Origin of the sequence: Paraburkholderia sp. GAS348, from assembly GCF_050434205.1 — a bacterium.
Lineage (GTDB): Bacteria > Pseudomonadota > Gammaproteobacteria > Burkholderiales > Burkholderiaceae > Paraburkholderia.
The window spans coordinates 346,030-403,700 of record NZ_JBNPVT010000006.1 but is presented as its reverse complement, the minus strand read 5'-3'; the positions used below and the strand labels follow the sequence as shown (position 1 = coordinate 403,700).

Genomic DNA, 57,671 nt, shown 5'->3' with positions numbered 1-57,671 from the left:
CACCGAAGGAAAACTGGGCGGCCAGGCCGACGTGCAGGGCGTGGCCGGTACCTGGAAGGACCTGACCGACAACGTCAACTTCATGGCAGGCAACCTCACGAGCCAGGTGCGCAATATTGCTGAAGTCACCAAGGCCGTGGCTGCGGGCGATCTGTCCAAGAAAATCACCGTCGATGTGAAGGGCGAAATCCTCGAACTCAAGAACACGATCAATACGATGGTGGATCAGCTGCGCTCGTTCGCGTCCGAAGTGACACGGGTGGCGCGGGAAGTGGGTACAGAGGGCAAGCTTGGCGGGCAGGCCGATGTGCAGGGCGTGGCCGGCACATGGAAGGACCTGACCGACTCGGTCAATTCAATGGGCAGTAACCTGACGGCGCAGGTGCGCAACATCGCTGATGTCACGACCGCGGTCGCGGCAGGCGACCTGTCCAAAAAAATCACGGTGGACGTGAAGGGCGAAATTCTCGAGTTGAAGAACACCATCAACACGATGGTGGACCAGTTGCGCTCGTTTGCGTCGGAGGTGACGCGGGTCGCACGAGAGGTAGGCACGGAGGGCAAGCTCGGCGGCCAGGCGGATGTGCAGGGCGTCGCCGGCACGTGGAAGGACCTCACGGATTCAGTCAATTCGATGGGCAGCAATCTCACGGCCCAGGTACGTAACATTGCCGCTGTGACGACCGCGGTGGCCGCCGGCGACCTGTCGAAGAAGATCACCGTCGATGTGAAGGGCGAAATCCTTGAACTGAAGAACACCATCAATACGATGGTTGACCAGCTGAGTTCGTTCGCATCGGAAGTGACCCGTGTCGCGCGGGAAGTCGGTACAGAGGGCAAGCTCGGCGGCCAGGCGGATGTGCAGGGTGTGGCCGGCACCTGGAAGGACTTGACCGACTCGGTCAATTCGATGGGCAGTAACCTGACGGCGCAGGTGCGCAACATCGCCGACGTGACGACGGCGGTGGCCGCCGGTGACCTGTCGAAGAAGATCACCGTTGACGTGAAGGGCGAAATCCTCGAGCTCAAGAACACCATCAACACGATGGTGGACCAGTTGCGTTCGTTTGCGTCGGAGGTGACGCGGGTCGCGCGCGAGGTGGGCACCGAAGGCAAACTCGGCGGCCAGGCGGATGTGCAAGGGGTCGCGGGTACCTGGAAAGATTTGACCGACAACGTCAATTTCATGGCGGGTAATCTGACAAGCCAGGTCCGCAATATCGCCGACGTGACGAAAGCCGTGGCGGCCGGCGACCTTTCAAAAAAAATTACGGTGGACGTGAAGGGCGAAATTCTCGAGTTGAAGAACACCATCAACACGATGGTCGACCAGCTCAGTTCGTTCGCGTCGGAAGTGACCCGCGTTGCGCGCGAGGTCGGCACGCTGGGTAAGCTGGGCGGCCAGGCGGACGTGCAGGGCGTGGCGGGAACCTGGAAGGACCTGACCGACAACGTCAACTTCATGGCCGGCAACCTGACCAGCCAGGTACGCAACATCGCGGACGTCACGAAGGCGGTCGCCGCGGGGGACCTGTCCAAGAAGATCACGGTGGACGTGAAGGGCGAGATCCTCGAACTGAAAAACACCATCAACACGATGGTGGATCAGTTGCGCTCGTTTGCGTCCGAGGTCACCCGTGTGGCCCGGGAAGTAGGTACGGAAGGCAAGCTCGGCGGCCAGGCGGACGTTCAGGGGGTGGCAGGCACCTGGAAGGATCTGACCGACAACGTCAATTTCATGGCGGGCAACCTGACGAGCCAGGTGCGTGGCATCGCGAAGGTGGTGACGGCCGTCGCAAACGGCGATCTGGCGCGTAAACTGACGGTCGAGGCGAAAGGGGAAATCGCAGCGCTCGCGGACACGATCAACAGCATGACCGACACACTGGCGACGTTTGCCGACCAGGTGACGACCGTGGCGCGCGAAGTCGGCGTCGAAGGCAAGCTCGGCGGACAGGCCAAGGTGCCGGGCGCTTCCGGTACGTGGAAAGGGCTGACCGAAAACGTGAACCAGCTCGCGGCCAATCTGACCACCCAGGTGCGAGCCATTGCGGAGGTGGCCACCGCCGTGACGCAAGGCGACCTCACGCGATCGATTACGGTCGAGGCGCTAGGCGAAGTCGCGGCACTGAAGGATACGATCAACGAGATGATCCGTAACCTGAAGGACACGACGCAGGTCAACACCGAGCAGGACTGGCTCAAGACCAATCTCGCCAAGTTCAGCCGCATGCTGCAAGGGCAGAAAGATCTCGTCGCCGTCGGCCAGCTCATCCTGTCCGAGCTTGCGCCGGTGGTCGGCGTGCAGCAGGCGGAGTTCTTCGTGCTCGACGCAGCATCCGAGTCGACTTCGCTTCGTCTGATGGCGAGCTATGCGTCGACCGGACGGCCGTCGCACGGCAAGCGTGTGCAACTGGGCGAAGGGCTGCTCGGGCAATGTGCGGTCGAGCGCCGCAAGATCCTGCTGGAACCCTCGGGGTCCGACAGTTTCCGTATCAAGTCCGGGTTGATCAGCGTCGTTCCGCACAACGTGCTGGTGCTGCCGATCGTCTTCGAAGGACAGGTCAAGGGCGTCATCGAGCTCGCGTCGGTCGAGCGCTTTAATCCCACCCACCAGGCCTTCCTCGATCAGCTGACCGAAAGCATCGGCATCGTCATCAATACGATTGAGGCCAATACGCGAACGGAGGACTTGCTCAAGCAGTCGCAGTCACTGGCGCACGAACTGCAAAGCCGTCAGGAAGAGTTGCAGCAGACCAATCAGGAACTGCAGGAAAAGGCACGGCTGCTCGCGCACCAGAACCAGGAAGTGGAGCGCAAGAACACCGAGGTCGAGCAGGCAAGACAGGCCCTTGAGGAAAAGGCGAAACAGCTTGCGTTGACCTCGAAGTACAAGTCTGAATTCCTCGCAAACATGTCCCATGAGTTGCGTACGCCGCTCAACAGCCTGCTGATTCTTTCCGACCAGCTCTGCAAGAATCCCGAGGGGAATCTGTCGAGCAAGCAGATCGAGTTTTCCAGGACGATTCACTCGTCCGGCAACGACCTCCTGATGTTGATCAACGATATCCTCGACCTGTCGAAGATCGAGTCCGGCACTGTTGTGATGGATTTTGCCGAACACCAGCTTGTGGACCTCACCTCTTATGTGGAGCGCACCTTCAGACACGTTGCGGACGCGCGCAGTGTCGATTTCGTCGTCCATGCCGGCGTGCGCTTGCCGGCGTCGATCCGCACCGATCTCAAGCGGCTCCAGCAGATCCTGAAGAACCTGCTGTCGAATGCGTTCAAGTTTACGCACCAGGGGCGCGTGACGCTTTCCATTGAGGAGGTGTTCGGCGGCTGGAGTGCCGATAACGAAGGGCTCAACCGCGCCCAGCCTGTCATAGCGTTCTCGGTGTCGGATACGGGCATAGGGATTTCGCCCGACAAGCAGCAGATTATCTTCGAGGCGTTCCAGCAGGCCGACGGCAGTACGAGCCGCAAATACGGCGGGACGGGCCTTGGTCTTGCCATCAGCCGCGAGTTGTCCAAGCTGTTGGGCGGGGAAATTCGCCTCGTCAGTTCGCCAAATAAGGGGAGCACCTTCACGCTGTACCTGCCCTTCTCGGGGGAAACAGGTTGGGTAGCTCGCAGGAAGATTGCCGTTCCTGGCGAAGATAACGACGCGATCGCGATCGCTGCCGAACCGGCGGCCGCTAGAACTGCCGCGCATGAAGCTGATTCGCTGGCGGCCGAGGAGTTCGTCAGTTCCGTGATCGGCGAGACGAGCGAACTCGCTGAAACTCCGGAAGACGATCGCCTACGCATCAAGCCCGGCGACAAGGTACTGCTGATCGTTGAAAACGATCTGGCGTTTGCACATTTTCTGCTCGACGCAGCGCGCGAACATGACTTCAAAGGGCTAATCACGCCGCTCGGCGCACCAGCGTTGACTTTAGCCGATCAGTTTAAGCCGGACATCATCACGCTCGATCTGTTTCTGCCGGATATGGACGGTTGGCGGGTACTCGCCCGCCTCAAGCACGATCTGGCGACGAGACATATGCCGGTCTGCGTCATCTCGACGGACGAATCGCGTGACCGGGCGCTACAGGCCGGTGCGTTCGCCTTTCTTTCCAAACCGATCCAGTCGCGCGAGGTGCTGGATGTCGCATTGCACTCGATGGCAGCGTACGTCGATGCGGCGCCGCGCAAGGTTCTGGTCGCGCTGCCCGAAGGGCTCGAGCGCGAGCAGTTATCCCGATTGATATCTAGCGATCGCATCGCATTGGGTTTCGTCTCAACGCGTGAACAGCTGCTCAGCGCGCTCGCTGAGCAGGAGCCGTGTGCGGTGATCGTCGGGTCCGCCCTGCTGGAGGCGAGCACGCGCGAGATCGAAGCGGAGCTCGCGCACCGCAACGAGTTTTCACCGCTGCCTCTGATCGTGTATGCAGCGCAGACAGATTCGCCGTCCGTCCGCACCAGCGACCGATTCGTGAGTCACACGGCCTCGAATCTTAGCCATCTTCTGGACTCGACGGTGGCGTTGCTGCACCTCAATCCCAAGTGGCTGCCGAACGAAGCGCGCGAGCTCATCGACAGTCTGCACCGGTCGGATGCGGATCTCGCTGGTCGCAAGGTGTTGATTGTCGATGACGACATGCGCAATATCTTCGCACTGGCTACCATTCTCGAGGATCATGGCATGCGCCATGTGTGGGCGGACAACGGCCACGACGCGATAATACTTGTCGAGAGCGACCCCGAAATCGACATCGTGCTGATGGACATCATGATGCCGGAGATGGACGGGCTGACAACTACGAGGGAAATCCGCAAGAGGCCCGTTGGGCGAACCCTTCCCATCATCGCAGTGACGGCGAAAGCGATGAAAGGCGACCGCGAACGCTGCATTGAAGCGGGGGCGTGGGACTATCTTTCGAAGCCCGTCAATCGGGAAGACCTGCTTGCCGTGCTTCACGCGTGGCTGCATAGATAGGAGGACGGATCATGGATATCGTTGCTCCTGTCCCGCGGGAGCCCGTCAATATTCTGGTCGTTGACGATATGCGGGAGCAGCACGTGGTGATGCGAACGATTCTCGAGGAACTTCAGGAGAACGTGATCACTGTCGCATCAGGGCGCGAAGCACTGAAGGCGGTGCTCGAGCAAACGTTCGCCGTGATTCTGCTCGACGTGAACATGCCGGGCATGGACGGGTTCGAAACCGCGTCGCTGTTGCGCTCATACCGTCGAACCGCCAGTACGCCGATTATTTTCGTAACCGCCTATGTCGATGACGCGGAGATGAAGCGCGGATATTCGCTCGGCGCCGTGGACTACATTTCCTCGCCGGTCATACCCGAGATTCTGCGCTCGAAGGTCCGGGTCTTCGTGGAAATGCACCGCATGAACCTTGAGCTTCTCACCCGGGCCGCGGAACGGGAGGCGTTCCTGCTGGCTGAGGCCGGCAGGACGGTGGCTGAGCACGCGCGGCAACGTGCCGACTTTCTCGCGAATGCAAGCCACGTGCTGACCCGTTCGCTTGAAATCGGCACCACGTTGCAGCGCATCGTCGAGCTTGCTTCGACTGAGCTGGCGGAGATCGCCTTTGTTGCCGTCATGGGCACTGGCGAATCACCGACGGAAATCACCTCCCGATCGGCCACACGGGATAGATCGGATGTCCCGGATCTTGCAGCGTTCGAGTCGAATACCCTTGCGGTGGCGTTTCCGTTAGTGAGTCGCTTTGTCCGCCACTTACTGCATGAAAGAGCAGAGGATGACAGCCCCCCTGTGGACGGCTTTCTCACGGAGAAAGCAGCAAGCCATGCATCGAGCTTACGCATCCAGCGCGTTAGCGCGTTCCCATTGCTCACGGACAACCAGAAGGGCGTGATCCTGCTTTGCTCCTGCGCGACGGACATTTCGGACGAGCAGATTACGCTCAGCAGGGAATTCGTCAGCCGTGCGGCTATCGCGCTGGAAAATGCGTTGCTGTTCTCGGAAATCCGCGAGGGCGATCGGCGCAAAAACGAATTCCTGGCAATGCTCGCCCACGAGTTGCGCAATCCGCTTGCGCCGATTGCCAATGCGGCCGCGGTAATGCGTAGTGCCAAGCCAGGAGATGCCGAGGTGTTGCGCTGGGCGGGTGAGATCGTCACAACTCAGGTCGAGCATATGGTGCGGATCGTCGAAGACCTGCTGGACATCTCGCGTATTGCCCGGGGAGCGGTCACCTTGCGAAAGGAGCCTGTGCCGTTGTCCGTGGTAATCGGTCGCGCGGTGGAAACCAGCCGGCCCCATCTGATCCGGCGTGCGCAAAATCTCACCTGCGACGAGGGAGCGGTCGACACGGTGGTCAACGGCGACGTTGTGCGACTCGCGCAGATCGTATCCAACCTTCTGAACAATGCATCCAAGTTTACTCCGCAAGGTGGGCATATTTCGCTTTCCACCCGGTTTTCAGACAGCACCGCGTCGATCACCGTCGCGGACGATGGGGAGGGCATCGATCCCGGCTTCATGCCGCATATTTTTGAGCTTTTCGCGCAGGCCGACACATCGTTGCACCGGCCTCAAGGAGGGCTGGGCATCGGCTTGACGCTGGTGCGCCACCTCACCGAACTGCACGGCGGATCCGTCGAGTGCCGCAGTGATGGGCTTGGCAAAGGAACCGAATTTGCGATCCGTCTGCCGGGCGCCATGGCCGAGCGCCGCGGCGCTGCGCGCGCCCCAGTCGTGCATCTGAACAGAAAGCAGGCAATGAGAGTATTGATCGTCGAAGATATCGCGGCTTCCGCGGAAAGCCTCGAAGCGCTGTTGACCATACATGGATACATCGTTAGATGCGCCGGCGATGGTGAATCCGCCTTGCGCGCAGCAAACGAGATGCGCCCGGACGTGGTCGTGCTCGATATTGGTCTGCCGGGCATGAGTGGCTACGAGGTCGCCTGCCGCTTGCGGCAGGACCAGGCCAAGTCATGTCTGATCATCGCGCTCAGCGGCTATGGGCAGGAAGAGCACATCCGACGGGCGCAAGAGGCAGGTATTGATCATTATCTCGTGAAGCCCGCGGACCCTTCGGTGCTGCTCGACGCCATTGCGGCCTCAGACAAAGGGCACGGCTCCGATGGGATGGCAATCAGGTAGCGGCAAGGCAGGGGATCGGAAAAATTGCTGCATGGTTTGTTGCCGTGCTGGCGGTACTGATTGCGGCACTCGTCGTCTTTTTCCTGACGTTCGACTGGAACCGCGCGCGGCCGTGGATCGACGACAAGGTCACGCAGGCGATCGGCCGACAGTTCCACATCACCGGCGACCTGAAGATCGGCTGGCAGCGTCCGCCGAGCGAAACCGGCTGGCGGCGCTGGGTGCCGTGGCCACGCGGCGAGATGTTAGCGAGCCGGCGCTGGCAGCGGGTTTCGCAATGGTTGCCTGGCGCACCGCGCGCGACTTCTTCAGCAACGTTGGCAGCGAGCCTTCGACGCCGCCAGTCACCGCCGAGTCGCGCGGCTTGCGGCCCCGGGTGCCCGCTTGACGCGCGAGCTTCGCGGCATGCTTCTCGAGTTGCACGAGCAGTGCAGCAAACGCCGCTTCATCCACTTTCAGACCGCGAAGCGCCTGGGCGGGCGGCAAGTCGTGCAATTCGTCAGCTTCGAACGCGCTGATCACGGCCGGGTGAATGTAGCAGCGTCGGCATACAGCGGGCGTATTGCGCAACAGTGTTGCTACGGCCTTGACGGTTGCGACAATATGCCGGCGTGCTTCCGCCGCGCTGCTGTATTTCAGCCACCGCAGCGCGGCTAGTGCATAGACGCTGCCCGCCCATGTGCGGTAATCCTTCGCGGTGAAATCCGCATCGCTTGCGCGGCGCAGGTAGTCGTTGATGTCCGCTGAGCCGACGGTGCGGCGCGTGCCGTCTTCGTCGAGATACTGGAACAGAGCGTGCCCCGGCAAGTCGGCGCAGCGCCGCACGATGCGCCTGACTCGTGGATGGTCCACCGTGACATCGTGCTCGATGCCGCTCTTGCCGCGGAACTTCAGGCGCAATTGGCCTGCTTCGATCTTCACATGCTTCTTGCGCAGCGTCGTCAGCCCGTACGACTGGTTATCGCGCGCGTATTCGACACTGCCGACGCGGATCAGCGTCGTGTCGAGCAGCTGCACGATTGCGGCGATGACCTTGTCGCACGGCATGCCCGGTAACTTCAGGTCGCATGCGACGCGCCTGCGGATCTTCGGCAGCGCGCGGCCGAACGCGGCCATGCGCTCGTATTTGTTGGCGTCACGTGTCTCGCGCCAGCGCGCGTGATAGCGGTATTGCTTGCGGCCGCGCGCGTCACGGCCGGTTGCCTGCAAATGACCGCGGGCGTCGGGGCAGATCCATACGTCCTCGTACGCCGGTGGAATTGCCAATGCGTTGATGCGATCAATTTCGCTTGCGTCGTCGATGCGTTTGCCGCTCACGTCGAAGTATACAAAGCCATCTTTTTCACGCCTGCGCGTGTAGCCGGGCGTGGTGTCGTCCGAATGCCGCAGACCGGGCGGCATCGCGGCAGGGGCAGCTTGCTGGGCGATGTCGTCAGTGCGGCGCTGGGTCGGGTCGGTCGTGGCAGCCATCGTTGCAGGTAGAAGTTTCAAGCGGGAGGCGCGGGTTGCGCCGATGTCTCGCTGGAAGCAATCGCGGTGCCCGGCGCGTGTACAGTGCGCTGCGGGATGCGCGGGCGGACCAGTCCTTGCGATTGCTCGCCGTGGGCACCGGGCAAACGAAGGAGAGCGTCATGAGCAGCACGCGGAACAGTGACACGGACCATTCAGGCACAGGCGAGCGGGCTGCGGCCGACGGCGATCCGAGGCCGGTCGACGACGCCGACATTGAACCGGATCGAATCGTCGACTAATTAGCAACTGACGATGACGACCTCGACGAGGACCCGACGGGTCTCCAAGACTGTGCGCGCCAGGCATACGGCGCGTCGCGTTCCGCGCTTGTTTCGCGAACCGACGTCCTCGAGACAGTCCGGGAAGAACTGGGAACTGATGCACTGGACAGGGTGCAAAGCGCGACTCTTGAACGCAACGGTGAGATAAGCATCATCCGGAAGCTGGAAAGGAGCCGCAGCCCGGACTGCCGCTGTCACAATAGCCGCGCAACTTCATTCCGCCGATTGCCATGAAGCATTCCGACTTCCACATCGATCTCGAATCTATCGCGCTAGTGATTGCCTGTAGCCGATGCGTTGATACCTCCTTCGCGAGTTGGTATTAGTTCCTGACAGCGACGGCCATTTCAGAAACGGCCGCGTCGGCGGAGGAAACGGCTCGGTGGGCTTTGTAAAGACTGCTTTCGGCGATGCAGTTCGTACCGGGGCGCGGATGCTCTGCGGGGATAGGTGCGTCGATCTCTCGCGTGCAATTTCTCTGTGGGGCACGCCACTTGCTCAACCCTTGGACCATTCAAACGAAATAGGGAGGTTCAAATGACCGAGTCGCATCAACCCACCGCTCTGGCAGCCGGGTCGTCGCCCGTCGCGTCCGACCCACCCAGTTCCGCCGGGTCATCTCAACAGGGCAACGGCTCTACACAGAAGTCCAGCGGCAGCGACGGAGGCCGAACAACCAGTGCGCGGACGCTGTCCGACCTGAAGGACAAGATTGGCAGTGCACAGGAGGTGGTCAAGACGAAGTACCGGGTCGTCTCTGAATCGACCGACGATTACGTTCATGAGGCGCCGTGGAAAGCGGTCACGATGGCACTTATCGGCGGACTCATCATCGGAATGCTTGCTCGCCGCTAACGCGGCTTTAGCTCTATAGGAGAAAAAACATGGACCCGGTCTCGCATGGAATTATTTTCTGGCTGATTATCGGAGGCATCGCTGGCGCCTTGGCGGGTCGTATCGTCGACGGCGGCGGCTTCGGCATTGTGGTCGACATCATCGTGGGAATTGTCGGAGCCTTCATAGGAGGTTGGCTTGGCGGGGCGCTGGGTCTGCACCTGGGAAGCGGCATAGTCGGCTCGCTTGTTACGGCGCTGATTGGCGCGGTTATCCTGCTCGCTGTCCTGCGACTTTTCAGCCGGGGTCGGGCGCGGCCACTCTAAAGCATTCTCTCGAACCAAGCGCCTACGCCACCGCAATGGGTCGCGGTGGCGTAGGCTCGAGAGCGTCAGACTAGCTGCCCGGCCGGCGCGGTTTACCCGTTGTGTTTTTCAGTGCTCGCTCGGCCTGATGCTGGGGTCGCTTTCCACCACTTCACGGGTCGCTGACCAGTACGGCTGCCGATTGTAGTAGCTATACGTCGACTCTCCCCACTTCGCATCTGCCATCGTCGGCCAGTGGTCCTTGTCAAAGCCCGGATCGTCCTTGAGGCGCTGTGCCGTGATGTCGACGACGAAGCACTTCTCGTCCGTATCGAGAGTCAGTGCGCTCCATGGAATGGCATGCAGGTTAGAACCCATTCCGAGGAAACCTCCCTCAGAAAGCACTGCATAGGCGATGCGTCCGTTCCTGACGTCGAGCATGATGTTAGAGATTTTCCCCACGTGTTCGCCATCAGAGGACATGACCTTGTCCCCATCGAGCGTTGCTGCGGCCATGATGTCCGGCCCTGGTCCTTCGCCCATACCACCGCCGACGATGTCGGCTCCGCGGCGGGTGTCACCTTGCGGGTTGATTGAGCCCATGATTCACCTCCTTCGAAAAAGGTACTCCAGTTGTGCGCAAGCGGTGTTCCCGAGCCGTCGGCCGCGGGCCTGCGTCCCTTGCTTTCAAGGTAACCCGAGCCCGTCCCTGGGCTGCGCCGCCAGTCACAGCTGCGAATACTGCTAACTACGCCCAAAGTTTTGAGGATATTGGTTGCCACCGGGAAAATGCCGGCGCGGGCACATTCACGCGGGTTTGAGGACTGGACAAACGCTTCGCCAACAGCGAGTCGATGGCGGATTCCAGGGCATCCACGTCGACGGGCTTGGAAAGAAAAACATTCCACAGCGTGGATTTTTCTTTTGGCGGGACGCGACCGGACGCCATGACCACGGGAATCTGGGCGAGTGCGGGATAAAACTTCAGCCGTTCGCACAAGGCGATTCCGTCCATACCTGGCATGTTCCAGTCTGTGACGATCAGATCGGGAAGGTATCGCGCTGCCTTGTCGAGGGCTGCCTCCCCGCCTTCCGCGAGGAGTATGCGGTAACCGCGTCCCTCCAGGATAATCTGGAGCAGCCAGAGCGAATCCACTTCATCGTCGACGAGGAGGATAGTAGACATGTAAGTAATCCGGAGACAACCTGATTTCCGCAACGAACATGCCTGTCAACCTGCACTGGACGTCTATGGCGGATGCAGCGTGGGGTACTACGGTCCATCAGTATTACTACCGCGATCCATACTGGTCAGCGGCGCGCGATGTCGACGGTCCACGGCAGAGCGATATCTAAAGACTGGTCTTGGAGCGCTGTCAGAGCGGCACAAGTCTGAACTGACCTGACCGCGCCGTCCCCGGATGCAAGTCACACAGACCTGAGAATCGCTTTCCGGACGGTGCTGCCTAGAAATGCGGTGATTCCCGATCGGCTGGCAATTCCGATTGTCCGGCGAGGTCCGAGGACGATTGCGCCGACACACAGTGCAACCAGCAGCGTGACGCGTGGTGCGTCTGCCAGCGAAGCGATCACGTCAACTGCGGGAGACCGCGTCCGCCCGTGCACGGCCGGAACTGATGATGGCGTGCTATTTGCCGCAAGCAATGCTGCACGTGATGCCGCCATGCGCAGCAGTATGGCGGTCTCGGCTTCCCGATCGGTGGATGCAAGGCTCATTTGAGCGCCTCCTTCAACGTGTCGAGGTCGCTCCGGATCTCCCTTTGCAGAACATGAAGCGAGCGGCCGGGTTTCTGAGCGCGAACGAGGAGCAGGGAGATAAATGACACGATCAGCCACATCGCGGCGACGCCCCATACCACGGGAAGAAAATAGGGCGTCCGCCAGGCCGTCGCGATGATCGCAATGCACACAAACGAAAGAGTGAAAAGGCCAGCGACGGCCAGGGCAACGAGTGCGCTTAACTCGCGGACCAGACATTTCCGGGTCTCCTCAAGTTCGACACCGATTAGCTCACCATAATCGGTGGCTCGTTCGACGCAGAATCTGCCGACGTTTCGCCACTTGGTGACTTTCGAACGGATGGACATTGCGGCACTCTTCGGGGCTGGCTGGTTGCGGAAACGCCGTGGCGGCGCGCCAGGGACTTGTCGTCTGCACCTCTTCGGTCTCGTTGAGGGCAAGACGCGAATAAGCCTTACTCCCGATCTCTCCAGTCGCTCCGAACGTTATCGGGCCTCGAGCGATTCGCTGCGTATAGCGCTCCGAGGATAAAGCCCGCGCCGGCCGCAATCGCCAGCGCCGCGAGCGGTCGCTCCACAGTAGACTCGCGTACGACATCCGCAAAATCGGCATAGAGTTGCTGCGCTTTGCCGCCCAGTTCCTTCGCTGTTCCGCTAACCTGCGCTCCGGCATTGTCCAGCAGGTTCCCGGCGGCTTGCTGTACGTCGCCGGCAACTTCCCGTAGCGTTCCTTCTCCTTTCGTCGTTTCCATTGTCTGCTCCTCGAGTGAGTGCGGCCGGGCCGCACGGGTAAATTACGCCAGTGTGTGAAAACCGCGAACCACGCCTCTCTGCAAGGCAAAGAATAGGCATCGGGATAGCGTGCCAACTGGTGCGCAAAAGTTGGGCCCAGCTCGACAATTCGTTGACACGCGAATACGAACGGCGGGCGCTCTCCGTATCCATCTGCCGGTGCCATTTCGTTAGTCTGACGCAAGGTGCGGATCCAGCCGTCCTGCAGGATTAGCATGAAAGCAATGCCACGAAGGGCGCATACCCGGACCTGCGAGATAACGCGCGGTGGACCCTGGAAGCCGAGCGCACCGAAGAAGCCCCTCTGACTCGTTAGTGTTTTCGCGCACGCCTCGTCGGCTCGACGACGTGGCGGATGTGCGAGAAAGAACTGGAGCTTATGACGGTGGCGCCTGTGCGCAACTCACGCAAAATCGCGCCCCGTGGTCGGCTCGACCGCGACCGCACGACAGCGTATCGCGTTCGCCGTGGGTTCCTTGTCCGACCTTCGGCATGGGAATTGCGGCGAATAGAATGCGGGCTCACACCTTCCGGTGCTAACGACCGCTTCGCGTTTGGGGAGACTGTCATGCGAGTTGCGACGAGAGGAATGTTGATTTCAGCATTATTTGTCGGTATATCAGGGTCCGTCTACGCACAAGGTGCGGGCGGCGGCGGGGCGGCCGGGGGGCAAGGCGGCACGGGGATGAGCACGCCGAACGCAAGTGGTTCAACCGATACTGTGTCGGGCGCGTCCGGGTCGAATAGCATGGCACCCGCTGGTTCTACTCCGCACAAGAAGATGCACAAGAAGTCCAGCGCAGCCACGCCGGCCTCGGCCGCCAATCCGGGTTCGGGTGGCAGTTGAAAGGTAAGCTTTGACGATGTCAGGCGGTCGCGCGTATGAACCGGCACAACAGGTGACCAGACTCGCGAACTTGTCGAATGCACGGGGATGCCATCCGGTTGATGTCGAAACTTCGTCGAGGAGTTGCAACGTCGACGTTCGTATGCTTGGCGCGGGCGGATTTGCGGTCGCACGCGCTGTTCAGCAACGCATTTTCAAGCTGGACATTGCCAGCCGTTAGCCGTGGCCTTAGGGTAGCATCGCCGTGCCGCCTACGATGGGCTGAGGAATTGCCCTGTCCGAGGAGGGAGGAGCTTTGAATACTGCAACCATCAAAAACCTGCGCCCAACCCAACTAACGCACGGTCTGCGCGAAATACGTCAGAAGACCCAGTTTTATCGATCGCTTTCCGGCCATGACCTTGAGATGGCCATAGCGGAAAAGCCTGTTCCTGTTGTATTGGGTCCTGGCGGTTCGGCTTTTGCGATTGACCATCATCACGTGGCGACCGCTTTGTGGCATGCCGGGATAAAGACGATGCCCGCAGTGCTGGTTGCCGACCTGTCGTCGCTGTCCTACGGGGAGTTCTGGTTGTCAATGGAAAACCAGCGCTGGACCTATCCGTACGACGCCAAAGGTCAACGCAGAAACTTCGCGGACATGCCGGACCACATCTGGGCGTTAGCCGACGACGAATATCGCAGCCTCGCGGCGTCGGTTCGGGACGCTGGTGGCTATGAAAAGACGACAGTGCCCCTCGAAGAGTTCCGGTGGGCGGACCTGTTTCGCACCTATCTTCCATGTCCCGGAACTGACGAAGAATTTGCTTCCTTAGAACGACAGGCGTTGAAGTTGGCAAGGAGTTCAGTCGCGGAGGGGTTGCCCGGCTACATCGGCAAGGCCGGTTCCTGAGACAACTGCAGGCTACGGGGTGCCACTCCCGGGCGGCGGCAATTTCCTGCTGCGCCCATTGGGCTCGGGCGTGTCCATCATCCGCCGGAATGGGTCGGTCAGGAGGAGACAGATATGCAAATACTCATTGCACTTTTCGGAGAGGGAAAGGACCTTTCTTCATTACAGATAGCGATGCGCGCGGCCGCTACGTTTTTTGCCGCTCTGGTCTTCATCCGGATATCGGGGCGACGTTCCTTCGGACAGCGCTCACCTTTCGATTATGTTGTTGCCATTCTGCTCGGTGCGACACTGAGCCGAGCTATTGTTGGCGCGTCGCCCGCTGTCCCGACCCTTGTCGCGTCGCTTGTCATCGTTCTGATCCATCGCGCACTCGCCTGGGCGTGTATCCGCTCTCGGGCGCTGGAATCGTTAGTGGTAGGAGTTGAGCGAGAGGTCTACAGTGACGGCCGATTTAACGAACGTGAGATGCTGGCAGCGTTGATAACCCGAACCGATGTCCTTGAGACAGTTCGCCAGGAACTGGGCTCTGATGCCCTCGATCGGGTGAAAAGTGCAATTCTCGAGCGCAACGGCGAGATAAGTATTATCCGAAAGACGGATCCTTCGCGACCGTAAGCGCTCGGGGCCCGCGTGCGGCGCTGAGGGTTCGCGCTGCATGCAGTCTGCGGAGCTGAAACTTTCGAGACACACGTCTGCCCGTCGCTCCCTGTCCTTGCGTACAATTGCACCCGCACCGATGAAACCGACGCCGGTCAGGATGCCAAGAGCACGTGCATTAAATCTAGCACTGCGAACTAATTATCCGGATTGCCGGTCTGCGGCAGAAAAACGTTTACCTGAACCATTGCGATACACGCAGCAAGGCAAACCAGCAGGGTCGTGAGCAAACCTGCAGCCTTGCCCCATTCGCCGCCTGCCGCGAGCCGGACAAGTCAGACAGAGGACGCGCAATGCACATGCCAGACCGATTCTTCAGTGTTTTCGGACTTCGGGAATAGAGATTGCGCTGCCAGATCATGGCCTCCTCGAGTCGTTGACGCTTGCACTTGAAGCAACCCGGTGCGCTGCGCGTGCCGGTTGCAGCGGCTCAAGAACATGGACGACGAATCAGCGATGATGCGACATAAGGCGGATGTTTCCGACGGCGACTTCGATATCTACGCGAGCTACCATGGCACTGGTGACGGTCGATATATGGGCGGCCTCAGCGTGATCAGGAAGTCTGACCGGAAGATTCTGTTCCCGTTCGACGGCGCGCCGCAGATCGGACCTTACGCGACGCCGGCCGAAGCGCGCGAGGCGGCAGTGGAGTATGGCCGCAAGATCATTGCGGCAGACCGGGCCGTGCCCGAAGAGTAACGCCTCTGATAGTACGCGGCGTAGGTGGCGGCTCCGGCATGTAAGCAAAGTGGATGAACGCATTGCCGACGGTCACGGGAAACCAGCCGCCGCGGGGAATCTTCCGCAGATTCGCCGCGATCAGCATTCCGTCGACGATCAGGAGCGGCACGCTGGCCGCGGCCACCGCCAGCGTCGACCAGTGCCAGAGGGTGGGGGACAGCGCGATCATCTGGATCGTGGTGGTCAGCATCGTCAAGCCAGCCGCGATGCCATACGCGGACCATACGCGGACGTGAGGTGCGAAACGTGATGACAAGGAGCATGACCGCTGCGAAGAGGATTGCGTTGAGCGTGCGTGGAGCGCGCCGCTCTGACGCAATTCAATGGGTGGCGAGGCCCGGTTCGGGTGGCGGCCCGGCATCGGTGCCGGAACATTCATACTGGGAGATCACCTGGGCGCCAAACAGCAAGAGTGTGGCGAGCCACTCGAGACTGAAGAGGATCACGATGGCAGTTGTCAACGAGCCGTAAACCACACTGACCTGTGACAGCGTGGCGAAATACCAGACCAGCACATGGCGCGTGATTTCCCACAGCAGGGCCGCTGTCACGCCACCGAACAATGCGTGCCGCAGCACGGGACGGCCAACTGGCATTACAAGGTAAATCGAGGTCAGCACGAAGATTTCGCCGGCCACGCCGAGCAGATATAGCAGCGCGCGCGAAAATCCCTGCAGCGAAACATGGCGACCGAACAGCTCGACACCTTGCGCGCCGACCGCCTGCAAGCCGGTGGAGACGAATGTGACGATCAGCAGGCCGACGCCGAGAAAGAGGATATAGCAATACGGCAGCAGCGCCGACAGCATGAAATGACGCCGGCGGATCGCCACCCGATGCACGAAGATCACCGACATCGCGTTCTCCAGCACGGTGAAGGCAAGCGAGCTGAAGAAGAACATCGTCACGAGCAGCACCCAGCCAATCACCGCGCGGTGCGCGAGAAAATTGGCAAGTTCACGGACGAGCGGGTCGGCCTGGCCCGGCACCAGCCAGCGCAGCAAACGCGCAAGCGTGGCGAGCAGAAGGCGCGGGTCCACCACGTGCGACAGCGCAATAACAATCAGGATCAGAAGCGGAACAATCGAAAGGAGAGCGTAGTAGGCTACCGCCCCAGCCAGCAGCATGCCCTGGTTGGCGCGAAAGGCCTTCAACGTCTGCAGCAGGAAAACGCCCGGATGCCGTGCAATGCTGCGCGCGCGGTGCAGGGTGTCGACGCTCATGGCTGCGGCGCGACCGTATTGGTGACGCGAGCCCCGCGCCTACTCAGGCGCATACCTGAATTCGGGCAACGCCTCCACGGACTTCTTCGTCGCGTCCGGCAGGATGAGCTGCCGGCGGTCGATCTGCAGATCGCGGAACGGCACCGCCACCAGATGCTTGCCCATCCCCAGAAATCCGCCCACTGACAGGATCGCATAGGCGCTGCTGTCGTTCGGCGCGACGACGAGGTCGTCCACCGTGCCGATCTTTTCCTTGTCGCGGTTATAGACGGTTGCGCCTTCGAGCCTGGAGGCCCGGTATCCAGCGGAGAGCTGGACGACATCAGTCCGCTTTTCCGTAATGGATTGAGGCGCCCCTTGAGCCAGCGCACCTGTGGTAAAGATCGCGGCGAGCAGTCCCGCGGAAACAAGCGTGGTCGTTCGTTGAATCATGGTTTTCACCTTCTGTCGGCAAGGGCTTGTGTAGTAGCAGACGCAAAAGTCGTGCCGCGGGCAGCGGATGCGAACGTGTCCGTTAATCGAGCGCATCGCGACCGGTCATCGTCTCCGCTCGCCCTTTCGACCTGCGCCATCGTAATATTCTGCATCGAACTATCTGTGGTCAGATTCGAAGCTGTGTGATCTTGGTGCCCTCCAGCGAAACACCGGCCATCAGGCCCGCATTGGTCAGTACGAACGCCTGCACCGGCGCAGTCGCGGTCGACGTATCGATCTCGCCATTCGCCCCAGGGGCGGACCTGAATTCACGAGGCTGAGGGCCGGGTGAAAAGGCGCGCGATTTCTGTCAAGTCTTTGAGTTCGAAGTTAGAGGGTGAGCTGACACCCAAGCAACTGATAGAAAAACGGTATGCGCAGCCTCTACTTCATTTACAAGAATGTTTTCGGCAAGTTCGTAAGTCGCGTTGGGAATCTTTATCGACCTTCGTTAAATTTCAGAAACTGGCGGAAGAAACGGAGATTTGCTGGGGGAAGAGCGCAACGGAGATTCGTCTGAATCACACATTTTTCCGGTACGACACATTGTTTCTGAGGGATGACGATTTGCCAGCATCAATCGTCGGGGACAGCGGAGCAGCAACGGCCTGATGTAGTTCATACGGAAGGACATGAAGCTTTGCAACATGCCTCCCCAGGCGCCCCACCTGGTTTGAGGCGGAGCGCCGACCTTCTCAGAACAGGTACATACCAGCCACAAAAATCACGCCTGAAAACAGAAGCGCCGTCACGCAGTAGCCCATGATGTCTCGAACGCCCAAACCGGCGATAGCAAGTGCAGGCAGTGCCCAGAACGGCTGCGCCATATTCGTCCACGCTTCGCCGTAGGCAATTGCCATCGCGGACTTGCCGAGGTCCGCGCCGAGCGCTTGCGCCGCCGGCATAACGAACGGTCCCTGCACCACCCAATGACCGCCGCCAGACGGCACCGCGAAATTGATAAGCGCCGAACTCAGGAACGCCAGAAGCGGAAATGTGTGGACGTTCGCGATGTCGACGAACCACTTCGTAATTACGCCAGCCAGCCCCGAATGGTCCATAAGGGCCTGAATGCCAGCGTAGAACGGGAACTGAATCATGATGGCAGAAGCACCTTTCGCTGCGCCGGCAACAGCGCGCGCGTATGCCATCGGCGTCTTGTGAAGCACGATACCTGCTGCGAGGAACACGAGGTTCACGGTATCGATATCAAGTACGAAGCCTTTCTTGACGAATCGGATTACCAGAAACACGGCGCACAACGCCGCCACCAGGAGCGCCAGAATCCGGCTTTCTTCCATTCTCTCGGCGAACGTTGCGTTAGGAGGAAGTTTGCGTTCAACGCTTGGCGGGTCCTGCAAAAGCGCTGGGTCCACCGTGACGACATCCTCCGGCTTCGGCATCATGAGTCTCGCCAGAATCGGCAACAGAATGATGAGGCCAATGGTGATAAATGCGTTGTAGCCGGTGAATATGGTGTGCGATACCGGAATCAGACCGACTGTCTTCTCCATTGGATTGCCCTTGGTCGCGGCCACGAGCGGCACAGAGCCAGACAGGCCGCCGTGCCACGTCAGGAACCCCATGTAGGCGCTCGCGACGAGGAGGCGGTAGTCCGTTCCCGGGACACGTCTCGCGACCTCACGCGCAAGCATCGCACCAAGGACCAGACCGAAGCCCCAGTTAATGGCGCAGGCGACTCCGCCCACAAACGCCACCAGCATCACGCCTTGGCCCGGTGTACGCGCGGAGCTCGCCAGGGCGACCAACATCCGCTTGACCGGGCCTGAGCTCGCCAATGCGTGGCCGGTCACAAGAATCATCGCCATCTGCATCGAGAACGCGAGCAGATTCCAGAAGCCAGAACCCCATAGCATCACGAGGTCCGCAGGTGCCTTCGGCGTCAAACCAAGCGCGAGCGCGAAGGTCACGATGGTTAAGAGGATGGCAAAAATCAGGGGGTCCGGCAAAAACCGGTGCACCACCTGAGTAAAGAAGGCGGAAATTCGCTGAATCAAGTGTCTACTCCTCGTCACCAATATGAAGTCGGCCTACTGTCATTGTTATGGGCGGTAAGCCGCGCGCGGCGATTTTTGCACACAACGAAAAATCCTGCAGCGACGAATGCCGCGACTGTTGCAGTGGGTAAAGACGGCATTGATTGGTAGAGAGCCGCCCTCGGCAAAACTTGTGCCTTGGACAGACAGACGGGCTATCGTGAACCATAGAAGCAGCGACCAGGACAAGCCGAGCTCCCGCATGCGATTACGCCACGAGGACGCGACGGCGTCGTCCCAATCGTCACTATCAGCGGCGAATCAGACCGAACTAATTGACTCACTTCTGACAACGGCGCTGTGGATTGCAGGTTCCTGGTTCGTCGGAGAACGGGCGTACCGGGATGACGTCGTACACGAGCACGGCTTCCTGAGCCGCCGAGATCGCTCGGTCAACTGGAAGGGAGGACGGCTCCTTGTCGTATGGCCGTTACATCGATGCTTCGGCAATAGCCTGTTTCTGTTCTGCTCGAATCAGTCCCTCGACTACCCTTGCTTCCGCCCTCGCAATCTCGTCAAGAGCGGCTATGGACAGTTGAGCATCCAGAATTGCGAACGCTGCGCAAAGGAGGGAATACTCGCTGTCCCTGAGCATCCAGCTGCCATCGTGATGTTTCGCGCTTTTGACGTGGACCATGGCCGTATGTGCGCTTTCAATGTTAGCAAGTTGGTCCGACGCGAGCCCGAGACGACACAGCTCCTCGGCAGCAAGTAAATGCCGGCTCAAGGTCGCAAACAGGTCTCGCGACCCTTGGCCGCGGCGGAATGCATCGAGAGCCGTGTAGCACTGCAAAAGCATCGCCCGGGTAACCGGCTCGTGCGCGGCGCGGCTATAGGTCAGCGCACGCAGTAATGGTGACATTGCCGGCCGGGTGTGTTTGCGATTTCGTGATTTACCGGGCATGTTGATTTCAATCTCGTTCAATAACTCTCAGTCCCGCCACCGACGCGATGCCCGCTGGCAAAAGACGCCGCCGATACGCTGGCGGCGAAGCAGGGGACCTTTGACGTGTGTGCGACGACGATAGGAGGTAACAATTAAGAAAGGCTTAAACACTGCGGCGAGCAACTCTGTTCCCCAGCATTACTCCGCGCGTGCCGCCTGTTTCTGCGCGGCCTGTTCCTCGGCGTGCTTTTTGGCCAGGTGATGTCCGACGATACAGCCGCCAACCGCCCCTGCGACCGCGTGATGTCCAGCATAGTGCCCGGCAACCCCGCCCACGACCGCGCCCTTGAGGCAACCGGCTGCGTTTGCCGTTCCGATGCCTGCGAGTGCTGACATTGCAATAGTGAACACGAACTTGCTAGTAGTTTTCATCTTGTAATACCCGTCGATTGTGTTGATGTTGAGTCTGTTATCGAGATTTCAGTCTCGACGCGTTATGTTCGGGAACGCCCCATCGGAGAAATGAAATCTCCCTGTGCACGCTGACGCATATAACGCTCGCGCCGTCATCTCCGTGCACGTTGGAAACGTGACCTTTGTAAGCAATTGTCAGCGGTGCGGCGTGGTCGAGCCAGATTGTTGCCGCCGATGCCTGATCGATTTGGCTGGGCACGGGACAATCGGTGCGGCGCTCGTTGATGGGATACTTGAGTTGACGGCGGCCGGCTCAAACCGGATTGCGATCAGTGACCAGACATACCGGTTTATCCGGAGTTTTACGCACATCGCCGACCGCGGTGCTGTGGTATTTACTCCGGCGTAGCGCTGGACCTGCTTGCCCTTCGGGCCTTGCTTCACTTCGAAGCTCACCTTCTGGTTTTCCTGCAGGGATTTGAAGCCGTTTAACGATCGGGCGTCAAATCCGAATTGTTGCCAGTCAGGGAACGATGTTTTGCAACGGCAACAGGTGATTTGTTGGCCTGAACGTCACATACTTACTCCCGAGTCTAGTATGCCGGGTAAGAAATTCGCAGGCAAAGCTGCGGCGGTAGCCACCGCTGTTGATTGGATTGCGTCCAGTATTCATCGCGCGAAATGACCAGACTCCTTATGGCCGAAATCTGCATCGTTGCGAGCGCAACATGGCACGGCCGAATCAACGGGAACGAGGTCGAAGGAGAAGCGGATGAGCGCAGAAAGGTCCTTGCGTGTGCTGGTTGAAAAGTGGCTGACCCCAACTCCGGCATCACCGATTCGGGTAATCCGGTTCGGTCGAACAGGCTCCAATCGGAACCGGTATGTGCGCATAGAAGCATGGCGACCGGAAGGTCCGGCTGCACTTTTTTTCTTCCAGCACGATGACGGTGCGTGGCGCGTGTTCCCGCCCGAGACCGGACGCTTGACAATACGCGCTTGCGTAAGTGCTGTGTGACCGCGCTATCTGCGATTCCTTTCATAGGACAGCATAGATAGTTAAGCTAAATTAAAAACCAAAAATTGCTAACGCGGCAGGTGCGATACCGGACTGCTCGCTCCATCGTGCCTTGAATCGCGCGCGGTGGTGCCAGATGCTGGCGCGCAATACATTAACTGATAGAGACACTGGAGAAACCAATGCTGCGAATCCGTAGCCCCCGAATCACAGCGCAGTTGGCTGACACGGAGATGTGCGCCGACTACTCCGAGGACACCGGCTGCCTGCGCATTCTTCAACAGGGCGTTGTCGTGCGCGAATGGCTTCCGCCAAATTCGTGGATGGCCATCGCGTCGGTCGCCGGTGCCCGCAACTGGGGAACACGACCCGATTCGAACGAACTTCGTGCGCTGCTGGAGAGCGAGGTGTCGTTGATGCTTGTCGACTAACCGTGACCTTCCAGTTCCAGCAATGTGGCCAGCGCCTCCGTGGTGTCGCGTTGTCGTCCACCAGAAGGATACGAACCGGTGCCACCCTGAGCATCGTGGCCGCGGTGGGCTCGTCCCAACCTTCGCAGACAATCGGCAAGCGCACGGTAACCTCCGTACCGCCCGGGCCTCGGCGTTGGCCTTCGCCTGCGCCAGGCGGTGCAACGCGTCGTTTTCCGCCGCGAAGTCAGGCGCGCGATGGGGGCGTTCGTCTAAAGCCGTTGTGATTAAAAAGTGCCCGCGCGCCGTGCGCGGTCCGCTGCGGGTGACGCATCCGGTCCGGTCATATGCGCTCCAGGGTGTAATTTGTATGAAGGATGCACGGAAGGAATTGCCGTGCCGGATGAATTGCAGCCCCCGCAACTTAAGAGTCATGGCGGTAAGGCCGACGCTGCCTGCGTCAGTGACAAAGCCGGGGCAGGAACGCCAATTGCGGTACTACTGGTTGCCCTCTCGGGCGAACAGGGTTCCCTGGATTGGCGACGATACTGCTTGTAGATGACGACCCGAATATTCTGCATCCGCTTAGACTACTGCTTGAGCGGGAAGGATACCGCGTGCTCACCGCGCCAGATGGGCAAGCCGCGCTGTCTGCAACTGTCGTGGAGAGTCCGAATCTCATCGTGACCGACTGGATGATGCCGCGCATGGATGGTGTTGGACTGTGCCGACGACTCAAGGACGACGCGGCGACAGCCGAGATTCCAGTCGTCATGCTGTCAGCGGCGTCGCCGCCTCCTCCGGTGGAGCCGCTGTGGGATGTCCTTTTGCCGAAACCCACGCCCATAGCCCGACTGATTAAGGAGATTCGTACTCTCGTGAAGGAGCGCGGCTCAAGCGCGTCGGCTCATGCGCCCACGCGATGAAGTATCCCGTCGGAGTCCCTTGCCGTAACTTCAGCTGTCAAACCCGGCAAACCGCTGACCGGCGACATCGCGTTGAAAATGAAGGAAACGTATCACTTCCATTCCAACGCTGGCGCGGGCCTTCTTTCTGTCATTCTTTCTTGAACGCTGCTCTGCCGCGGCCTATCTTTAAGTTGCTCTCATTCAGGAGACGGCCATGGACTGCAGGGTGGTAAGTGTGCATTTCGACAACCAACGCCTGTTTCTCGACCTGGCTGACGGTCGGGCGGTCCAGTTTCCACTGGACCGGTTCCCTGTCCTGCGGGCAGCTACAACAGCGGAGCGCGCGCATTTTGCAATCTCTTTGGACCGCCAGCAGTTGTACTGGCCGGAACTGGACGAAGAGATGAACATCGCCGCTTTGTTTCAGTCCTCGCGAGACAGCACGCAACACTAGCGGCTTTTCCTGCAGAGTATCCGACGCTATCCGTCGAACGCGACGCCGCGATTTCTCCGTTCTCGACTTGCCGGTTTGTTTCTTCCGGCAGGGCGATGCCTGCATCCCGCTTCCGTTCCTGCACTGCACAACAAATCTCACAAATCAGGTGAATATCGGACCTCTATTGCCCGCAATATATGGCATGAAGCGCACCGAACGATGCTGTCAATGCGGAAAATCGTATGCCGGAGCCTGACTAATGCGGTTGGATTTGTGCGTCGCACAATAATAAAATAATTGTCAAATCGCCCGGGGAGGGTTTACGCTTAAGTCACTTCCTCGCGAGATGACTATGGGTACGCCTGCTCTTCTGGACCATGACGAACTGCTCGCCGCTTGGTGTCGCGTCACTCCGAATACAGAATTTGTCGAGCGTTACCGGTATGAACTGGACGAACTCGGCGAGGCTGTTCTGAATCCTTCCCCGTCTGCCAGGCGCCAGATAGTGCTCACGGATGTCTACTGTCACCTGACCGAATACATGGGTCATGGCGCAGCAATGTCGGTGGCCATTTCGACACGGTCATTTGGCATCAGGGTCCCGGACGTCGTGTGGATGCCGTGTGATAAGTGGGAAAGCTTCGACCGCGACGGCCCAGTGCCGTTTGTGCCCGACCTCTGCGTTGAAGTGCTTCTCGATAGCGACAGGGCGCAGGACATCGACCGCCGCATAGCAAGCTATCTGGAGGGCGGCGCGAGTGAGGTAATCGTTGTGAACCACTTTGGACGCGTTGAATTCTGGGGCGCAAGAGGCCGGCAGCCAACTTCAACTTTCGGGATAACACTCCCGCTTGACCGCATGTATTTCGAAGAACGTGACGTGCCGACTATTCTGAGCGTTCGTTGTTGAGAGCCTATCGTTCAAATCCGGATGTTCCTGCTCTGGCTCTCCAAAGCTGCAAACGCGGCCAGCGGCTAGCAAACCACCGGCCCGTTACACTCGCGGGTGCCGCATCGACGGAGTAATTGTCAGGCCAACCAGCAATCCTTCTGGAGAAAGAAATCGTGTGACCGTCTGCCCCCACGGCTCTTTCTTGTTCTTGACGAGAATTCGATAGCCTCGCGATTCCAGTTCCGCAGTTGCTCCTTCGACGTCCTCGACATCAAATTCGAGCCATGCCTGGGGAACGGGCGTGTCGTCCGGCCAGGAATCTTTGCCAAAGCAGGACTGCGCCGCCTGCTCGAGCGGCCATAAGGCAAAACTCTGAACTCCTTTCAGAGCCTCCGTATGCAGATAACCGCCTGACTCCTCCTTGAATGAGATATTGAATGTCTCCCCGTACAAGTTCCGGCCCGCGATCTTATCGCGGACGATTGGTCCAAATCCGGCAACGAACAGGACCTTGATACGCTCAAACTCTTGCATGTGAACGCCTCCTTTGGCTGCAGATGCGGCAGGTAGTGGGGTGCGTTTCTGCCTGTTCAGGCCGACGCCCCCAAGTCCAGCCGATTTTTTGTAGCCCTGAAACTCGCGACAAACGGCGAGCCGACCTTAGACGATGCCCCGCAACGTACCGTTGGCACGATTCGCCAGGATGTACTGCAGCTTATCGAGCGAAAGTGGCTTGGTCAGATGGAAATCGAAGCCGGCCGCCAGTGCCCTCGACTTGTCGGATTCGGATGCATAGCCCGTGAGCGCTACCAGTATGATGTCGTCGAATCCGCGATTCAGGCGAACGGTTCGTGCAACTTCGAAGCCGTCCATTTCCGGCATCCCCACGTCGATGATTGCGACCTCAGGTTGCTTTTCAGACATCAGCCGTATGGCGTCGCGCCCGTTGTCCGACGTTGTTACTTCGTGACCTTCAAGCTCGAGCAAAATGCTCAGCGCTTTGAGCGCATCCTGATTGTCGTCAACGAGCAGGAGACGTGTCGGCTCGGGAGTCGCAGCGGTCGCGCTGGGGGCGACTGCGTCCGTATCCGCTATCGTCGGGGCTATCGGCAAACGAAGAGTCACAACCGTGCCTTTGCCCGAGCCTTCACTCCTGATTGAGATGGTTCCATGGTGCAGTTCGACCATCCGCTTCGCCACCGCGAGCCCGATTCCCAAGCCTCCTTCGGAACGTGCCTGGCCGCGGGCAGACTGCGCGAATAACTCGAAGACGTGTGGCTGGACCGCGCTATCGATGCCCATGCCGTTGTCAGCGACATCAATAACAATCAGCCCGGATGCTTCTTCGCGCGAGTTGTCTGGTTCGACGCGAACGCTGAGTTCGATGGTGCCGCCGACAGGTGTGTATTTCGCTGCGTTCGAAAGGAGGTTACCCAGCACCTGGCTCAGGCGGACATGGTCAGCACACACGAGGATGGGCTCGTCGAGTCCAGTTATTTTGAGTGTGTGCCTGCGGGATGCGATGTGGTGTCTGACGGCTGTCACGGCATCGAACACAATGTCGCTGAGTGACGTGTCGCTGTGCTTGATAGCGAGCTTGCCATGTTTCAGACGGGCGGCGTCGAGCAGGTCATCGACCAGCGTGCGCAAATGTCTCATCTGGCGTTGCGCGATGGTCAGCACTTCGACGGCTCTTTCGTCTTCGGCGCAAAGTCGTTTTGCTGCACTGATGGCGCCATCGATTGGCGTCATTGGATTTCGCAACTCGTGACTGAGCATCGCGATAAATTCGTTATGCCGCCGGTCGCTCTCTTCACCGCTGTCGCGCGCATTGACGATGGTCAACGCCGAGCCGGCGAAAACGGCGAGGTTGGAGAGCAGTCTGACGTCTTCGAGGTCAAATCTGCAATCCTCTGTATGTGACATCACCCATATCGCCCCTAGCCCCGCATTCTCAGCCGTGATTGGAACGACAATTCCTTCCGGTACGTCGACTCCCGGAAACGCAAGGCAAGGGAACTGGGTCTGCGGGTTGACGAATAGTTGCGGTGTCCCCGCCTCCAGGGTCACGGCGCACGGGCACTCGTCCCATGCGGTCGTATGGCCGCGCAGGTCAGCGCAGAGCCCGGCAACCGCGAGCCACCTGAAGACCCGGTTGTCGTCTGGTCCTTCGACAAGACTGATACCAGCGCTACCCGCGCGGCACAGTGCCAGAGCCGTGTCCGCGATGGCTTGCAGAAATTCGGAGCGCGGGCCGGCCTGAGCTTGGGCGAGTGCCACGAGCGCCCGGTTCTCGGCCGCATAATCTGCGGGGCGGGCCGGTCTGCGGGCGAGCTCATCCGTTTGACTGGGCGCGCGATTGCTTTCCATGGCTGACAGAGCGACTGGAGAAATAGAGAAAGTTCGAAGGTCGGGATGCCGGGATGTTGCCAGCTCGACAGACGGGCGCCAGAGCGACGTTCTTCACAGCGGCGAATTTCACATTACGGGAGGGGCGGCACAAAGTCAACGAGGGTTCGTACCTGCTTGCCTGCTGGCAAAGGCGGCCTCGGTCCACGAAGGACCGCGCCCCGAAATTGCTGACGGCGGTCTAACTACGGCGAGTAGAAATTTTTGCTGACTCGATACTGGCTCGGGAGCGCCATTTCCGTTCGCTCCCCGACATCACCGGCATGCGCCAGTCGGCGACCACTATGTCTACAGGGGATTCGATGAACATTGCCAATGCTGACTTGCCGTCGCTCGCCGTCTTCACTTGAAATCCGTCCGCGACACAGTTCGCCGCCCAAGCGGCGAGGGTTTCCGCGTCGTCATCTACCAGCAGTACGCTTGCCATAACGGCAACCGCGCAATCCTCTCCGCCTCCGCGCGCTTGAGCCCAAGTGCCTGTAGCACGACCGCAGCAGCGCGCTCGGCAAAGTTCTGTTCTCCCAGTCCAGATGCCTTCTGCTGCCGGACCGCTGGTGTAACGGAGGCGGAAAAGTGCAACTCAGCGGCGATCGCCGCGAAGATGATGCCTGTAACGGAAATGAGGCACAGGAAGTGGTCCGGGACGACAAAGCGTTTCGCGGAAATGCCACTTTGACTATCGCGCAGCAGTCGCTGACCGAGACCCCAGTTCAGCGCATGTACCGTAAAACCCTCGCGGATCAGGAGTTGTCCCCACACCGGCTCGCGGCGGGCGCGCATCAGCGTATGGCGCACACAGACAGCGACCACTTCGGCCGGGTCAGACAGCCCGCCGGCCATGCGGTCAAGCGTGCCGGCGAACTCCTCGAACACCCACTCGACGAGCGCGGCGAAGATTCCTTCCTTCGACTCGAAATGGTTGTAGAAGGAGCCGAAACCGACATCGGCGGCTTCGGTGATGTCCTTGATGGCCACTGAACCCATCCCTTTCTCGGCCATTAGCCTGAGCGCAGCGTCGAGCAGGCGGGTCCGAGTCTCCCGCTTGCGGCGGGCGCCGCGCGGCTGGCGCCCGTCGGTCGCCTCGGCCGGATCTGGCAGCTTTTGTGTGCGCTGCCGGGTTGCACGGGAGTTCGGGGTATCAGGCATCTCGGTTCCAGATTTCTGTAGCGTCGTATTGTAGATTTTTACGTCATGATTGACAAGTTCATCAGTTATGGGATGTAATGTCACTGTTGCGAACGGATCAGCGAGCGCATGGACAGACCAATTGAGTTGCGACGGTGCCTGGAACAGGGCGTTGCAGCGCTGAAGATGAGTCGTCCACTGCCGTTCCGATCCGCCAGCGCCGGGCTCGGGGCGAAGATCTGTTTGACGCTCGTCCTCTAGCTGTTCCGTGGGGAGTGGCCGCGTGCGATGACGAAGTACGAAGAGTTGCAAGCGGTTTGTATCAGGCGCAGCGAGTAGGAATACTAAGTTGTAGGCATGCCGGATCGAGTATTCGCGCACTTCGCAAAGCATGCTGCAAGACACACCGTGTCTTCCGATGCCTCGCCCATTTTATTGCTGGACCATCACCTGCCTTGTGAACATCGTGAAACTTTCCGGTCTTAAAACGCAGACGCTTGCGCGTCCCTTCCTGCCGTCCGTCGTCCGGCCATCCCTCCGAGGACGTCTTCTGATTGCGGCTTGCGGCGCAATGCTGCTAGCGGCCTGCCACCAGCGCGAAACCGTTGCTCCCGAGCCCAAGCCGGTCGTCGCCATCGCGGTGCATCCCGATGGGCGCACGGCGAGCGCCTCGCTGCCGGCTCAGGTACAGGCGCGGTACTCCACGCCTCTTTCGTTCAGGGTCGCAGGCAAGGTCACCGAACGGCGCGTGCGCATCGGCGATACCGTCAAGGCGGGGCAGGCCGTTGCGCTGCTCGACCCTACCGATCTGCGCAATAACCTGGCCAACGCGCGAGCGCAGCTCGACGCCGCCGAACATCGTCTCGTGTACGCCAAACAACAGCTCGATCGCGACCGCGCTCAGGCGCAGGCAAACCTGATCGCGACGGCGCAGCTGGAGCAGACCCAGGACGCCTACGCTTCCGCCCTCGCGCAGCGCGATTCGGCGCTTGCCCAAATGGCGCTCGCCACGGATCACCTGCGCTACGCCACGCTAACGGCAGACCACGACGGCGTCATCACGTCGGAGGACGCCGACACCGGCCAGAACGTTCAGGCAGATCAAGCCGTCTATCACCTCGACTGGACGGGAGACGTGGATGTTGTCTGCGACGCGCCCGAGCGGACGCTTGGCGCATTGACCGTCGGCGGCAATGCGCGCGTGAGCCTGTCCGCGCTGCCCGGTAAGACGTTTGAGGCGCGCGTGCGCGAGGTGTCGCCCGTCGCCGACCCGCAAAGCCGCACCTGGCGAGTGAAGCTCACGCTGGCCGCGCCAAGCCCCGAAGTTCGCCTCGGCATGACGGCCAATGTCACGTTCGATGACGTCAGTGACGCGCCAACGGCGCGTCCGTTCGCGCTGCCTGTGACGGCGCTCTTTCATAAAGGCGAGGACCCGGCAGTGTGGGTGGTGCGCGCCGGCAGCGACACCCTTGAGCTGCGCCCTGTCAGCATCACGCGCTACGACGAGCGCACGGTCTCCGTCACCGGCGGCCTGCACGACGGCGACCGCGTCGTGATGCAGGGGGTGCACGCAGTGAGCGCAGACCAACACGTGCAGGTGGTGGCACCGGTGCATCCCGAGGATTTTTCGTCATGAACGCACGCGACCGCGAAACCGGGCGTGACAGCGCGCCCGTCACCCCGTCCGACGCCGAGGCACATGGCGAAGGCGGCTTCAATCTCTCCGCGTGGGCGTTGCGCCATCAGCAGCTCGTGATCTTTCTGATCGGGCTTGCAACCCTGTTCGGCGTGATCGGGTATACGCAGCTTGCCCAGTCGGAAGACCCGCCGTTCACGTTCCGGACCATGGTCGTCAAGACTTACTGGCCGGGTGCGACTGCCCGCGAGGTGCAGGAACAGATCACGGACCGGATTGGTCGTCAGTTGCAGGCCGCGCCGTACGTCGACAACATCAAGAGTTACTCGCGGCCCGGCGAGTCGATGATCTTCTTCGCAATGAAAGACTCGGCCCCGGTCAAGGATGTCCCAGAGACCTGGTACCAGGTGCGCAAGAAAGTGGGCGACATCGCGGCGACGCTGCCCAAGGGGACGGTTGGACCGTTTTTCAACGACGAGTTCGGTGACGTCTACACAAACATCTATGCGCTTGAAGGCGACGGCTTTACGCCTGCGCAACTGCACGACTACGCGGACCAGTTGCGCGCGATCCTGCTGCGCGTGCCCGGCGTCGCCAAGGTCGACTACTTTGGCGACCCGGACCAGCACATCTTCGTCGAGATATCGAATGCAGAACTGACGGGGCTCTCTATCACGCCGCAGCAGCTCGCCCAGGCAATCGACGCACAAAATACCGTTGCGCCCGTGGGCACCATTACGACGGCGGACGACCGGGTGTTCGTGCGACCGAGCGGCGCGTTCAAGGACGTGCAGGCGCTCGCCGACACGCTCATCACCGTGAACAAACGTACGTTCCGGCTCGGTGACATCGCGAAGATCACGCGCGGCTACGACGATCCGCCCGTCACCCAGATGCGGGTCGGCGGACAGGCGGTCCTCGGGATCGGCGTCACAATGCAAAAGGGCGGCGACGTGATCAGCCTCGGCAAGGCGCTTGACGCGAAAACCGCCGAACTGCAGGCCGCCATGCCGGCGGGACTCAAGCTGGCTGCCGTCTCGAGCATGCCTCACGCGGTCAAGCATTCAGTGGACGAGTTCGTCAGGTCGGTCGCCGAAGCGGTAGCAATCGTGCTGGTCGTGAGCCTCGTTTCGCTCGGCCTGCGCACCGGCATGGTCGTCGTGATCTCGATTCCGATCGTGCTCGCCGTGACGGCGCTGTGCATGCATGTGTTCAATATCGGGCTGGACCAGGTCTCCCTTGGCACGCTCGTGCTCGCGCTCGGGCTGCTCGTCGACGACGCGATTATCGCCGTCGAAACGATGGCCGTGAAGCTCGAGCAGGGGTGGACTCGCACGCGCGCGGCGGCCTTTGCCTACACGAGCACGGCATTCCCTATGCTGACCGGCACGCTCGTGACGGTATCGGGCTTCCTGCCGATCGCACTCGCGAAATCGAGCACGGGCGAATACACGCGCTCGATCTTCGAAGTGTCGGCCATAGCGCTGATCGTCTCGTGGTTCGCGGCCGTCGTGCTGGTCCCCTTGCTGGGCTTCCACATGCTGCCCGAGCATAAGAGCCACGAGAGTGGCGGGCACCATCACGAGCACGATGTTTACAACACCGGCTTCTACCGGCGCCTGTCGGGGTGGGTCTCGTGGTGTATCGAGCGTCGCTGGGTTGTGCTTGGTGTCACTGCCGCGCTCTTTGCGATCGCGATGGCGGCCTTCACGCGCGTGCCGCAACAGTTCTTCCCAAACTCGGAGCGGCCGGAGCTGCTCGTGGACCTGCGACTGCCGGAAGGCGCTTCGTTCGAGGCGACGCTGCGTGAAGCGAAGCGCCTGGAAAAGGCGCTCGACGGCAATCCCGGGATCGACCACTTCGTCGACTTTGTGGGCACCGGAGCACCGCGCTTTTACCTGCCGCTCGACCAGCAGCTTCAGCAGCCCAACTTTGCGCAGTTCGTGATCACGGCAAAAAGCGTCGAAAACCGCGAAGAGTTGATGCGCTGGCTCGATGCCAAACTCGGGAGAGAGTTCTCCGGCGTGCGCACGCGTGTGGCGCGGCTCGAGAACGGTCCGCCCGTGGGTTTCCCGATCAAGTTCCGGGTGAGCGGCAACGATATTGCAACCGTGCGCTCCATTGCTGAAACGGTCGCCGGGAAGGTCCGTGCCGACTCCCGCACACGCAATGTCCAGTTCGACTGGGACGAGCCGGCGGAACGGTCGATCTCGTTCGAGATCGATCAGAGCAGGGCGCGCCAGCTTGGCGTCACGTCGGGGGACGTATCGAACTTCCTGGCCATGACGCTTTCGGGGTACACGGTCACGCAGTACCGTGAGGGGGACAAGCTGATCAACGTCGATCTGCGCGCGCCGAAGAGCGAGCGTGTTGATCCCGCGCAGCTCACGAGCCTCGCGATTCCGACGCCGAACGGCCCGGTTCCGCTCGGCTCCCTCGGACACGTTCGGGACACGCTCGAGTACGGCGTGATCTGGCAGCGCGACCGGCAGCCGACGATCACCGTGCAGGCTGACATTCGGGGCGACGCGCAGGGCATCGACGTGACCCGCGATATCGAGGACGCGCTCGCCGGGGAACAAGCGAGACTGCCGGTCGGTTATCGCATCGAAGTAGGCGGCGCGGTCGAAGAAAGCGTGAAAGGCCAGACCTCGATCAACGCCGAGATGCCGCTCATGATTATCGCCGTGCTGACGTTGCTCATGATCCAGCTCAAGAGCTTCCTGCGGACGTTTATCGTCGTGCTGACAGCACCGCTCGGGCTGATCGGCGTCGTGGCCGCGCTGCTCCTGTTCGGCAAGCCCTTTGGTTTCGTCGCGTTGCTCGGCGTGATTGCCATGTTCGGCATCATTATGCGCAACTCCGTGATTCTGGTCGACCAGATCGACCAGGACATCGCGGCGGGGCATGGGCGCTTCGACGCGATTATCGGTGCAACCGTGCGGCGCTTCAGGCCAATCATACTGACGGCCGCAGCCGCCGTGCTCGCCTTGATTCCGCTGTTGCGTTCAGCGTTCTTCGGGCCCATGGCGACCGCGCTGATGGGGGGTATCACGATCGCCACGGGACTGACCATTTTCTTTCTGCCGGCGCTCTATGCGACGTGTTTCAGGATTCGGCGCGATGAGCGCGGGATGCAACCGGTTGTCGTCGAGCATACGGAGATCTGATCATGAAGCTTGCCCATAAGACATCCGCTCTCGCAGTCGCTACGGCGCTCGCGCTGACGGCCTGCTCGTTCGGCCCCAGCGGCGAGCCGCCGGCGACGCCTTCGCCCGAGCACTACGGGGCGCAGGCGCAGCCCTCGAAGACTGTTGCCGCAGGCGGTATTGCGCAGCAATTCGATATCGGCTCGACGGCCGTTCCGCAATGGTGGCGGCTTTACCGGTCCGCCGTGCTCGATGCACTCGTCGACGAAGGCTTGCGCAACAGCCCGACGCTTGCAGGTGCGCAGCGAACGCTCGCGGCCGCGCAAGAGGGACTGCGCGCGCAGGTCGGCTCATCCACGCTGCCGTCAGTCGACGGTGCCGCCCAGGTTGAACGCGCGCGGTCACCCGTCGTGCCGGGCCTCGGCCCTGAGCAGGTGCAGTACAACTTTTTCGCCGGGCAGATTCAGGCGCACTACACATTCGACTTCTTCGGCCAGACGCGCTACGCAAACGCGGCGGCTGCCGCTCGCGTGAACGTGCAGGGGTATGAGCTGGAAGCAGCCCGGCGCGCGCTCGCCGCCAACATCGTCGGCACGGCGATCAATGCGGCGGCGCTCGATCGTCAGATCGCGCTCACCGAACGGCTCGTCGCTGTGGCGAGCGAAACCGCAAACGAGGATCGGCAACGGTACGCGCTCGGGTCCATTTCGCACGTGCAGGCGCTCAATTCGACGCAGGACGCAGATTCGATCGCGGCGAGCCTTCCGGCCTTGCGCCAGCAGCGCACCTCAACGGTCCACGCGCTGGCGGTACTGATGGGCCGGACGCCGGATGACGCACCGACCGTTCCCGACCTCGACAGCCTGTCGTTGCCTGACCATGTACCCGTCGTCGTGCCGTCGGACCTGCTGCGTTCGCGTCCGGACATTCAGGCCGCCGACGCCACCGTGAAAGCGGCCGCGGCCGACGTTGGCGCGGCGACCGCGCAACTCTTTCCGAGCCTGTCACTGACGGCCTCGATGGGCCGCGGCGGCTTTAGCTGGCCCGCGATGCTCTCAGGCGCGGGCGGGCTCTGGGCAATCGGTGCGGGCCTGTCGCAGCCGCTCTTCCACGGTGGGGCGTTGTTCGCACAACGCAGAGCCTCGATCGATACCTACGATGCGGCGGTTCTGCATTACAAGTCGACGGTTCTGTCGGCATTCCAGGATGTCGCGGATTCGCTTGCCGCACTGGACAACGACGCGCAGACGCTGGCATCAACCGAAAGAGCGGCACAGACAGCCCGTACGGCATTCGACGAAACGGCGTCGCGCGCCCGTCTGGGTTCCCTGCCGTCAACGGCACAGCATGCCAGCGAGCAGCGATTTCTCAATGCAGAGCTTAGCGCCGTCCGCGCCGGGAGCCAGCGCATGAGCGATACCGCCGCACTCTTCCAGGCGATGGGCGAATTGCCGGACGATCAGCCGCACGTGACGTCAGGAGAATGAACCTGATTCCTTGAGGTCGGGGAGAGCGACGCGATGAATCGGTTCGCTCTCCAAAGCACCTTTGCTCATCGTACCAGGTCGGTGACCCTAATCCAGTAACGTGCCTTGTCGTCGTCGGCCTCATTCGTCATCGACTTCCGCCTCGACGAGTGGCAACTCTCGCATTGCAATCTTCTCCGCCTCCGCGCGCTTGAGCCCGAGTGTTTGCAGAAGCGTCGCTGCTGTGCGCTCGGCGAAGTGCTCTCCGCTGAAGCCAAGCTCGTCGAGCAGCTGCGCCGCCGGCGCGCCCGGCGCGACGAAATTCAGCTCGGCGGCAACTGCCGCGAGTACCGTACCGCCCACCGAAAGAAAGCCGATGAAGGGGTCGGCGACCACAAAGCGCCTGGCGGCGATGCCATTTCCGATATCCCGCAGCAGCCGCTGACCCAGGCCGCGGCTCAGGACGCGCGCTGAAAACCCTTCGCGTATCAGGAAGCGTCCCCATACCGGATCGCGCCGTGCACGCATCAGGGTATGGCGAACCGAGACGGCGATCACTTCAGCGGGGTCGGACAGGCCCCTGGTGAGGCGATCCAGCATGTCGGCAAATTCCTCGAACACGTTGTCCACAAGCGTCGCGTAGATGGCTTCCTTCGACTCGAAGTGGTTGTAGAACGAGCCGAAGCCGACGTCGGCGGCCTCGGTGATTTCGTTGATGGCTACGCCTTCCATGCCCTTTTCGGCCATCAGCGTGAGGGCGGCGTCGAGCAGGCGGGCGCGCGTCTCGCGCTTGCGACGGGCGCCGCGCGGCTCGCGTTCTTCGGAAACGGCAACCGGGGAGACTGGTGCCGCACGGGTAGGACGCTTTGCTGTCGGGCGATTTGAAGTGTTCGGCATGATCGGTCCAGTTTTGGCCACACCGAAGTATAGATGCTATTGTCTATGTTGACAAAACACTCAATTATGACTTTAATGTCATTAACGGCAGCCCAGCGCCGGTCTAACAAGCGAATACGGAGTGACTGTGGAGACAGCAGCAACAGATGGTCCCGCGCCGTGCATCCAGCATGGCGAGAGTGATGCGCCGACCGGGAAATTTCCGCCAGCCGTAGATGTTTTGTTGGTGGGTTATGGACCGGTGGGTGCAACGATTGCCAATCTGTTGGCACGGCAGGGTGTGAGCGTGATGGTTGTCGACAGGTCGACTGAAATATTCATGGCGCCCCGTGCGATCGCGCTCGATAACGAAGCGCTGCGCATCCTTCAGCTTGCCGGCGTTGCGGAGAGCGAATTCGAGACGATTGCCATACCGTATGTCCACATGAGGTCACCCATGCTGGGCCTGTTCGGCAGGGTGAATTCGCTGGGCAGCCTGGACGGCCATCCGAAGCTCGTCACCTTCTACCAGCCAGACCTGGAGCGGTGCCTGCGCGCCCGGCTCGAGAGATACGACTGTGCGCATGTCGCGCTGGGGGTCGAGCTCAAGAGCTACACGGAGGACCGGGATCATGTGCTCGCATCGTTAGATATTGGACAGGGGCGCATTCGTGTAGTCCGCGCCCGCTATCTGGTCGGCGCGGACGGGGCGAGTTCATTGGTACGCCAGCTCATCGGGCAGGAATTCAAGGGCAAGACGTTCGGCGAGGACTGGCTGATCGTCGACGCCCGTCACGTACCGCGTCCGATCGATCACATCGAGTTCATCTGCGATCACCGTCGGCCGATCCCGCATATGGTCGCGCCTGGCGGCCGTGAACGCTGGGAATTCATGCTGCGGCCTGGCGAGCGTCGCGAGGACATGGAATCCGAGGCGCGTATCCGGGAATTGCTGTCCCCATGGGGCAATGTCGAAGACATGATCATCGAGCGCAAGGCCGTGTATCGCTTCCATGCGCGCGCTGTCGATGCATTCAGCAAGGGCCGGGTGTTCCTGGCGGGCGACGCGGCCCACATCACGCCCCCCTTCGTCGGGCAAGGGTTGGTCGCAGGTCTTCGGGACGCAGCCAACCTTTGCTGGAAGCTCGCATGGGTGGTGAAAGGACGTGCCGACCCAAGGATTCTCGATACCTATGACCAGGAGCGGCGCCCCCACGCGAAGGCGATGATCAACCTGGCGAAGTTCATGGCCAAGCTCGTCATGCCCCGAAGTGGTGTCGTCGCACTATTGACTCACGGGCTGATGCGTTTGTCGAGACTGGTGCCGCGCCTGCGCGTGCAATTCGAAGAACTGCAGATCAAGCCGAAGAATGCGTTCCGCGACGGGCTGTTCGTCAAGGGTCGCTCTTCGACGAAGCTTGTTCGTGGCGCGGTCATCGCGCAAGGCTGGGTGAGAGGTTCGGATGGCTCCACGCGTCTGAGCGACGACGTGCTCGGGCAGGGCCTCACGCTGATCGGGTTTGGCGTGGATGCGGCGGCTGCGCTCGAGCACGTGACGGCCGCAACGTTTGCGCGTGCCGGCGGCCGCGTTGTCCAGATTGCACATCGGGGGCAACGGCTGCATCTTGCCCCGCGCGATAGCTGGGAAGACCTCGAAGGCGTATTTCTTCCCGGGCTGGTGCCCGCCGGGTGGGCTGCCGTAGTCCGGCCCGACAAGACAATCGTCCACGACGGCCCGGCCACCGAAGCAAACCGTATCGTGCGCGAGAGTCTTGCCTTGCTGGGTAGTCCCGTGAGCGCGCCGACACCGGAAGTCGAATCCGCTATTCGAACCGCCTGATTTCTTATCCGTTATGAACCTGACCACTGCACAGCCGGCTCGCCACCCCGATCCCACGACGAAAGCGTCGGCATTAGCCTATCTGATATTCGACCGGCCGGACCTCGGGAAAGCCGAGCAGTTTCTCAATGATTTCGGGCTACTGACCGTATCGCGCAGTGAAGCGCTATTGCTTCTGCGGGGAACCGGCGCTTCGCATTTCTGCTATGTCGTCCGAAAGGCGCCGAAATCCCGGTTCGTTGGTTTCGGGCTACAGGTCGACAACAGGGCCGATCTTGATGCACTTGCAAAAGTGCCTGGCGCCTCCGAGGTCGAGCGGTCGCCCTTGCCCGGCGGCGGCTATTCTGTACGGTTGACCGACCCCTCCGGCTTTCGCGTCGATGCAATATGCGGCCAGGCGCCAGTTTCGACGCTATCCCACCGGCCGCCATTGCCGTTCAACTCCGTGGATGCGGCCGTCCGGATTAACGGGACGCAGCGACCGCCCGAGTGCGCGCCCGAAGTTATCCGGCTCGGGCATGTCGTGCTCGAACTCGCCGATTATCAGGAAACGTGCGCATGGTATACGCAGCATTTCGGCTTCATCCCGAGCGATGTGCAGGTGCTTCCCGATGGCTCACCCGTCGTCGCGTTCATGCGGCTCGATCTGGGTGACAAGCCGGCCGATCACCATACCCTCGCTCTTGCGCAAGGCTTCCTGCCTACCTACAGCCATAGCGCCTACGAAGTCGTTGACGCCGATGCGGTCGGCATGGGCCAGCGCGTCCTGCGCGAGAAGGGCTGGACGCACGCATGGGGGATCGGCCGCCATATTCTGGGCAGTCAGATCTTCGACTACTGGCAAGACCCGTGTGGCGACAAGCATGAGCACTATTGCGACGGTGATCTCTTTACGGCTGATGCGCCGACCGGTGTCCATGCCGTGAGCCGTGAGGCGATGGCGCAATGGGGACCGACAATGCCGCGCAGCTTCACAAAGCCCAAATTCACGCCCGTGAGCATCGTGGCGCTCTTCAGGAACCTGCGCCGCAGCCCCGATCTGACGCTGAGCAAGCTGCGGACGCTGGCAAAGCTTTTTGCCTGAACCAACCCCTTCCATAGAATCCGGAGATCGATAAATGGCACTTCACGTTCTGCATTATTTGCATCAAGACCGCGCCCAGTGGGGCGTGGTCGCTAATGGCGCTATCACGCCGATTCCTGGCGAGTTCAAGTCGACCTCCGAGTTTATCGAGGCCAACCCGGTCGAACGGCTGCTGGTGCTAAGCGGTCCCACGATTCTCGAATCGGAGGTGCAATGGTTGTCGCCCGTGACCGTCAATCAGCAGTTCATCTGCCAGGGCGCGAATTATCGCCAGCATATGATCGAGTCCGGAATGGACCCGGATGTGAAGAAATTCAACATGATCTTCACGAAGGCGACGAGCTGCATCGTTGCGGCCGACTCGCCCGTGGTTAAGCCAAACGAAGTGCAGTTCCTTGACTACGAGATCGAACTCGGTCTCGTCCTCAAACGCAACATTACGTCGCGCGAAACGGTCACTGAGGAAAACCTGCATGACTACATCGCCGGCGCCGTGATCGTCAACGACTATTCCGCGCGCGACATCCAGATTCCGCAAATGCAGTTCTACAAGGGCAAGAGCTATCGCACTTTCGGCCCTGTCGGCCCTTACCTGTGCCTCCTGGAGAAACGGGATATTTCAAAGCTGAAGGAGCTCGTGCTGACGCTGACGGTGAACGGAGCTGTCCGCCAGAATGACTCCACGGCGGGCCTCGTCTACGGCCCGGCAGAGACCTTAACAGAGCTTTCAGGCGTACACGACCTGCGCGCCGGGGACCTGCTCGCCACCGGCACGCCCTCCGGTTGTGCCCTGAGCATTCCGTCACCGGAAAAGATGCGCGCCGCGGCGCAGCTGCCTGAAGCGGAAAAATGGCGTCTGTTCCTGAAGATGCAGGAGGAAAGGCCACAGTACCTGCGCGTGGGTGACATCGTGGAGGCGCATATCGTCAGCAATGACCGCTCGATCAATCTGGGCGTACAGCATAACGTCGTTGTAGAAGAGGCGGCATGAAAGGCGTCGCAAATATAGACGATGTCCTTGCCATCGAAACGCAGGGACAACCGGCGGATCTTCCGTCGAGTACCTACGAGATGATCTGTCGGGGCGCAGCCATCAATCCAATGGCACCCGCGCTTTCGTTCTTTGCAACGGCCGACGACCATCGGAACGCTGAGTGCTGGACGTATAGCGAACTCGTGCGTGATGTCACGCGAACCGCGAATATGTTTTCGCACCTGGGGGTACAGCGCGACTCGGTGGTCGCGTACGTTCTGCCCAACCTCCCTGAAACGCACTTTGTGATCTGGGGCGGGGAAGCCGCCGGGATTGTCTGCGCGATCAATCCGCTGCTTGAAGGCGAAGCCATCGGCGAATTGCTCAACGCCTCAGGTGCGAGCGTGCTCGTCACCCTGGCGCCGTTTCCCGGAACCGACCTTTGGCAGAAGGTGCAATCGGTGCTGCGCAAGGTCCCTTGCCTGCAGCATCTCGTGCTCGTGAATCCGGCCGACCGCGTGCCGGGTGAAAAAGGCTTCGAGGCCCGGATGCTCCAACGCGGCGAGTGTTCAAAACTGCATGGACCTGGCGGCATTCACAGTGCCGTTCCTGCGCATGTTGGCATCCACGATTTCAGCACTGCAATCGCGCAAGAGTCGGGGGTAGCGCTCAGCAGCACGCGTCGGATGAGTATTGATGATGTGTCGTCCTTCTTCTGCACGGGCGGCACCACCGGACTGCCGAAGATTGCGATTCGCCAGCACGGCAACGAGGTGGCCAATGCGTGGAACGCGGGTCAATTCTTCGGCGAAAGCATTGGTCCGGGGAAAACGATTTTTTGCGGACTGCCGCTTTTCCACGTCAACGCCGTGATCGTGACAGGTCTGCTGGCGTTCTCGCGCGGTGCCCACGTCGTGCTCGGCACACCACAAGGTTATCGGGGCGAGGGCGTTGTAAAACGTTTCTGGGAAATTGTCGAGCATTACCGCATCAATTTCTTCAGCGGTGTTCCGACACTCTACGGATCGCTGCTGGACGTTCCGGTTGGCGAGCGCGATATCAGTTCTCTCGAGTATGGCCTGTGCGGCGCCGCCCCCATGCCGGTGGAATTACTTCGCACGTTCCAGGATCGTACAGGAATCAGAATCCTCGAGGGCTACGGCCTCACGGAAGGGACTTGCGTTAGCAGTGTTAACCCACCGCTTGGCGAGCGCAAGGTCGGTTCGATTGGTCTCCGTCTGCCTGGTCAGGCAATGAAAGCTGTGGTGGTCGATGAAAGCGGCCGGTATGTACGGGACTGCGTCGCGGATGAGGTCGGCCAATTGGTTATTTCCGGGCCAAACGTGTTCGCTGGCTATACCCGGCCGGAGCAGAACAGCGGCATCTGGATGGAAGGCAGCGACGGCGGGCGCTGGCTCAATACCGGAGATCTTGGACGCTGCGACCACGACGGCTACTTCTGGCTCACCGGCCGGAAGAAGGAGCTGATTATCCGGGGCGGACACAACATCGACCCTGCGGCAATCGAAGAACCACTGCATCGCCATCCCGCAGTCCAGATTGCTGCAGCTGTGGGGCGCCCCGATATGCACGCGGGCGAGTTGCCGGTTGCCTATGTCCAGCTAAAGCCGGGCACAACGGCAACCGAAGAGGAACTGGCCGAGTTTCTGCGTCGCGAGATCAACGAACGCGCCGCGTTGCCAAAGGGGATACGGATCGTAGACGCGATGCCGCTGACGGGTGTGGGCAAGATCTTTAAGCCGGCGCTGAAACGGTCCGAAACGACAGACGCCCTACGGTCGGCACTCGTGGAGGCTGGCGTTGAGCATGCAGCCGTTAGCCTTGTTGACGACACCTCGCGCGGATTGTTACTCCACGTCGAACTTGCCGACCCCGCGTTCGAGGCACTGGCGACTTCCGCGCTCGGGCGCTTTCCGTTCGCATTTTCGATCTCGGTCGTCGCGAGGCCGTCACGGGCGGAGCAACCGACGGGGACAGACGCAACAGCGACAGATACGCAGGGCAGCCCAACGTGAAACGAGCCACGACATCAACGGGGCGCGTTGGGTCACGCCCGGACTAAAGGTTAATCCGGTGTACGCGCCGCGATGCCGCGGTTCAAATGCCTGCCGGTGTCTATAGATTAGAACGCCTAATGGTTTGGAGGGAAAGAGGATGAGTGTTGCATCAGAAAGGTCTTTGCGTTCGCAGGTTGAAAAATGGCTCGGACCGACTTCTTCGACGCCGATTCGAGTTACCCGATTCAGCCGCGCGCGCTCGAATCAGAGGCCGTGCGTGCGTATCGAGCTACTGCTACCGGGAGGCCCGCTCGGATTCTTTTTCTTCCGGCACCGCGACGGCACGTGGTGCGTGTTCCCGCCTGAGACGGAACGCCTGGCCATGCACGCTTACTAGGCGTGCAGGGCGATCGGAGGATGCGACATTGTGGCAATACGGAGGAAGGAAAAACAATCAATTGAACGAATCCAACGGCAACACCACTGATTCATAAAAATTTCCAGACAGAGAGACAGGAGAAGAGACTTGAGGAATTACAAACGCGCGATTACTTCGGTCGGTATGGCGGCTTGCATCTGCTCGGCTGCGCTTATCGACAATGCCAATGCGCAGTCAGCCGGAAGCATAACGCTGGCGACAGGATGGCTTCACATTGCACCACAGGGCGACGCAACGCCACTAACCGTGGAAAGCATTGGCGGCGTGGCGGTGAATCAGCAGCTATCTGGTAGCGGAGCGCATGCGAGCTCAACGGATACGGTGGGAATTACCACCGAGTACTACGTCACGGACAACATTGGTGTCGCCATGCTTTTTGGACTACCGATGAAGGTGAATCTGGTTGGCGACGGGACGCTACATAAGTATGGCAACCTCGGCACGACAAAGCCGATGCCGCCCGCCATCGAACTTCGATACCACCTGTTTTCAGCCGAATCGAAATTCCGTCCGTTCATAGGGCTCGGCGTGAACTATACGTGGTTCACCCAGGTTCGGACAACCAATAGCCAGTTTGTCACTGATAGCCTTGGTCCAGGCGGCTCGGCACGTGCGACACTCAGTTCATCGTGGAATCCTGTATTCGAGGTCGGGGCAAATTACGCGATTACAAAACACTGGTCGGTCGGAACCTCTCTCGGCTACGTTCCGGTGAAGACCCACCTTACGTTATACGGGCAGACCGCAACGGGAACGCAGATCGTTTCCAAATCGACGCTCCGACTCAATCCCCTTAACGTCTTCCTGAACGTCGCCTATACCTTCTAGCGCGTACAGGTCGTCGATGCGCCAATCGAGGGGTTTGAACGCTCATCGAAGACACGGAAGTTATTTTTTCGCCACCCGGACCTGACTGCGGGCCGCGACCTCACGGTCGATTACACATATTGCGACACACGCTGCTGCAAAGGAGCCCGGCGATGCCGGGTCTCTGACCCACAGCCGACATGACCATGCTCGTTTGGGCTGCTCACACGCTCGGGGAAACGGTCGGTCATGCCGTCATGTCACCGCTTGCGCAGCAAAGCTTCTCTTTGGATTGAATAATGAAACGACAGGTCCTCAAGACCATTCTTTTTGCCTTGCCCAAGGTCCTTGACATGACGGCACGCCGCTTTCCCGCCTATCGTGATCGCCTGAAGGAGCGCGATCTCGTCGCCTGGATCGGACTCGCGGATGAAAGCATCGGCCGTGTCATCACGTTCAGGAACGGGCGCGTTCGGTCGCGCGCCGGCAGGCATCGGCGGCCCGACGTGCGCATGGCCTTCAAGGATGTGGCCACCGCCCTGAAGTTCCTTTCGCCCAAGCCGGATCAGGGCGAAATCATCCATGCCGCCAAGAACTTCAAGGTGGTCACTGAGGGCGAGGACGAACTCCTGGTTTGGCTATTGCAAACCCTGAGCATGATGCAGACCGTCGGCCTGCCGATGGGCACACCCATGCGCGATGGCACCCGCCGCTACACTACCTGCACCAACGGCGGCCCGCTGTTCGTCTACGTCAAGGATGGTCGCGTCGTTCGGGTGACACCCATCGATCTGGACAGCACGGATGCGCCAAGTTACGTGATCGAGGCGCGCGGACGCCGCTTCAGCCCGCCACGGCGTGGTTTGGTCGCGCCCCATGCCTTGACGCTCAAGTCGCTCGTCTACTCCGACAAGCGCATCCTTCATCCCATGAAGCGGGTCGATTTCGACCCCGACGGTGAACGCAATCCCCAGAACCGGGGTAAGTCTGGCTATGTGCGCATCAGCTGGGACGAGGCCCTGGATATTCTCACCAGGGAAATCAATCGGCAGAAGCGTGTTCACGGTCCTGGTTCCATTACCTTTCCCCTGTCGTCCCACCACCAGTGGGGCAATGTGGGCTACTACCTCAGCGCACTGACGCGCTTTGCCAACCTGATCGGCTTCACCCGAGTCGCTGCAAATCCAGACAGCTGGGAAGGCTGGTACTGGGGCGCCATGCATCATTTCGGCAACTCAATGCGCATCGGCGTGCCGTCCGGCTACGGCGGCGTCGAGGATTGCCTCAAGGAGTCCGACATGATCGTCTTCTGGTCCTGCGACCCCGAAAGCACCAACGGGGCCTATGCGGGATTCGAGGGGACGCCGCGGCGCCTGTGGGCCAAGGAACTCGGCATCGAGTTCGTTCATATCGACCCGCACTGCAACCCCACTGCCCAATTGCTGGGCGGGCGCTGGATTCCGGTTCGACCGCAAACCGACGCTGCGCTCGCCACCGCCATCATGTATGTGTGGGCCGTGGAGGACCTGTACGACAAGGATTACATCGCCGCCCGCACGACCGGGTTCGACGAGTGGAGGTCCTATCTTCTCGGCGAAACCGACGGCGTTCCCAAGACTCCCGAGTGGCGGGAGAGCGAGACCGGCGTGCCGGCCAAGGACGCTCGCGCGCTTGCGCGCCGATGGGGGAACAGGAAGGTCCATCTGGCCGTTGGGATGACCGGCGCGGGATTCGGTGGCGCGGGCCGCGGCGCGACCGGAGCACAATGGGCGCGCTGCATGATCATGATGATGGCGATGCAGGGCTGGGGTAAGCCGGGGGTCAATTTCGGCTGCCTTGAAGTCGGTGTCCCCCATGATCTCCATTTCTATTTCCCCGGCTACGCGGACGGCGGTATTTCCGGCGACCTGGCGTGGACCGCAAATGCGGTGAACAATTACCAGCGCATGCCGCACATCCTGACCATGAATCCGGTCAAGCAAATGGTCCCGCGCCAGCAACTGCCCGACGCCATCATCAACGGCCATGCCACGGGCTACCTCTGGGACGGCATCTCGCAGGAAGCCCAGTTCGCGCCGTTCAGCTACCCCATGCCCGGGTATTCGCCAATCCACATGATCTATCGTTACGGCGGGTCCGCCTTCAGCACGGTGACGAATTCCGGACGCTGGGCCGACGCCTACCGGCACCCCAGCATCGAGTTCGTGGTCAACCAGTCGATCTGGATGGAAGGCGAGGCCCAGTTTGCGGACATCATCCTGCCTGCATGCACTTCGCTGGAGCGCTGGGACATCGGCGAATGGTCGAATTCCGGCGGCTACGCCCACCATGGGTATGGCACGGTCAATCATCGCGTGATGACGCTGCAGCACAAGTGCATCGAACCTTTGGGCGAGTCCCGTTCCGACTACGACATCTTCACCGCGATCATGACCAGGCTGGGCTTGGGCGGGGTGTTTACCGAGGGATGCAGCGAGCTTGACTGGGTCAAGCGGGTCTTCGACTCGTCGGATCTGCCCGATCACATCTCGTGGCGTGAGTTTTGCCGTAAAGGCTATTTTGTCGTGCCACCCGAAAAGCCTGAGTTGCGCCATCCGGTGGACATGCGTTGGTTCGCGGAGGGCCGGCGGAAAGACCTTCAGGAACCACATCCGCTGCCGTCCCAGTTCGCCGAAAAATTTGGCACAGGACTGCAGACGCCGAGCGGCAAGCTGGAGTTCGTGCCGGAGTTGCTGAAGCGGCATACTGCGGACAATCCCGAGCGGCCGCCGCTCAACCGATATATCCCCTCCTGGGAGGGGCTGCGCTCGGACCTGGCTCAGCGTTATCCGCTGCAGTTGATTGCCACTCACAGCCGTTACAGCTTCCATACCCATTGCGACGGCAAGAATTCCTCTGTTAACAGCATCGAGGACCATCGCGCGCTGATCGGCGGCCACCGCTTCTGGCTGCTGAGGCTTAGTCGGGAAGATGCGACCGTGCGGGGCATTGCCCATCGCGACCTCGTGAAGGTTTACAACGACCGGGGCGCGGTGATCTGCGCAGCCGACGTCTCGCCGCTGGTCTACGCGGGAGTGGTCAAGTCGTATGAGGCGAGCGCCGAATTCAAACTGATTGAAATCGAAGGCGAACGCGTCGAAATCGGCGGTTGCATGAACATGCTGACCCCTGACCGGCCTCAAACCGCCGGCACCAGCAGCATGAGCCCCAACTCCTGCCTGGTGCAGGTCGAAAAGTGGAGAAGTGCCGAGGCGTTCAAGCTCGGTCGCGCGGCGTGAGGAACATGGAATGAGCAAGTGGAATCTGGTTATCAAAGTCGGGCGTTGCGAGAACTGTCAGAACTGCGTCATTGCCGCGCGGGACGAGCACGTCGGCAACGACTTCCCCGGTTATGCCGCGCCCGCGTCGCCCAACGCCGACAGCCCCGTTCGCGTCCTGCGCCGTGTCCAGGGCGACTCGCATATGGTCGAGACCACGTATCTGCCGGTCATGTGCAACCATTGCGACGACGCGCCGTGCATGCGTGTGGGAGGCAGCGCCATTCGCAAGCGCGCCGATGGCATCGTCATCATCGACCCGGACAAGGCGCGGGGCCGGAAAGACATCGTGAAGTCGTGCCCGTACAAGGCGATCGTTTGGAATGAAGAGTTGCAAGTGCCGCAGACCTGGATCTTCGATGCCCATCTGCTCGATCAGGGTTGGCCCCGGCCGCGTTGCCAGCAGTCCTGTCCCACCGATGTCTTCGAGACGGTCAAGCTGGATGACGCAGCGATGGCCGAGAAGGCCCGGCGCGAGGGGCTCAAGGTATTGCGGCCCAACCTCGGCACGAAGCCACGCGTGTGGTACAGCGACTTGGAGCGCTGGGAAACCTGCTTCATCGGGGGAAGTGTCAGCGCGCAGATGGGGGAAGTGGTGGAGTGCGTCACGAATGCGGTCGTCGCCCTGTACGTCGGCAATCAGAAGGTGGGCGAAACTGTCTCGGACGGCTTCGGCGATTTCCGGTTCGGTGGCCTTGCCAAGGGAAGCGGCCTCTACCGGGTCGAGATCCGTCATGACCTCGGCAACGCCTGGCGCAATTGCGAACTGGACGAAAGCGTTTACCTGGGCGAGTTCAGGCTCGTCCAGTCGACAAACGGCGTGGGAGTCGCGTGATCATGAGCACCGCAACGAAGCTGCTTTGCCGGAGACCGGCGGACCCTGTCCAACTGGAGACACGAACGACCGCGATGCCCCGACCGGGAAAAGGCGAGGTTCTGGTCCGGGTCGAGGCGACGTCGGTCAATCCCATCGACGTCAAGCGCGCCAAGGGAAACCAGGTCAGCGCGTACATCCGCACGCTTTCGGTGTGCGACGGCAGATCATTGCCGCTGCAGGCGGACGCCCTCGCACCCGGCTTGGTGAGCCTGTGCGATGGTGTGCACAGACTTTTTGAGGCTATTGATGCATAACGAATACTTTCAGATCAGCAACGAATCCGGCATTGCACAGCTCCAGCTGAACCGTCCCGACCGGCTCAATACGATGGGGCCGTCCTTCTTTACCGCGTTGCGCGACGCCGTGCTGGCGCTGGATGGCGCGGGTGACACCCGGGCCCTCGTCATCAGTTCCACTGGAAAGCATTTCTCTGCCGGCATGGCGCTCGACGTGTTCACCGGTATGACGGATGTGTTTGACAACAGCAGTCCACGGGCCCGGTTGGGCTTCCAGCACGCGTTGCGAAATCTGATGGACTGCTTCGATACGCTCGATCAGGTCCGGTTTCCAGTCATCTGCGCAATTCAGGGCGGCTGCATCGGCGGGGGCCTCGATCTGGCTGTCGCCTGCGACATTCGCACTTGCACGGCCGACGCATTCTTCGCACTGCAGGAAACGCAGATCGGCATGACGGCTGACCTCGGTGTGCTCCAGCGCCTGCCGAAGATCATTCCCGTAGGCGTGGCTCGCCAGATGGCGTACACCAGTGAGCGATTGAGCGCCGAGCGTGCATTGGCAGTCGGCCTGGTGAATACCGTGTTGCCCGATGCCGAGGCGCTGCTCCGACACGCGATGGAGCTGGCCGGAACCATCGCGTCGAAGTCCCCGCTGGCCGTTGCCGGGTGCAAGACTGCGATCAACTTCGCGCGCGATCATAGTACGTCCGAATCTCTGCGACATATGGCATTGCTCCAGAGCGCCATATTCGACACCCAGGACCTCGCCGAGGCAATTTCCGCCTGGAATGGAAATCGGCAGGGTCGCTTCGACGCACTATCGCCGCTGACAACCCGTGAGAAGGGCAATCCGCAATGACAGGGAACCGTTGCTGGCCATTCGCGCACTCGCTGGTCTACAGCCGTGCAGCTGGAAAGGTCAAAGTCCGAAGAGAAGGTCCTATTCCATTGAAGCGACCGTCCGCGACTCGCTTCCCGGCTGCGTGAACGCGCGGCGGATCTGATCCAGCGTTTTGGCGCGAGCCAGCGGCAGGCCTGCAAGGTACTGAAATTGTCGCACTCGGTGTATGGATATCAGTCGATCGCGCGTGACTTGAACGCGATCGTCATGCGCATCACGGAGGTCACGCGTGAATTATGGCCGCCGCCGGGTGAGTGTGATGCTGTGCCGGGAAGGCCGGAGCGACTGCTAGACTGCTGTCTATCGCTGGATTACGAGTTGCTTGTCCGCGGAAATACGGTTGGAGACGTGGTCCGAGACTGGAATATCCGGTAGCTCCGATCCGGCATTCCAGCCACCCTTTGTTGCCGTTTAGCGAAGAGATCTCGTCATGGAATATGTCGAAAGCCTGCGCGTTTTCCGGTCGGTGGTCGAATTGAAAAGTTTCGCACGGGCGGCGGACAGGCATGGCCTGACCCGGCCGGCGGTGTCGCGGGCCATCACGGGGCTGGAGCAGCGGATGGGATGCCGGCTGTTAAACCGGACCACGCGACAGCTCTCGCTCACCGAAGCCGCGGAGCGATTCTACGAAGGCTGCGTGCGTGTCCTGGACGATCTGGATGCACTCGAGGCGGACGTAGCAAACCAGACGCGGGAAGCGGGCGGCGTCTTGCGGCTAGTCGCCCATACGACGGCGACAATCAGCCGGCTGGTTCCCTTGATTGCCGGATTCAAGCGGGCCCATCCGAAAGTCGCGCTCGATGTGACACTGACGGAGCGGCCCGTTGACCTGGTTGCCGACGGGTATGACCTTGGCATCGTCGTTCCGTACATGGTGACGAGCGAGACGACCGTCGTACGCCTGCTCGAGCGAATTCCGGTTGTCATCGTCGCGACGCCGGAGTATCTGCAAACCTCGTCAATACCGCGACACCCATCTGATTTGGCCAATCACCATTTTGTGCTGATGTCGCCATCGATTCGTCGCGTCAGCATCGACTTTCGGAACGGCGAGAAAGAGCTGAGCGTACCGCGTTGTCTCGATATTTCGTCGAACAGCCCCGCTTTCAACCGGGGAATGGTGCTGCAGGGTTTCGGAATCGGTGTCGTGCCCGAAGACCTTGTAGCCAATGAATTGGCTTCCGGAAAGCTCGTCCGGCTGCTCACCGATTTCCAACTCGTCGACGACTGCATCGAAATTCGGCTCGCTTACAGCAGCCGGACACTGCTGCCTGCCAAGGTGCGCGCATTTATCGACTATGCGGCCGCCTTTTTCGAGGCACTGCCGACGTCGCGCTAGTTCGGGTAAAGCGCGCACGGCAAAGTTTGCGCGAATGCACAGCAGCGTTCGTGCGGTAGCGCTCATGCGCGCGAACCCCGGCGCGTATACGATATCTGAATGAACATGGAGGGCGGTCATGACCACGGCTGCCAGTTTTCATATCGGCTACACGCAATATCTTGGCCCTGGCGGCGAGCCTGCTCAGCCGTTGCCTGCGTTTGCGCGGGACCCGGCCGCGCTGCTTCCGCTCTATCGCGAGATGGTGCTGACACGGGCGTTCGACACGAAGGCCGTCGCACTGCAGCGTACCGGCAAGCTCGGCACTTTCGCGTCGTCGGTTGGGCAGGAGGCGATCGGCGTCGGCGTCGCCAGCGCGATGCAGACCGACGACGTGCTGTTTCCGTCCTATCGCGATCACGCCGCGCAATTGCTGCGCGGCGTCACAATGACGGAAAGTCTGCTGTATTGGGGCGGCGACGAACGCGGCAGCGACTTCAGCGTGCCTCGCGACGATTTCCCGAACTGTGTGCCGATCGGCACGCAGGTATGCCATGCCGCTGGCGCGGCCTACGCGTTCCTGCTGCGTCACGAGCCGCGCGTCGCGGTGGCGATACTCGGCGACGGCGGCACGTCCAAAGGCGACTTCTACGAAGCAATGAACATGGCCGGCGTCTGGCAGGCGCCGCTTGTCCTCGTGGTCAATAACAACCAGTGGGCGATCTCGGTGCCGCGCAGCCGCCAGAGCGCCGCGCAAACGCTCGCGCAAAAGGCGATCGCAGCAGGAATCGATGGGCTGCAGGTCGACGGCAACGATGTGATCGCGGTGCATCAGGTGGTGCACGCGGCGCTCGCCAAAGCGCGCCGCGGCGATGGCCCGACGCTGATCGAAGCGCTCAGCTATCGCCTTGGCGATCACACGACAGCCGATGACGCGACGCGTTATCGCGACTCCGAGGTCCTTGGCAAGCAATGGGAATATGAACCGTTGCTGCGCCTGCGCACCTACCTGATGCACATGAACGTCTGGGACAAGGCGCAGGACGAGCAACTCGGCCGCGCGTGTCTTGCCCAGGTCGAGCAGGCCGTCGACGCGTATCTCGGGGTGCCACCACCGGACACATCCGCCATGTTCGATCATCTGTACGAGACCTTGCCGTTGGCGATGCGTGAACAATTGGCGATGGCGCAGCAATTCGCGCCCCCTGCGGGGAACCGCCATGGCTGACCTCAACATGGTCGAGGCGCTCAATCAGGCGCTCGCCTACGAACTGGCGCACGACCCAGCCGTCGTGCTGCTCGGCGAGGATATCGGCGTGAATGGCGGCGTGTTCCGCGCGACGGTTGGGTTGCAGGCGCGATTCGGCGCAGAGCGGGTGATCGATACGCCGTTGGCTGAAACGGCGATCGCCGGCACCGCGATCGGCATGGCGGCGATGGGCCTGAAGCCGGTCGTTGAAATCCAGTTCAGCGGGTTCATCTATCCGGCCATCGACCACGTTCTGAATCACGCGTCGCGTCTTCGGAATCGAACCCGTGGACGGCTGACGTGTCCGCTCGTGATCCGGGCGCCGTCCGGCGCAGGGATCCACGCGCCGGAGCATCATTCCGAAAGTCCTGAGGCGTTGTTTACCCACATCCCCGGATTGCGTGTCGTGACGCCGTCTTCGCCGGCACGTGCATACGGTTTGCTGCTCGCGTCAATCCGCGACCCGGACCCGGTGATCTTTTTCGAACCGACGCGACTCTACCGGCTCTTCAAGCAACCGGTGGAGGATAACGGCGAAGCGTTGCCGCTCGACAGTTGCTTCACGCTGCGCGATGGGTCCGACGTCACGTTGGTGAGTTGGGGCGGCGCGGTGCAGGACGTGCAGGCCGCGGCCGATCTGCTCGCGCAGGAAGGCGTGATGGCCGAGGTGATCGACGTGGCGACGCTCAAACCGCTCGACATGAACACCATTCTCGCGTCGGTGGCGAAAACTGGACGCTGTGTGATCGTGCATGAGGGTTCGCGCACCGGAGGGGTGGGCGCGGAAATAGCAGCCAATGTCGCGGAGCGCGGACTGTACTCGCTGCTCGCGCCGGTGCAGCGCGTCACCGGATATGACGTGGTGGTGCCGCTGTACAGACTCGAAAATCAATATATGCCAGCCACGGAGCGCATCGTCGCCGCGGTCAGGCAGGCTCTGGAGGCCTCGTGAAGCCATGAAAGTCTTCAAACTGCCCGATCTCGGCGAAGGCTTGCAGGAAGCGGAGATCGTCGAGTGGCACGTCAGGAGCGGCGACGAGATTCGCGCGGATCAACCGCTGCTATCGGTTGAAACGGCGAAAGCGATCGTCGAGATTCCATCGCCTCAGTCCGGCCGCATCGCGAAGCTGTTCGGCCAGCCGGGCGACGTCGTGCATCTGGGGGCACCGCTCGCCGCATTCGAAGGAGGGGGCGACGAAGCCGATGCCGGCACCGTGGTCGGCCATATGGAGGTCGGCCAGCACGTTGTGCGGGAAGCACCGGCGGCGCCTGGCAGCGGCATGGGCGCGGGTGCTGGCGCTGGCGTGATCAAGGCAATCCCGGCGGCGCGGGCGCTCGCGCGCAAGCTGGATGTCGATCTGGCGTTGGTGACGCCATCGGGGCCAGAGGGTGTCATCACGGCGGCAGACGTGCAGCGTGTCGCGAAAGTCCTCGCCGAGCTCGGGCCGCCCGAAGTGCTGCGCGGCGTGCGGCGCGCGATGGCGCAGAACATGGCGCGCGCGCAGAGCGAAGTGGCGGCGGCCACCGTCATCGACGATGCCGACATTCATGCGTGGCCGCCCGATTCCGATGTCACGATCCGGCTGATCCGCGCGCTGGTGGCGGGATGCCGCGCCGAACCGGGGCTCAACGCATGGTTCGACGGACACACGGGACGGCGCCACGTGCTGGAGAAAATCGATCTTGGCATCGCCGTCGATCTGCCGGATGGCCTCTTCGTCCCGGTGTTGCGCAACGTCGCGTTGCGCGACCCGGCCGATCTGCGTGGCGGGCTGGACCGCATGCGTGCCGACATCCGGGCGCGCAAGATTCCGCCGGAAGAACTGCGCGGCAATACGATCACACTGTCGAATTTCGGCATGATCGCCGGTAAATATGCGGCGCCCATCGTTGTGCCGCCCACGGTCGCGATTCTCGGGGCCGGGCGCATTCACGAGCAGGTCGTGGCGGTAGCAGGCGTGCCCGCCGTGCATCGGATCTTGCCGCTCAGTCTGACATTCGACCATCGGGTCGTCACGGGCGGTGAGGCGGCGCGTTTTCTGGCCGCGACGATGGCGGATCTGCAGACGGCACGATAGCGGTGCGCGTATCCGGCAGGCCACTCATGGCGCCGCGCTGTCGCCCTGTTTTTTGTGCTGCGACGCCATCCGCTCCTGCTGCGCGGGGGACACCGGATCGTAGTGGCTGAGCTGGATGCTGTAGTTGCCGTGGCCGCCGGCGATGGCGTTCAGACGCGACTGATAGTCGTTGAGTTCGGACAGCGGCACCTGCCCCGCAACGACCACGGCGTTGCCGGCGGCCGTGCGTGTGCCATGCACCTGGCCGCGCTTGGCGGACAGGTCGCCGATGATGTCGCCCATCGCGGCTTCCGGCGTCATCACCTCGATGTCCACGATGGGCTCGAGCAGAATGGGCTGGGCTTTCAGCACCGCATCGATGAAAGCCTTGCGCCCGGCGGAGACGAATGCCACCTCCTTCGAGTCGACGGGATGGCTCTTGCCGTCGAACACGGTGACGCGCACGTCCTGCATCGGGAAGCCGGCAAGCGGTCCGCTGTCGATGACCTGCAGAATGCCTTTCTCCACGGCGGGAATGAACTGGCCGGGAATGGCGCCGCCCTTGACGGCGTCGACGAACTCGAAGCCCGTGCCGCGCGGCAGTGGCTCCACCCGCAGCATCACTTCGCCGAATTGTCCGGCACCGCCGGTTTGCTTCTTGTGACGGCAATGCCCCTCGGCCTTGCCGCCGATGGTTTCCCGATAGGCGATCTTCGGCGGCCGGGTCACGACCTCGAGCTTGTACTGTTCGGATAGCCGCTCCAGCATGACGCGCAGGTGCAACTCGCCCAGACCTCGCACCACCGTCTCGTTGGTGCTGACCGGGTGTTCGATGCGCAGGCAAGGGTCTTCCGCGCTCAGCTTTTGCAGAACCTCCCAGAGGCGCTGCTCGTTGCCCGGGCGCGCAGGTTCGATGGCCAGGCCATAGATGGATGTGGGGAAGTCGAGCGGGGTCAGGTGGATGTCGCCGTCCTCGGGGGCGTCGTGCAGCACGGCATCGAAGCCGATCTCGTCGACCTTGGCCGTGGCGCAGATATCGCCTGGGCCGGCCTGTGGGACGTCCATGTGCTCTTTGCCCTGCAGCATCATCAGATGGGCGACCCGGAACGGCTGGCGCCCGTCACCGATATACAGCTGACTGTCGCGCCTGATCGTGCCCTGATGGATGCGAAACACCGCCATTTTGCCGATGTAAGGGTCCATGACGATCTTGAAGGCATGGGCCAATACATGCTTGTCGGCGACCGGTTCGGCGCGCATGACTTGCTGGCGGCCGCCGGCATCGCGGTAGAAGAGGGGCGGGTTGCCTTCCATGGGATTGGGCAGGAGCCGGACGAACACGTCGAGCAATTCCGCGATGCCGGCGCCGTTGGCCGCCGACGTGAAGCAGACCGGCACCAGATGACTTTCGCGCAGCGCCCGTTCGAAGGGCTCGTGCAACTGCTCCGGGCTGATGGCCTCGCCCTGTTCCAGGTAGAGCTCCATCAAGGCGGGATCGATCTCGACCACTTGATCGACTAGCGCATTGTGCGCGGCGGCAACAGACAGAAAGTCGGCGTCGCCGGCAGGGTTGAAAAAACAATCCACCACCTGGCGGCCGCTTTGCGCCGGCAGGTTGATAGGCAGGCATTCCTTGCCGAAGGCCTCCTGGATTTGCGTCAGAAGCCCCGGAAGATCGACCTTTTCGCCATCGATGCCGTTCACGACGATCATTCTGCAGAGCTTGCGTTTCTCCGCCCACGCCATCATGCGCCGGGTGGTCATTTCGATACCGGTCTGTGCATTGATGACAATGGCGGCAGTCTCCACAGCTGCCAGGGCACTGATCGACAAGCCGGAAAAATCCGGGTAGCCGGGTGTATCCAGCAGATAAATGCGGGTATCGCGGTAGTGCAGGTGGGTGACGGCGGAGCTCAGCGAGTGGTGATATTTGCGCTCGAGCGGGTCGAAATCGCAGACCGTGTTGCCACGCTCGACGCTGCCGGGCGCGTGTAACGCGCCGCCCTGATGCAGCAGGGCTTCGACAAGCGATGTCTTGCCGCATCCGGCATGCCCGACGAGGGCAATGGTGCGGATGGCGTCGGGGCTGTAATACATGGCCGCCCTCGTCCGGTAGTGGAGGTGGGGCCATTATTGGCGAAAATGGACCCGTGTGCCATACGGGTGATCGTTCCCTTCGTCGTCGCGCCGGCACAGTCACGGCGCTGCCGTCTGCATGTGTTGTTTGCGTGCTAGCACACGCAAACCAAATCGACCTATCCTTAAGGAATCTTGAGCAACCGTTTCCCGTTTCCTTCCTTCTGGAGGAGGTGCGTCATGTCAATGTCTGCCACTCTTGAGGAGTGCCTGCGCAGCAAGGGCTCCCAGTACGAAATCGTGCATCATCCGCACAGCCATTCCAGCATCGAAACCGCGGCGGCAGCGCATATTCCCGGCGATCGCCTCGCCAAAACCGTGCTTTTCGAAGACGAACACGGCTATGTGGCGGCGGTGCTGCCATCGACCTACGCCGTGCGGCTGTCCGAGCTTTGGGCACAGACCGGGCGCCACCTCCTGCTGGCCAAAGAGGTCGATCTGCGGGAGCTGTTCAAGGATTGCGACGTGGGAGCGCTTCCGCCCGTGTGTACGGCCTATGGCATGTATACCTATCTTGACGAGAGCCTCGCCCGTCAGCCGGACGTCTATTTCGAGGCCGGCGATCACGAAGCGCTGATTCACATGAACACCGATCAATTCCTTGATCTGATGGACCGCGCCGAGCGGACACGCTTCGCCCGCCGCATGGCGGGCACGCCGAGCTGACTGGCGCCCGTCGGGTGCAGCAAGGCTTGCGCAGTGCGGCATAAGGGGCACTGCGCCACCCAACCTTTGCGCGAGGCACATCATGCAACGCAGCGAGACGGTCCTGAAGCAGGTGATGGCGGCCTTCGAACGCGAATCCCACCTGAAGCTCCACCATCATCCCATTCATATGAGCCTGGACGGTGGCGCCTTGACCGTGACCGGCGAGGTGCCGGATATCGCATCCAAGAAACGCCTTCTTCAGTTGACCCAGATGCACTGCGACGGAACGCGTCTGGTCGACCAACTGCGGGTTACCGCCAACCCGCCGGTCGGTGATGGCGAGTTACGCACGCATCTTTGCGAACGGCTTGCGCAGACGGTGGAGTTTCGCAACTGCGTGATCTGTGCGCGCGTCAAGGGCCAGCTGGAAGTGCTGCACGGCACCATGGACGAGGCGGGCAACGACGGCAGCGGCGTCGTCGAAGTGACGGTCGAGGACGGCGTCGTGACCTTGACGGGGCAGGTGGGCAGCCTGTCCCATAGGCGCCTCGCGAGTGTGACTGCCTGGTGGGTCGGTGGCTGCCGCGACGTGGTGAACCTGCTGGAGTTGGTGCCCGCCGAAGCAGATGGCGACGAAGAGATTTCCGAGGCTTTGCACCTGGTGCTCGAAACAGATCGGCGTGTGCGCGCCGAGCAGATCACCATCAATGTGGAAAATCACCGGATCACGCTGGCAGGCTGGGTGGCGACGGAGGCGGAAAGACGCCTGGCGGAACAGGACGCCTGGTGTATAGATGCTATCGATGGCGTCGTCAACCGCATCCAGGTGGGGGCCTGATCTGACTGCGGGCAGGTGGAAGCAAGTTGCATTGCCGGACGTTACTGCTTTCCATGGAACGGCGGGCGTGACGGGAAATGAGTACGCGCAAGATTTCGTCGGGCGTGGCGATGGTTGTGTTGTCCGTGGGATGCCTCGCTGCGGACGCGGCGAGTTCGTGCGCTCCGGCGTTCTCCGAGGTCGATGTCGAACACGGCCTCAAAGTACAGACGGATTGCGGACTTCCCGGTCGGCCCCTCAATCGTCTGACCATTCGGTTGAACCGGGTGGTGAACCGCCCCAAACTTTCCGAAGCCCAGATCGTCTCGCTCGCGAGCGCAACCAACGTGATACTGGGCGCGATACATGCGGAATTGGACCGCGTTGGGGGCAAGACGGATACCGCGTTCGCCAAAGTCGAGCCGCTAGTCGAGCGCCTTGCCGAGCAAATCAGGGCGCAGCCCGACGCAGCGCTCGCGTCCGAAGCCCGGCAATGGGCCGCACGTTACGAGGATCTGCTGCGCAGGTCCTCGATCGCACGGAGTCCTGATCCTCTTGAATTGCAGATCGACGAAGCGCTCGAGCGCTTTGATCTGGACGGCGCGTCACAGTTGCTGGCCAAGCTGCTTGCCGAGCAACAGGAAACTCCGCAGGAAACCCCGCAGGTTTTCGCGGCGCGTTGGTATGCGGCCGGCGAGATCGAATTGCTGCGCTTCGCGCCGCAGCATGCGCTGCCGTATCTGGAAAAGGCCTGCGCGTTGCAACCGGAAGATAGCAGGATGGCGACCGCGCTTGCCGACACGTTGCAAGAGCAACGCGAATTTGAGCGTGCGGAACCGATTTACCGCACGCTGTTGTCGCGCTATCAGCTGCTTGCGCAGCAGAAGCCTGCCGCCTACCAGCCCGAGATTGCGCGCACGCTCGACAAGCTTGGCAACCTGTACGTTGGGCTGCAACGGCCCAGGGAAGCGGAGGCCGCCTATCTGCGGGCGCTGGAGAGCTATTGGGCACTGGCGAAACAGAACCCGGTGGCTTACGGGCCCGCTGTGGCAGAAACATTCGACAACCTCGGCGTCCTATACCGCGATACACAGCGTCTGAAAGAAGCGGCGGATGCTTATCGCGAAGCGCTGGACGTCGATCGTGCGTTGGCCTATCGCGCCCCCGCGACCTACAAACCCGATATGGCGACGACGCTCAACGACCTCGGCATTCTGTACGGTGCCACTCAACGGATGAGCGATGCGGAGCAGGCGTATCGCGAGGCGCTGCACATCCAGCGGGCGCTCGTGCGAAGCAATCCCGCAGCCTACCGCCCGGCGCTTGCTCGTACGCTCAACAATCTCGGGAATCTTTATAGCGCGATGCAGCAACTCCGCGAAGCAGAGCACGCTTACAAGGAAGCGCTAACGATCCGGCAGCAGCTTGCCCGGGAGAGTCCAGCGCTCTATCGGGCCGATGTGGCGCGCACGCTGACCAATCTTGGTGCGCTCTATCGCGCCACGCAACGGCCGGAGCAGGCGCAGCAAGCCTATCGGCAGGCCTTGCAGATCTATCGTGTGCTCGCGGGGGAAACCCCGACTGTCTACCAGCCGGACGAAGCGCGGACGTTGAACAATCTCGGTGTCCTCTTCAGTCACAGCGGGCGCCCACGCGAGGCTGAAGACGCTTACCGGAACGCGCTGGATCTTTACCGGACTCTGTCGCGAGAGACCCCGGCGGCCTACCGCCAGGATGAAGCGCGGACACTTGGCAACCTGAGCGCACTGTTGAGCCAGACTCAACGACCGCTTGAGGCCGAGGCGATCCGGCAT

General features: G+C 61.2%; 48 protein-coding genes and 5 pseudogenes (2 of these 53 only partly in view). 33 read left to right on the top strand and 20 right to left on the bottom strand.

Features of this window, described 5'->3' with window-relative positions; genetic code table 11:
• The 3 genes and pseudogenes from P3T22_RS14145 to P3T22_RS14135 all read left to right on the top strand — a co-directional run.
• On the top strand, window positions 1-4,981 hold the 3' portion of the coding sequence (locus P3T22_RS14145; protein WP_420488466.1) for a hybrid sensor histidine kinase/response regulator. It extends 872 nt beyond the left edge of the window; only the last 4,981 of its 5,853 coding nucleotides appear in the window; the start codon falls outside the window, past its left edge; the stop codon is at window positions 4,979-4,981.
• An 11-nt stretch (window positions 4,982-4,992) separates the two neighbouring features.
• A complete protein-coding gene (locus tag P3T22_RS14140; RefSeq protein ID WP_063495674.1) occupies window positions 4,993-7,134 on the top strand; it encodes a response regulator in 2,142 nt (713 codons plus the stop codon).
• Window positions 7,135-7,148: 14 nt separating this feature from the next.
• Window positions 7,149-7,370, top strand: a pseudogene (locus tag P3T22_RS14135) (AsmA family protein); the annotation flags it as partial.
• Here P3T22_RS14135 and P3T22_RS14130 read toward each other — a convergent pair.
• Window positions 7,294-8,604: a DNA topoisomerase IB gene (locus P3T22_RS14130; RefSeq protein ID WP_063495675.1), complete on the bottom strand. Its 1,311-nt coding sequence runs from the start codon at window positions 8,602-8,604 to the stop codon at window positions 7,294-7,296. The pseudogene P3T22_RS14135 and the gene P3T22_RS14130 sit on opposite strands and share 77 nt — an antisense overlap.
• Before the next feature lie 860 nt (window positions 8,605-9,464).
• On the opposite strand from P3T22_RS14130, the gene P3T22_RS14125 reads away from it, so the two are divergent.
• Window positions 9,465-9,782, top strand: coding sequence for a DUF883 family protein (locus tag P3T22_RS14125; RefSeq protein ID WP_063495678.1), 318 nt, complete (start codon window positions 9,465-9,467; stop codon window positions 9,780-9,782).
• A gap of 29 nt (window positions 9,783-9,811) precedes the next feature.
• Window positions 9,812-10,087: a GlsB/YeaQ/YmgE family stress response membrane protein gene (locus P3T22_RS14120; RefSeq protein ID WP_063495679.1), complete on the top strand. Its 276-nt coding sequence runs from the start codon at window positions 9,812-9,814 to the stop codon at window positions 10,085-10,087.
• A 108-nt stretch (window positions 10,088-10,195) separates the two neighbouring features.
• On the opposite strand, the gene P3T22_RS14115 is transcribed toward P3T22_RS14120, so the two are convergent.
• From P3T22_RS14115 to P3T22_RS14100, 4 genes are all read right to left on the bottom strand, one after another.
• Window positions 10,196-10,669: a PRC-barrel domain-containing protein gene (locus P3T22_RS14115; protein ID WP_063495680.1), complete on the bottom strand. Its 474-nt coding sequence runs from the start codon at window positions 10,667-10,669 to the stop codon at window positions 10,196-10,198.
• A gap of 145 nt (window positions 10,670-10,814) precedes the next feature.
• Window positions 10,815-11,252 (bottom strand): response regulator, encoded by a 438-nt coding sequence (locus P3T22_RS14110; protein ID WP_063495681.1) that lies wholly within the window; start codon window positions 11,250-11,252, stop codon window positions 10,815-10,817.
• A 547-nt stretch (window positions 11,253-11,799) separates the two neighbouring features.
• Window positions 11,800-12,174, bottom strand: a complete 375-nt coding sequence (locus tag P3T22_RS14105; RefSeq protein ID WP_429325269.1) for a phage holin family protein — start codon at window positions 12,172-12,174, stop codon at window positions 11,800-11,802.
• Between the two features lie 107 nt (window positions 12,175-12,281).
• Window positions 12,282-12,578 carry a CsbD family protein gene (locus P3T22_RS14100; RefSeq protein ID WP_063495683.1) on the bottom strand — a complete coding sequence of 99 codons (297 nt, stop codon included), beginning with the start codon at window positions 12,576-12,578 and terminating at the stop codon, window positions 12,282-12,284.
• Between the two features lie 629 nt (window positions 12,579-13,207).
• On the opposite strand from P3T22_RS14100, the gene P3T22_RS14095 reads away from it, so the two are divergent.
• The 3 genes from P3T22_RS14095 to P3T22_RS14085 all read left to right on the top strand — a co-directional run bounded on the left by P3T22_RS14095 (window position 13,208) and on the right by P3T22_RS14085 (window position 14,975).
• Entirely contained in the window at window positions 13,208-13,465 is a 258-nt protein-coding gene (locus tag P3T22_RS14095) for a hypothetical protein (RefSeq protein ID WP_429325268.1), read from the top strand.
• Window positions 13,466-13,760: 295 nt separating this feature from the next.
• Window positions 13,761-14,357: a ParB-like protein gene (locus P3T22_RS14090; protein ID WP_429325267.1), complete on the top strand. Its 597-nt coding sequence runs from the start codon at window positions 13,761-13,763 to the stop codon at window positions 14,355-14,357.
• 114 nt (window positions 14,358-14,471) lie between these two features.
• Complete coding sequence (locus P3T22_RS14085; RefSeq protein ID WP_429325266.1) at window positions 14,472-14,975, top strand: DUF421 domain-containing protein; 504 nt, start codon at window positions 14,472-14,474, stop codon at window positions 14,973-14,975.
• A 93-nt stretch (window positions 14,976-15,068) separates the two neighbouring features.
• Here P3T22_RS14085 and P3T22_RS14080 read toward each other — a convergent pair.
• Window positions 15,069-15,283 (bottom strand): annotated as a pseudogene (locus P3T22_RS14080) (MgtC/SapB family protein); the annotation flags it as partial.
• Between the two features lie 190 nt (window positions 15,284-15,473).
• On the opposite strand from P3T22_RS14080, the gene P3T22_RS14075 reads away from it, so the two are divergent.
• Window positions 15,474-15,719, top strand: a complete 246-nt coding sequence (locus P3T22_RS14075; protein ID WP_063497899.1) for a DUF6723 family protein — start codon at window positions 15,474-15,476, stop codon at window positions 15,717-15,719.
• Here P3T22_RS14075 and P3T22_RS14070 read toward each other — a convergent pair.
• The 8 genes and pseudogenes from P3T22_RS14070 to P3T22_RS14035 all read right to left on the bottom strand — a co-directional run.
• A complete protein-coding gene (locus P3T22_RS14070) occupies window positions 15,685-15,951 on the bottom strand; it encodes a KUP/HAK/KT family potassium transporter (RefSeq protein WP_429325265.1) in 267 nt (88 codons plus the stop codon). The genes P3T22_RS14075 and P3T22_RS14070 overlap by 35 nt on opposite strands.
• Window positions 15,952-16,081: 130 nt before the next feature.
• Entirely contained in the window at window positions 16,082-16,984 is a 903-nt protein-coding gene (locus tag P3T22_RS14065) for a YihY/virulence factor BrkB family protein (RefSeq protein ID WP_063495688.1), read from the bottom strand.
• A 39-nt stretch (window positions 16,985-17,023) separates the two neighbouring features.
• Window positions 17,024-17,416 (bottom strand): PRC-barrel domain-containing protein, encoded by a 393-nt coding sequence (locus tag P3T22_RS14060; RefSeq protein WP_063495689.1) that lies wholly within the window; start codon window positions 17,414-17,416, stop codon window positions 17,024-17,026.
• Between the two features lie 169 nt (window positions 17,417-17,585).
• Window positions 17,586-17,711 (bottom strand): annotated as a pseudogene (locus P3T22_RS14055) (BPSL1445 family SYLF domain-containing lipoprotein); the annotation flags it as partial.
• A 442-nt stretch (window positions 17,712-18,153) separates the two neighbouring features.
• On the bottom strand, window positions 18,154-19,476 hold the full coding sequence (locus P3T22_RS14050; RefSeq protein WP_063495690.1) for a TIGR00366 family protein: 1,323 nt from the start codon (window positions 19,474-19,476) through the stop codon (window positions 18,154-18,156).
• A gap of 469 nt (window positions 19,477-19,945) precedes the next feature.
• Complete coding sequence (locus P3T22_RS14045) at window positions 19,946-20,419, bottom strand: hypothetical protein (protein WP_429325275.1); 474 nt, start codon at window positions 20,417-20,419, stop codon at window positions 19,946-19,948.
• A gap of 180 nt (window positions 20,420-20,599) precedes the next feature.
• Window positions 20,600-20,833, bottom strand: coding sequence for a hypothetical protein (locus tag P3T22_RS14040; RefSeq protein ID WP_063495691.1), 234 nt, complete (start codon window positions 20,831-20,833; stop codon window positions 20,600-20,602).
• Between the two features lie 399 nt (window positions 20,834-21,232).
• Window positions 21,233-21,304, bottom strand: a pseudogene (locus P3T22_RS14035) (cold-shock protein); the annotation flags it as partial.
• Window positions 21,305-22,015: 711 nt separating this feature from the next.
• On the opposite strand from P3T22_RS14035, the gene P3T22_RS14030 reads away from it, so the two are divergent.
• The 4 genes from P3T22_RS14030 to P3T22_RS14015 all read left to right on the top strand — a co-directional run bounded on the left by P3T22_RS14030 (window position 22,016) and on the right by P3T22_RS14015 (window position 24,497).
• On the top strand, window positions 22,016-22,264 hold the full coding sequence (locus P3T22_RS14030; RefSeq protein ID WP_063495692.1) for a hypothetical protein: 249 nt from the start codon (window positions 22,016-22,018) through the stop codon (window positions 22,262-22,264).
• 515 nt (window positions 22,265-22,779) lie between these two features.
• The gene (locus P3T22_RS14025) at window positions 22,780-23,169 is read left to right on the top strand and encodes a response regulator (RefSeq protein WP_063495693.1); all 390 of its coding nucleotides are present in this window, start codon (window positions 22,780-22,782) and stop codon (window positions 23,167-23,169) included.
• 196 nt (window positions 23,170-23,365) lie between these two features.
• Entirely contained in the window at window positions 23,366-23,605 is a 240-nt protein-coding gene (locus tag P3T22_RS14020; protein ID WP_063495694.1) for a DUF2442 domain-containing protein, read from the top strand.
• 334 nt (window positions 23,606-23,939) lie between these two features.
• A complete protein-coding gene (locus tag P3T22_RS14015; RefSeq protein WP_429325264.1) occupies window positions 23,940-24,497 on the top strand; it encodes a Uma2 family endonuclease in 558 nt (185 codons plus the stop codon).
• Between the two features lie 84 nt (window positions 24,498-24,581).
• Here P3T22_RS14015 and P3T22_RS14010 read toward each other — a convergent pair whose 3' ends face one another.
• The 4 genes from P3T22_RS14010 to P3T22_RS13995 all read right to left on the bottom strand — a co-directional run bounded on the left by P3T22_RS14010 (window position 24,582) and on the right by P3T22_RS13995 (window position 28,034).
• Window positions 24,582-25,013 carry a VOC family protein gene (locus P3T22_RS14010; protein WP_429325263.1) on the bottom strand — a complete coding sequence of 144 codons (432 nt, stop codon included), beginning with the start codon at window positions 25,011-25,013 and terminating at the stop codon, window positions 24,582-24,584.
• A gap of 126 nt (window positions 25,014-25,139) precedes the next feature.
• Window positions 25,140-26,849: a hybrid sensor histidine kinase/response regulator gene (locus P3T22_RS14005; RefSeq protein ID WP_429325262.1), complete on the bottom strand. Its 1,710-nt coding sequence runs from the start codon at window positions 26,847-26,849 to the stop codon at window positions 25,140-25,142.
• Window positions 26,850-27,069: 220 nt separating this feature from the next.
• Window positions 27,070-27,315 (bottom strand): response regulator transcription factor, encoded by a 246-nt coding sequence (locus P3T22_RS14000; protein ID WP_082855002.1) that lies wholly within the window; start codon window positions 27,313-27,315, stop codon window positions 27,070-27,072.
• Window positions 27,294-28,034, bottom strand: coding sequence for a TetR/AcrR family transcriptional regulator (locus P3T22_RS13995; RefSeq protein ID WP_063497901.1), 741 nt, complete (start codon window positions 28,032-28,034; stop codon window positions 27,294-27,296). Before P3T22_RS13995 ends, P3T22_RS14000 begins: the two co-directional genes overlap by 22 nt.
• Before the next feature lie 550 nt (window positions 28,035-28,584).
• Between P3T22_RS13995 and P3T22_RS13990 the strand changes: the two genes are divergently transcribed.
• From P3T22_RS13990 to P3T22_RS13980, 3 genes are read left to right on the top strand one after another with little or no spacing between them, the layout of a single operon-like run.
• On the top strand, window positions 28,585-29,649 hold the full coding sequence (locus P3T22_RS13990) for an efflux RND transporter periplasmic adaptor subunit (protein WP_429325274.1): 1,065 nt from the start codon (window positions 28,585-28,587) through the stop codon (window positions 29,647-29,649).
• Entirely contained in the window at window positions 29,646-32,819 is a 3,174-nt protein-coding gene (locus P3T22_RS13985; RefSeq protein WP_429325261.1) for an efflux RND transporter permease subunit, read from the top strand. The genes P3T22_RS13990 and P3T22_RS13985 overlap by 4 nt, the downstream gene beginning before the upstream one ends.
• A gap of 2 nt (window positions 32,820-32,821) precedes the next feature.
• The gene (locus tag P3T22_RS13980; RefSeq protein WP_429325260.1) at window positions 32,822-34,285 is read left to right on the top strand and encodes an efflux transporter outer membrane subunit; all 1,464 of its coding nucleotides are present in this window, start codon (window positions 32,822-32,824) and stop codon (window positions 34,283-34,285) included.
• A 120-nt stretch (window positions 34,286-34,405) separates the two neighbouring features.
• Here the strand turns inward: P3T22_RS13980 and P3T22_RS13975 are convergent, their stop codons facing one another.
• Entirely contained in the window at window positions 34,406-35,161 is a 756-nt protein-coding gene (locus P3T22_RS13975; protein ID WP_429325259.1) for a TetR/AcrR family transcriptional regulator, read from the bottom strand.
• Between the two features lie 163 nt (window positions 35,162-35,324).
• Here P3T22_RS13975 and P3T22_RS13970 point away from each other — a divergent pair, with 163 nt between their 5' ends.
• The 14 genes and pseudogenes from P3T22_RS13970 to P3T22_RS13905 all read left to right on the top strand — a co-directional run bounded on the left by P3T22_RS13970 (window position 35,325) and on the right by P3T22_RS13905 (window position 52,277).
• Window positions 35,325-36,980: a bifunctional 3-(3-hydroxy-phenyl)propionate/3-hydroxycinnamic acid hydroxylase gene (locus P3T22_RS13970; protein WP_429325273.1), complete on the top strand. Its 1,656-nt coding sequence runs from the start codon at window positions 35,325-35,327 to the stop codon at window positions 36,978-36,980.
• A 13-nt stretch (window positions 36,981-36,993) separates the two neighbouring features.
• On the top strand, window positions 36,994-38,064 hold the full coding sequence (locus P3T22_RS13965; protein WP_429325258.1) for a VOC family protein: 1,071 nt from the start codon (window positions 36,994-36,996) through the stop codon (window positions 38,062-38,064).
• Between the two features lie 34 nt (window positions 38,065-38,098).
• Complete coding sequence (locus P3T22_RS13960; protein ID WP_063495702.1) at window positions 38,099-39,055, top strand: fumarylacetoacetate hydrolase family protein; 957 nt, start codon at window positions 38,099-38,101, stop codon at window positions 39,053-39,055.
• On the top strand, window positions 39,052-41,073 hold the full coding sequence (locus P3T22_RS13955; RefSeq protein WP_429325257.1) for an acyl-CoA synthetase: 2,022 nt from the start codon (window positions 39,052-39,054) through the stop codon (window positions 41,071-41,073). Before P3T22_RS13960 ends, P3T22_RS13955 begins: the two co-directional genes overlap by 4 nt.
• A gap of 544 nt (window positions 41,074-41,617) precedes the next feature.
• Complete coding sequence (locus P3T22_RS13950; protein ID WP_063497904.1) at window positions 41,618-42,322, top strand: OmpW/AlkL family protein; 705 nt, start codon at window positions 41,618-41,620, stop codon at window positions 42,320-42,322.
• A 278-nt stretch (window positions 42,323-42,600) separates the two neighbouring features.
• Window positions 42,601-45,579, top strand: coding sequence for a molybdopterin-dependent oxidoreductase (locus P3T22_RS13945; protein ID WP_429325256.1), 2,979 nt, complete (start codon window positions 42,601-42,603; stop codon window positions 45,577-45,579).
• A 10-nt stretch (window positions 45,580-45,589) separates the two neighbouring features.
• Entirely contained in the window at window positions 45,590-46,453 is an 864-nt protein-coding gene (locus tag P3T22_RS13940; RefSeq protein ID WP_429325255.1) for a 4Fe-4S dicluster domain-containing protein, read from the top strand.
• 2 nt (window positions 46,454-46,455) lie between these two features.
• Window positions 46,456-46,749: a hypothetical protein gene (locus tag P3T22_RS13935; protein ID WP_429325254.1), complete on the top strand. Its 294-nt coding sequence runs from the start codon at window positions 46,456-46,458 to the stop codon at window positions 46,747-46,749.
• A complete protein-coding gene (locus P3T22_RS13930; protein ID WP_429325253.1) occupies window positions 46,742-47,590 on the top strand; it encodes an enoyl-CoA hydratase-related protein in 849 nt (282 codons plus the stop codon). Before P3T22_RS13935 ends, P3T22_RS13930 begins: the two co-directional genes overlap by 8 nt.
• Window positions 47,591-47,704: 114 nt before the next feature.
• Window positions 47,705-47,918, top strand: a pseudogene (locus P3T22_RS13925) (IS3 family transposase); the annotation flags it as partial.
• 144 nt (window positions 47,919-48,062) lie between these two features.
• Window positions 48,063-48,971 (top strand): LysR family transcriptional regulator, encoded by a 909-nt coding sequence (locus tag P3T22_RS13920; protein WP_063495708.1) that lies wholly within the window; start codon window positions 48,063-48,065, stop codon window positions 48,969-48,971.
• Between the two features lie 118 nt (window positions 48,972-49,089).
• Window positions 49,090-50,178 carry a pyruvate dehydrogenase (acetyl-transferring) E1 component subunit alpha gene (gene pdhA / locus P3T22_RS13915; protein ID WP_429325252.1) on the top strand — a complete coding sequence of 363 codons (1,089 nt, stop codon included), beginning with the start codon at window positions 49,090-49,092 and terminating at the stop codon, window positions 50,176-50,178.
• The gene (locus P3T22_RS13910) at window positions 50,171-51,151 is read left to right on the top strand and encodes an alpha-ketoacid dehydrogenase subunit beta (RefSeq protein ID WP_429325251.1); all 981 of its coding nucleotides are present in this window, start codon (window positions 50,171-50,173) and stop codon (window positions 51,149-51,151) included. Before pdhA ends, P3T22_RS13910 begins: the two co-directional genes overlap by 8 nt.
• Before the next feature lie 4 nt (window positions 51,152-51,155).
• A complete protein-coding gene (locus tag P3T22_RS13905; RefSeq protein WP_429325250.1) occupies window positions 51,156-52,277 on the top strand; it encodes a dihydrolipoamide acetyltransferase family protein in 1,122 nt (373 codons plus the stop codon).
• A 24-nt stretch (window positions 52,278-52,301) separates the two neighbouring features.
• Here P3T22_RS13905 and fusA read toward each other — a convergent pair whose 3' ends face one another.
• Window positions 52,302-54,353: an elongation factor G gene (gene fusA / locus P3T22_RS13900; RefSeq protein WP_063495712.1), complete on the bottom strand. Its 2,052-nt coding sequence runs from the start codon at window positions 54,351-54,353 to the stop codon at window positions 52,302-52,304.
• A gap of 219 nt (window positions 54,354-54,572) precedes the next feature.
• Here fusA and P3T22_RS13895 point away from each other — a divergent pair, with 219 nt between their 5' ends.
• From P3T22_RS13895 to P3T22_RS13885, 3 genes are all read left to right on the top strand, one after another.
• A complete protein-coding gene (locus P3T22_RS13895) occupies window positions 54,573-55,058 on the top strand; it encodes an aminoacyl-tRNA deacylase (protein WP_063495713.1) in 486 nt (161 codons plus the stop codon).
• A gap of 82 nt (window positions 55,059-55,140) precedes the next feature.
• Window positions 55,141-55,878 (top strand): BON domain-containing protein, encoded by a 738-nt coding sequence (locus tag P3T22_RS13890; protein WP_429325249.1) that lies wholly within the window; start codon window positions 55,141-55,143, stop codon window positions 55,876-55,878.
• 77 nt (window positions 55,879-55,955) lie between these two features.
• On the top strand, window positions 55,956-57,671 hold the 5' portion of the coding sequence (locus tag P3T22_RS13885) for a tetratricopeptide repeat protein (RefSeq protein ID WP_429325248.1). The gene runs 39 nt beyond the window's last position; 1,716 of the gene's 1,755 nt are visible here — the first part of the coding sequence; it begins with the start codon at window positions 55,956-55,958; its stop codon lies off the right edge, out of view.

What these genes read in the sequence shown, in the direction of transcription:
- P3T22_RS14140 (WP_063495674.1), top strand. Translation starts at nt 4,993, where the DNA reads ATGGATATCGTTGCTCCTGTCCCGCGGGAGCCCGTCAATATTCTGGTC.
- P3T22_RS14130 (WP_063495675.1), bottom strand. Translation starts at nt 8,604, where the DNA reads ATGGCTGCCACGACCGACCCGACCCAGCGCCGCACTGACGACATCGCC.
- P3T22_RS14125 (WP_063495678.1), top strand. Translation starts at nt 9,465, where the DNA reads ATGACCGAGTCGCATCAACCCACCGCTCTGGCAGCCGGGTCGTCGCCC.
- P3T22_RS14120 (WP_063495679.1), top strand. Translation starts at nt 9,812, where the DNA reads ATGGACCCGGTCTCGCATGGAATTATTTTCTGGCTGATTATCGGAGGC.
- P3T22_RS14115 (WP_063495680.1), bottom strand. Translation starts at nt 10,669, where the DNA reads ATGGGCTCAATCAACCCGCAAGGTGACACCCGCCGCGGAGCCGACATC.
- P3T22_RS14110 (WP_063495681.1), bottom strand. Translation starts at nt 11,252, where the DNA reads ATGTCTACTATCCTCCTCGTCGACGATGAAGTGGATTCGCTCTGGCTG.
- P3T22_RS14105 (WP_429325269.1), bottom strand. Translation starts at nt 12,174, where the DNA reads ATGTCCATCCGTTCGAAAGTCACCAAGTGGCGAAACGTCGGCAGATTC.
- P3T22_RS14100 (WP_063495683.1), bottom strand. Translation starts at nt 12,578, where the DNA reads ATGGAAACGACGAAAGGAGAAGGAACGCTACGGGAAGTTGCCGGCGAC.
- P3T22_RS14095 (WP_429325268.1), top strand. Translation starts at nt 13,208, where the DNA reads ATGTTGATTTCAGCATTATTTGTCGGTATATCAGGGTCCGTCTACGCA.
- P3T22_RS14085 (WP_429325266.1), top strand. Translation starts at nt 14,472, where the DNA reads ATGCAAATACTCATTGCACTTTTCGGAGAGGGAAAGGACCTTTCTTCA.
- P3T22_RS14075 (WP_063497899.1), top strand. Translation starts at nt 15,474, where the DNA reads ATGATGCGACATAAGGCGGATGTTTCCGACGGCGACTTCGATATCTAC.
- P3T22_RS14070 (WP_429325265.1), bottom strand. Translation starts at nt 15,951, where the DNA reads ATGCTGACCACCACGATCCAGATGATCGCGCTGTCCCCCACCCTCTGG.
- P3T22_RS14065 (WP_063495688.1), bottom strand. Translation starts at nt 16,984, where the DNA reads ATGAGCGTCGACACCCTGCACCGCGCGCGCAGCATTGCACGGCATCCG.
- P3T22_RS14060 (WP_063495689.1), bottom strand. Translation starts at nt 17,416, where the DNA reads ATGATTCAACGAACGACCACGCTTGTTTCCGCGGGACTGCTCGCCGCG.
- P3T22_RS14045 (WP_429325275.1), bottom strand. Translation starts at nt 20,419, where the DNA reads ATGCCCGGTAAATCACGAAATCGCAAACACACCCGGCCGGCAATGTCA.
- P3T22_RS14040 (WP_063495691.1), bottom strand. Translation starts at nt 20,833, where the DNA reads ATGAAAACTACTAGCAAGTTCGTGTTCACTATTGCAATGTCAGCACTC.
- P3T22_RS14030 (WP_063495692.1), top strand. Translation starts at nt 22,016, where the DNA reads ATGCTGCGAATCCGTAGCCCCCGAATCACAGCGCAGTTGGCTGACACG.
- P3T22_RS14020 (WP_063495694.1), top strand. Translation starts at nt 23,366, where the DNA reads ATGGACTGCAGGGTGGTAAGTGTGCATTTCGACAACCAACGCCTGTTT.
- P3T22_RS14015 (WP_429325264.1), top strand. Translation starts at nt 23,940, where the DNA reads ATGGGTACGCCTGCTCTTCTGGACCATGACGAACTGCTCGCCGCTTGG.
- P3T22_RS14010 (WP_429325263.1), bottom strand. Translation starts at nt 25,013, where the DNA reads ATGCAAGAGTTTGAGCGTATCAAGGTCCTGTTCGTTGCCGGATTTGGA.
- P3T22_RS14005 (WP_429325262.1), bottom strand. Translation starts at nt 26,849, where the DNA reads ATGGAAAGCAATCGCGCGCCCAGTCAAACGGATGAGCTCGCCCGCAGA.
- P3T22_RS14000 (WP_082855002.1), bottom strand. Translation starts at nt 27,315, where the DNA reads ATGGCAAGCGTACTGCTGGTAGATGACGACGCGGAAACCCTCGCCGCT.
- P3T22_RS13995 (WP_063497901.1), bottom strand. Translation starts at nt 28,034, where the DNA reads ATGCCTGATACCCCGAACTCCCGTGCAACCCGGCAGCGCACACAAAAG.
- P3T22_RS13990 (WP_429325274.1), top strand. Translation starts at nt 28,585, where the DNA reads ATGCTGCTAGCGGCCTGCCACCAGCGCGAAACCGTTGCTCCCGAGCCC.
- P3T22_RS13985 (WP_429325261.1), top strand. Translation starts at nt 29,646, where the DNA reads ATGAACGCACGCGACCGCGAAACCGGGCGTGACAGCGCGCCCGTCACC.
- P3T22_RS13980 (WP_429325260.1), top strand. Translation starts at nt 32,822, where the DNA reads ATGAAGCTTGCCCATAAGACATCCGCTCTCGCAGTCGCTACGGCGCTC.
- P3T22_RS13975 (WP_429325259.1), bottom strand. Translation starts at nt 35,161, where the DNA reads ATGCCGAACACTTCAAATCGCCCGACAGCAAAGCGTCCTACCCGTGCG.
- P3T22_RS13965 (WP_429325258.1), top strand. Translation starts at nt 36,994, where the DNA reads ATGAACCTGACCACTGCACAGCCGGCTCGCCACCCCGATCCCACGACG.
- P3T22_RS13960 (WP_063495702.1), top strand. Translation starts at nt 38,099, where the DNA reads ATGGCACTTCACGTTCTGCATTATTTGCATCAAGACCGCGCCCAGTGG.
- P3T22_RS13955 (WP_429325257.1), top strand. Translation starts at nt 39,052, where the DNA reads ATGAAAGGCGTCGCAAATATAGACGATGTCCTTGCCATCGAAACGCAG.
- P3T22_RS13950 (WP_063497904.1), top strand. Translation starts at nt 41,618, where the DNA reads ATGGCGGCTTGCATCTGCTCGGCTGCGCTTATCGACAATGCCAATGCG.
- P3T22_RS13945 (WP_429325256.1), top strand. Translation starts at nt 42,601, where the DNA reads ATGAAACGACAGGTCCTCAAGACCATTCTTTTTGCCTTGCCCAAGGTC.
- P3T22_RS13940 (WP_429325255.1), top strand. Translation starts at nt 45,590, where the DNA reads ATGAGCAAGTGGAATCTGGTTATCAAAGTCGGGCGTTGCGAGAACTGT.
- P3T22_RS13935 (WP_429325254.1), top strand. Translation starts at nt 46,456, where the DNA reads ATGAGCACCGCAACGAAGCTGCTTTGCCGGAGACCGGCGGACCCTGTC.
- P3T22_RS13930 (WP_429325253.1), top strand. Translation starts at nt 46,742, where the DNA reads ATGCATAACGAATACTTTCAGATCAGCAACGAATCCGGCATTGCACAG.
- P3T22_RS13920 (WP_063495708.1), top strand. Translation starts at nt 48,063, where the DNA reads ATGGAATATGTCGAAAGCCTGCGCGTTTTCCGGTCGGTGGTCGAATTG.
- pdhA (WP_429325252.1), top strand. Translation starts at nt 49,090, where the DNA reads ATGACCACGGCTGCCAGTTTTCATATCGGCTACACGCAATATCTTGGC.
- P3T22_RS13910 (WP_429325251.1), top strand. Translation starts at nt 50,171, where the DNA reads ATGGCTGACCTCAACATGGTCGAGGCGCTCAATCAGGCGCTCGCCTAC.
- P3T22_RS13905 (WP_429325250.1), top strand. Translation starts at nt 51,156, where the DNA reads ATGAAAGTCTTCAAACTGCCCGATCTCGGCGAAGGCTTGCAGGAAGCG.
- fusA (WP_063495712.1), bottom strand. Translation starts at nt 54,353, where the DNA reads ATGTATTACAGCCCCGACGCCATCCGCACCATTGCCCTCGTCGGGCAT.
- P3T22_RS13895 (WP_063495713.1), top strand. Translation starts at nt 54,573, where the DNA reads ATGTCAATGTCTGCCACTCTTGAGGAGTGCCTGCGCAGCAAGGGCTCC.
- P3T22_RS13890 (WP_429325249.1), top strand. Translation starts at nt 55,141, where the DNA reads ATGCAACGCAGCGAGACGGTCCTGAAGCAGGTGATGGCGGCCTTCGAA.